Origin of the sequence: Butyricimonas sp. BSD2780061689_150309_C8 (assembly GCF_015560935.1) — a bacterium.
In the GTDB taxonomy this organism is placed as follows: domain Bacteria; phylum Bacteroidota; class Bacteroidia; order Bacteroidales; family Marinifilaceae; genus Butyricimonas; species Butyricimonas paravirosa.
Genome location: NZ_JADMSV010000023.1, coordinates 1 through 57,428, shown reverse-complemented (window position 1 = coordinate 57,428; position 57,428 = coordinate 1). Strand labels below are relative to the sequence as shown.

At 42.9% G+C, this 57,428-nt stretch carries 58 protein-coding genes and 1 riboswitch (1 of these 59 running past the window's edge); of the genes, 28 read left to right on the top strand and 30 right to left on the bottom strand.

Annotated features, from left to right (window positions below; genetic code table 11):
• From I2I33_RS15565 to I2I33_RS15525, 9 genes are all read right to left on the bottom strand, one after another.
• Window positions 1–52, bottom strand: partial view of a sulfite exporter TauE/SafE family protein gene (locus tag I2I33_RS15565; protein ID WP_087420466.1) — the 5' portion only. It extends 698 nt beyond the left edge of the window; the window shows 52 of its 750 coding nt (coding positions 1–52); the start codon lies at window positions 50–52; the stop codon falls past the left edge of the window.
• 332 nt (window positions 53–384) lie between these two features.
• Complete coding sequence (locus I2I33_RS15560; RefSeq protein ID WP_087420465.1) at window positions 385–1,674, bottom strand: Na+/H+ antiporter NhaC family protein; 1,290 nt, start codon at window positions 1,672–1,674, stop codon at window positions 385–387.
• 3 nt (window positions 1,675–1,677) lie between these two features.
• Window positions 1,678–2,631: a methylenetetrahydrofolate reductase [NAD(P)H] gene (gene metF, locus I2I33_RS15555; protein ID WP_087420464.1), complete on the bottom strand. Its 954-nt coding sequence runs from the start codon at window positions 2,629–2,631 to the stop codon at window positions 1,678–1,680.
• Window positions 2,632–2,834: 203 nt separating this feature from the next.
• Entirely contained in the window at window positions 2,835–6,257 is a 3,423-nt protein-coding gene (metH, locus tag I2I33_RS15550; protein ID WP_087420463.1) for a methionine synthase, read from the bottom strand.
• A gap of 16 nt (window positions 6,258–6,273) precedes the next feature.
• Window positions 6,274–7,035 (bottom strand): UPF0280 family protein, encoded by a 762-nt coding sequence (locus I2I33_RS15545; protein WP_229128334.1) that lies wholly within the window; start codon window positions 7,033–7,035, stop codon window positions 6,274–6,276.
• Window positions 7,036–7,070: 35 nt separating this feature from the next.
• On the bottom strand, window positions 7,071–7,493 hold the full coding sequence (locus I2I33_RS15540) for an NIL domain-containing protein (RefSeq protein WP_087420462.1): 423 nt from the start codon (window positions 7,491–7,493) through the stop codon (window positions 7,071–7,073).
• Between the two features lie 94 nt (window positions 7,494–7,587).
• Window positions 7,588–8,751, bottom strand: a complete 1,164-nt coding sequence (locus tag I2I33_RS15535; RefSeq protein ID WP_087420461.1) for a homocysteine biosynthesis protein — start codon at window positions 8,749–8,751, stop codon at window positions 7,588–7,590.
• Window positions 8,752–9,103: 352 nt separating this feature from the next.
• Window positions 9,104–9,209, bottom strand: a riboswitch (SAM riboswitch).
• A gap of 199 nt (window positions 9,210–9,408) precedes the next feature.
• Complete coding sequence (locus tag I2I33_RS15530) at window positions 9,409–9,951, bottom strand: porin family protein (protein ID WP_087420460.1); 543 nt, start codon at window positions 9,949–9,951, stop codon at window positions 9,409–9,411.
• Window positions 9,952–9,984: 33 nt separating this feature from the next.
• The gene (locus I2I33_RS15525; protein WP_087420459.1) at window positions 9,985–10,755 is read right to left on the bottom strand and encodes an RNA methyltransferase; all 771 of its coding nucleotides are present in this window, start codon (window positions 10,753–10,755) and stop codon (window positions 9,985–9,987) included.
• A 48-nt stretch (window positions 10,756–10,803) separates the two neighbouring features.
• Between I2I33_RS15525 and I2I33_RS15520 the strand changes: the two genes are divergently transcribed.
• From I2I33_RS15520 to I2I33_RS15505, 4 genes are all read left to right on the top strand, one after another.
• Window positions 10,804–13,143 (top strand): BamA/TamA family outer membrane protein, encoded by a 2,340-nt coding sequence (locus I2I33_RS15520; RefSeq protein WP_229128332.1) that lies wholly within the window; start codon window positions 10,804–10,806, stop codon window positions 13,141–13,143.
• Between the two features lie 149 nt (window positions 13,144–13,292).
• A complete protein-coding gene (locus I2I33_RS15515) occupies window positions 13,293–14,237 on the top strand; it encodes a sensor histidine kinase (RefSeq protein WP_087420457.1) in 945 nt (314 codons plus the stop codon).
• A gap of 10 nt (window positions 14,238–14,247) precedes the next feature.
• Complete coding sequence (locus tag I2I33_RS15510; RefSeq protein WP_087420456.1) at window positions 14,248–14,898, top strand: response regulator transcription factor; 651 nt, start codon at window positions 14,248–14,250, stop codon at window positions 14,896–14,898.
• On the top strand, window positions 14,899–15,621 hold the full coding sequence (locus I2I33_RS15505) for a nucleotidyltransferase family protein (protein ID WP_229128331.1): 723 nt from the start codon (window positions 14,899–14,901) through the stop codon (window positions 15,619–15,621).
• Window positions 15,622–15,699: 78 nt separating this feature from the next.
• On the opposite strand, the gene I2I33_RS15500 is transcribed toward I2I33_RS15505, so the two are convergent.
• The 8 genes from I2I33_RS15500 to I2I33_RS15465 form a co-directional block, all read right to left on the bottom strand.
• Window positions 15,700–16,092, bottom strand: a complete 393-nt coding sequence (locus I2I33_RS15500; RefSeq protein ID WP_140402566.1) for a DUF6146 family protein — start codon at window positions 16,090–16,092, stop codon at window positions 15,700–15,702.
• An 83-nt stretch (window positions 16,093–16,175) separates the two neighbouring features.
• Window positions 16,176–16,553: a RidA family protein gene (locus I2I33_RS15495; protein WP_027201119.1), complete on the bottom strand. Its 378-nt coding sequence runs from the start codon at window positions 16,551–16,553 to the stop codon at window positions 16,176–16,178.
• A gap of 159 nt (window positions 16,554–16,712) precedes the next feature.
• Window positions 16,713–17,285: a rubrerythrin gene (gene rbr, locus I2I33_RS15490; protein ID WP_027201120.1), complete on the bottom strand. Its 573-nt coding sequence runs from the start codon at window positions 17,283–17,285 to the stop codon at window positions 16,713–16,715.
• Window positions 17,286–17,434: 149 nt separating this feature from the next.
• A complete protein-coding gene (locus I2I33_RS15485; protein WP_087420454.1) occupies window positions 17,435–18,934 on the bottom strand; it encodes a potassium/proton antiporter in 1,500 nt (499 codons plus the stop codon).
• A gap of 28 nt (window positions 18,935–18,962) precedes the next feature.
• Window positions 18,963–20,219: a DEAD/DEAH box helicase gene (locus tag I2I33_RS15480; RefSeq protein ID WP_087420453.1), complete on the bottom strand. Its 1,257-nt coding sequence runs from the start codon at window positions 20,217–20,219 to the stop codon at window positions 18,963–18,965.
• A gap of 138 nt (window positions 20,220–20,357) precedes the next feature.
• Complete coding sequence (locus I2I33_RS15475; RefSeq protein WP_027201123.1) at window positions 20,358–21,758, bottom strand: alanine/glycine:cation symporter family protein; 1,401 nt, start codon at window positions 21,756–21,758, stop codon at window positions 20,358–20,360.
• A gap of 74 nt (window positions 21,759–21,832) precedes the next feature.
• Window positions 21,833–22,369 (bottom strand): HD domain-containing protein, encoded by a 537-nt coding sequence (locus I2I33_RS15470; RefSeq protein ID WP_027201124.1) that lies wholly within the window; start codon window positions 22,367–22,369, stop codon window positions 21,833–21,835.
• Window positions 22,370–22,456: 87 nt separating this feature from the next.
• Window positions 22,457–23,128: a superoxide dismutase gene (locus I2I33_RS15465; protein WP_087420452.1), complete on the bottom strand. Its 672-nt coding sequence runs from the start codon at window positions 23,126–23,128 to the stop codon at window positions 22,457–22,459.
• Between the two features lie 144 nt (window positions 23,129–23,272).
• Between I2I33_RS15465 and I2I33_RS15460 the strand changes: the two genes are divergently transcribed.
• From I2I33_RS15460 to def, 6 genes are all read left to right on the top strand, one after another.
• Complete coding sequence (locus I2I33_RS15460; RefSeq protein ID WP_087420451.1) at window positions 23,273–24,067, top strand: nitroreductase family protein; 795 nt, start codon at window positions 23,273–23,275, stop codon at window positions 24,065–24,067.
• Between the two features lie 85 nt (window positions 24,068–24,152).
• Window positions 24,153–24,416: a YtxH domain-containing protein gene (locus I2I33_RS15455; protein WP_087420450.1), complete on the top strand. Its 264-nt coding sequence runs from the start codon at window positions 24,153–24,155 to the stop codon at window positions 24,414–24,416.
• A gap of 6 nt (window positions 24,417–24,422) precedes the next feature.
• The gene (locus I2I33_RS15450; RefSeq protein WP_027201127.1) at window positions 24,423–24,836 is read left to right on the top strand and encodes a phage holin family protein; all 414 of its coding nucleotides are present in this window, start codon (window positions 24,423–24,425) and stop codon (window positions 24,834–24,836) included.
• Entirely contained in the window at window positions 24,766–25,113 is a 348-nt protein-coding gene (locus I2I33_RS15445; protein ID WP_140402565.1) for a hypothetical protein, read from the top strand. The genes I2I33_RS15450 and I2I33_RS15445 overlap by 71 nt, the downstream gene beginning before the upstream one ends.
• 234 nt (window positions 25,114–25,347) lie before the next feature.
• Complete coding sequence (locus I2I33_RS15440; protein WP_087420448.1) at window positions 25,348–26,715, top strand: MATE family efflux transporter; 1,368 nt, start codon at window positions 25,348–25,350, stop codon at window positions 26,713–26,715.
• Complete coding sequence (gene def / locus I2I33_RS15435) at window positions 26,712–27,311, top strand: peptide deformylase (protein WP_087420447.1); 600 nt, start codon at window positions 26,712–26,714, stop codon at window positions 27,309–27,311. Before I2I33_RS15440 ends, def begins: the two co-directional genes overlap by 4 nt.
• A 65-nt stretch (window positions 27,312–27,376) precedes the next feature.
• Here the strand turns inward: def and I2I33_RS15430 are convergent, their stop codons facing one another.
• Together I2I33_RS15430 and I2I33_RS15425 are read right to left on the bottom strand one after the other, a co-directional pair.
• On the bottom strand, window positions 27,377–27,685 hold the full coding sequence (locus tag I2I33_RS15430; protein WP_027201130.1) for a hypothetical protein: 309 nt from the start codon (window positions 27,683–27,685) through the stop codon (window positions 27,377–27,379).
• Between the two features lie 135 nt (window positions 27,686–27,820).
• Window positions 27,821–28,195 carry a hypothetical protein gene (locus I2I33_RS15425; protein WP_027201131.1) on the bottom strand — a complete coding sequence of 125 codons (375 nt, stop codon included), beginning with the start codon at window positions 28,193–28,195 and terminating at the stop codon, window positions 27,821–27,823.
• Window positions 28,196–28,468: 273 nt separating this feature from the next.
• Here I2I33_RS15425 and I2I33_RS15420 point away from each other — a divergent pair, with 273 nt between their 5' ends.
• The 3 genes from I2I33_RS15420 to I2I33_RS15410 are packed head-to-tail and all read left to right on the top strand — an operon-like array spanning window position 28,469 to window position 30,577.
• Window positions 28,469–29,011: a GNAT family N-acetyltransferase gene (locus tag I2I33_RS15420; RefSeq protein ID WP_087420661.1), complete on the top strand. Its 543-nt coding sequence runs from the start codon at window positions 28,469–28,471 to the stop codon at window positions 29,009–29,011.
• On the top strand, window positions 28,993–29,946 hold the full coding sequence (locus I2I33_RS15415; RefSeq protein ID WP_087420446.1) for an NAD-dependent epimerase/dehydratase family protein: 954 nt from the start codon (window positions 28,993–28,995) through the stop codon (window positions 29,944–29,946). Before I2I33_RS15420 ends, I2I33_RS15415 begins: the two co-directional genes overlap by 19 nt.
• 10 nt (window positions 29,947–29,956) lie before the next feature.
• Window positions 29,957–30,577, top strand: a complete 621-nt coding sequence (locus I2I33_RS15410; protein WP_087420445.1) for a hypothetical protein — start codon at window positions 29,957–29,959, stop codon at window positions 30,575–30,577.
• A gap of 301 nt (window positions 30,578–30,878) precedes the next feature.
• On the opposite strand, the gene glyA is transcribed toward I2I33_RS15410, so the two are convergent.
• Complete coding sequence (glyA, locus tag I2I33_RS15405; protein WP_087420444.1) at window positions 30,879–32,159, bottom strand: serine hydroxymethyltransferase; 1,281 nt, start codon at window positions 32,157–32,159, stop codon at window positions 30,879–30,881.
• 155 nt (window positions 32,160–32,314) lie between these two features.
• On the opposite strand from glyA, the gene I2I33_RS15400 reads away from it, so the two are divergent.
• Window positions 32,315–32,809 (top strand): hypothetical protein, encoded by a 495-nt coding sequence (locus tag I2I33_RS15400; protein ID WP_087420443.1) that lies wholly within the window; start codon window positions 32,315–32,317, stop codon window positions 32,807–32,809.
• Between the two features lie 215 nt (window positions 32,810–33,024).
• On the top strand, window positions 33,025–34,902 hold the full coding sequence (locus tag I2I33_RS15395) for a DUF3413 domain-containing protein (RefSeq protein WP_087420442.1): 1,878 nt from the start codon (window positions 33,025–33,027) through the stop codon (window positions 34,900–34,902).
• Window positions 34,903–34,976: 74 nt separating this feature from the next.
• On the opposite strand, the gene nqrF is transcribed toward I2I33_RS15395, so the two are convergent.
• The 6 genes from nqrF to I2I33_RS15365 all read right to left on the bottom strand — a co-directional run bounded on the left by nqrF (window position 34,977) and on the right by I2I33_RS15365 (window position 41,071).
• On the bottom strand, window positions 34,977–36,245 hold the full coding sequence (gene nqrF / locus I2I33_RS15390; RefSeq protein WP_087420441.1) for an NADH:ubiquinone reductase (Na(+)-transporting) subunit F: 1,269 nt from the start codon (window positions 36,243–36,245) through the stop codon (window positions 34,977–34,979).
• Window positions 36,246–36,332: 87 nt separating this feature from the next.
• Window positions 36,333–36,953 (bottom strand): NADH:ubiquinone reductase (Na(+)-transporting) subunit E, encoded by a 621-nt coding sequence (gene nqrE, locus I2I33_RS15385; protein WP_087420440.1) that lies wholly within the window; start codon window positions 36,951–36,953, stop codon window positions 36,333–36,335.
• Between the two features lie 23 nt (window positions 36,954–36,976).
• Entirely contained in the window at window positions 36,977–37,621 is a 645-nt protein-coding gene (locus I2I33_RS15380) for an NADH:ubiquinone reductase (Na(+)-transporting) subunit D (RefSeq protein WP_087420439.1), read from the bottom strand.
• Complete coding sequence (gene nqrC, locus I2I33_RS15375; RefSeq protein WP_087420438.1) at window positions 37,621–38,394, bottom strand: NADH:ubiquinone reductase (Na(+)-transporting) subunit C; 774 nt, start codon at window positions 38,392–38,394, stop codon at window positions 37,621–37,623. Before nqrC ends, I2I33_RS15380 begins: the two co-directional genes overlap by 1 nt.
• A gap of 77 nt (window positions 38,395–38,471) precedes the next feature.
• On the bottom strand, window positions 38,472–39,626 hold the full coding sequence (locus I2I33_RS15370; protein ID WP_087420437.1) for an NADH:ubiquinone reductase (Na(+)-transporting) subunit B: 1,155 nt from the start codon (window positions 39,624–39,626) through the stop codon (window positions 38,472–38,474).
• 89 nt (window positions 39,627–39,715) lie between these two features.
• A complete protein-coding gene (locus I2I33_RS15365; RefSeq protein WP_087420436.1) occupies window positions 39,716–41,071 on the bottom strand; it encodes a Na(+)-translocating NADH-quinone reductase subunit A in 1,356 nt (451 codons plus the stop codon).
• A gap of 280 nt (window positions 41,072–41,351) precedes the next feature.
• Here I2I33_RS15365 and I2I33_RS15360 point away from each other — a divergent pair, with 280 nt between their 5' ends.
• Window positions 41,352–41,777, top strand: coding sequence for an META domain-containing protein (locus tag I2I33_RS15360; protein ID WP_229128330.1), 426 nt, complete (start codon window positions 41,352–41,354; stop codon window positions 41,775–41,777).
• Between the two features lie 83 nt (window positions 41,778–41,860).
• Here I2I33_RS15360 and I2I33_RS15355 read toward each other — a convergent pair whose 3' ends face one another.
• Complete coding sequence (locus I2I33_RS15355) at window positions 41,861–43,135, bottom strand: bifunctional folylpolyglutamate synthase/dihydrofolate synthase (protein WP_087420435.1); 1,275 nt, start codon at window positions 43,133–43,135, stop codon at window positions 41,861–41,863.
• Between the two features lie 121 nt (window positions 43,136–43,256).
• Between I2I33_RS15355 and I2I33_RS15350 the strand changes: the two genes are divergently transcribed.
• From I2I33_RS15350 to I2I33_RS15300, 11 genes are all read left to right on the top strand, one after another.
• The gene (locus tag I2I33_RS15350; protein ID WP_087420434.1) at window positions 43,257–43,487 is read left to right on the top strand and encodes a hypothetical protein; all 231 of its coding nucleotides are present in this window, start codon (window positions 43,257–43,259) and stop codon (window positions 43,485–43,487) included.
• A 53-nt stretch (window positions 43,488–43,540) separates the two neighbouring features.
• Window positions 43,541–43,915, top strand: a complete 375-nt coding sequence (locus I2I33_RS15345; protein ID WP_087420433.1) for a polymer-forming cytoskeletal protein — start codon at window positions 43,541–43,543, stop codon at window positions 43,913–43,915.
• Between the two features lie 64 nt (window positions 43,916–43,979).
• The gene (locus I2I33_RS15340) at window positions 43,980–44,615 is read left to right on the top strand and encodes a redox-sensing transcriptional repressor Rex (RefSeq protein WP_087420432.1); all 636 of its coding nucleotides are present in this window, start codon (window positions 43,980–43,982) and stop codon (window positions 44,613–44,615) included.
• Between the two features lie 554 nt (window positions 44,616–45,169).
• Window positions 45,170–47,122 carry a threonine--tRNA ligase gene (thrS, locus tag I2I33_RS15335; RefSeq protein ID WP_087420431.1) on the top strand — a complete coding sequence of 651 codons (1,953 nt, stop codon included), beginning with the start codon at window positions 45,170–45,172 and terminating at the stop codon, window positions 47,120–47,122.
• 32 nt (window positions 47,123–47,154) lie between these two features.
• On the top strand, window positions 47,155–47,688 hold the full coding sequence (gene infC / locus I2I33_RS15330; protein WP_027200084.1) for a translation initiation factor IF-3: 534 nt from the start codon (window positions 47,155–47,157) through the stop codon (window positions 47,686–47,688).
• 174 nt (window positions 47,689–47,862) lie between these two features.
• On the top strand, window positions 47,863–48,057 hold the full coding sequence (rpmI, locus tag I2I33_RS15325) for a 50S ribosomal protein L35 (RefSeq protein ID WP_027200085.1): 195 nt from the start codon (window positions 47,863–47,865) through the stop codon (window positions 48,055–48,057).
• Window positions 48,058–48,142: 85 nt separating this feature from the next.
• Window positions 48,143–48,496, top strand: coding sequence for a 50S ribosomal protein L20 (gene rplT / locus I2I33_RS15320; RefSeq protein ID WP_027200086.1), 354 nt, complete (start codon window positions 48,143–48,145; stop codon window positions 48,494–48,496).
• A 101-nt stretch (window positions 48,497–48,597) separates the two neighbouring features.
• Window positions 48,598–49,317: a 4-hydroxy-tetrahydrodipicolinate reductase gene (dapB, locus tag I2I33_RS15315; RefSeq protein ID WP_087420430.1), complete on the top strand. Its 720-nt coding sequence runs from the start codon at window positions 48,598–48,600 to the stop codon at window positions 49,315–49,317.
• Window positions 49,318–49,489: 172 nt separating this feature from the next.
• Window positions 49,490–50,869, top strand: coding sequence for a signal peptidase I (gene lepB, locus I2I33_RS15310; protein ID WP_087420429.1), 1,380 nt, complete (start codon window positions 49,490–49,492; stop codon window positions 50,867–50,869).
• 70 nt (window positions 50,870–50,939) lie between these two features.
• Window positions 50,940–52,280, top strand: a complete 1,341-nt coding sequence (locus I2I33_RS15305) for a PhoH family protein (RefSeq protein ID WP_087420428.1) — start codon at window positions 50,940–50,942, stop codon at window positions 52,278–52,280.
• A 109-nt stretch (window positions 52,281–52,389) separates the two neighbouring features.
• Window positions 52,390–53,004, top strand: a complete 615-nt coding sequence (locus I2I33_RS15300; RefSeq protein WP_195666843.1) for a LysE family translocator — start codon at window positions 52,390–52,392, stop codon at window positions 53,002–53,004.
• Here I2I33_RS15300 and I2I33_RS15295 read toward each other — a convergent pair whose 3' ends face one another.
• Both I2I33_RS15295 and I2I33_RS15290 read right to left on the bottom strand, forming a co-directional pair.
• The gene (locus I2I33_RS15295) at window positions 53,005–53,958 is read right to left on the bottom strand and encodes a GNAT family N-acetyltransferase (protein ID WP_087420427.1); all 954 of its coding nucleotides are present in this window, start codon (window positions 53,956–53,958) and stop codon (window positions 53,005–53,007) included.
• A 13-nt stretch (window positions 53,959–53,971) separates the two neighbouring features.
• Complete coding sequence (locus tag I2I33_RS15290; protein ID WP_087420426.1) at window positions 53,972–54,787, bottom strand: glycerol acyltransferase; 816 nt, start codon at window positions 54,785–54,787, stop codon at window positions 53,972–53,974.
• A 146-nt stretch (window positions 54,788–54,933) separates the two neighbouring features.
• Between I2I33_RS15290 and I2I33_RS15285 the strand changes: the two genes are divergently transcribed.
• Window positions 54,934–56,622, top strand: a complete 1,689-nt coding sequence (locus I2I33_RS15285; RefSeq protein WP_229128329.1) for a tetratricopeptide repeat protein — start codon at window positions 54,934–54,936, stop codon at window positions 56,620–56,622.
• A gap of 146 nt (window positions 56,623–56,768) precedes the next feature.
• On the opposite strand, the gene ruvC is transcribed toward I2I33_RS15285, so the two are convergent.
• Complete coding sequence (gene ruvC / locus I2I33_RS15280; protein ID WP_087420425.1) at window positions 56,769–57,323, bottom strand: crossover junction endodeoxyribonuclease RuvC; 555 nt, start codon at window positions 57,321–57,323, stop codon at window positions 56,769–56,771.
• Between the last annotated feature and the right edge of the window lie 105 nt (window positions 57,324–57,428).

The window sequence follows — 57,428 nt, the reverse complement described above, 5'->3', positions numbered from 1 at the left end:
AACCTGCGGCAGTACCGAGAAGTATGGTGACGATGATTTCGGTTATTGTCATGGGGCAAAGTTAAGAAGTAAAAGTTTAAAATTTAATAGCCTGTTTAAATTTTGTTCAACAAAATTTTATCGTTGTTTGATTACCTCTAGGTCAGGCTAATGTTCTTTCGGTGTTCCTATATGTCTCCGTCTTGATTCGTGCCGCGTTCAAATGTATTTCCTCCGGCGATCACTCGCAAGTGACACGGAGAAAGCACGGAGAAAGCACGGAGAAGACCTAGCCAAACAATAGAGTAACAGCGAATGTCTCTTGAACAACTGACTCCCAATATTTTTATCTTATCAATGCGAAATTTAAACAGGTTCTAAAATGAAATATTTGAACTATTAGATTTATAAAGAGTATTTCCGGGGATAGCGGAAGCATATAGCCAAAAGAGCGGCAACACCCATCAAGTACGGGTAGTAGAGGTACTGCATGATGGCTAGCGGGGTAATGGAGGCTAGACCGGCGGCCATGAGTAATTGTGCCCCGTAGGGAATGATTCCTTGCACGAAACACGAGAACGTGTCTAGCAGGCTGGCTGATTTCCGGGGATCGACGCCAAAACGACGGGCAATATCTTTAGCTATGGGGCCGGACATGATGAGGGCTATCGTGTTGTTTGCCGTGCATAAATCGGCGAAACTGACGAGGGCGGCAATACTTAATTCGGCTCCTTTTTTTGATTTGACATGAGTGGTTAATTTCTGAATGATGTAGGCAATTCCCCCGTTGTAGCGAATCATTTCGAGCATTCCGCCTGCCAGTAACGTGATAATGATCAGTTCTCCCATGCCGGAGATACCCGTACCCATGGCGGCAATCCATTCCCAGAATTGAATGCTTCCGGTAATTATCCCGACTATATCGGAACAGAGAATACCGAGTAGAAGTACGATCATGACATTCACGCCAGCTAATGCGGTGGTAAGTACCAAAATGTAAGGAATTACTTTTAACCACTCGATCGGGGTGGCGCTGGGTGTTGTTGTTATTTCGCTACCTTGGAACAGGTAAACGATAGTTACGAGTATGGCAACCGGGATGACAATTAAGCTATTGACTTTAAATTTATCTTTCATGTTACAGCCTTGCGTGCGGGTGGCAACAATGGTCGTGTCGGAGATAAAGGATAGGTTATCCCCGAACATGGCTCCTCCGACCACGATGGCTACCATGAAAGGTGTGTTTATGCCTGTTTGTACGGCAATACCGACGGCGACGGGGGTAAGTGCCACAATCGTACCGACAGAAGTTCCCATGGAAAGTGAAATGAAACAGGCGGCAATAAACATCCCTGCGAGTAAGAGACTGTCCGGAAGTACGGATAAAGCGAGATTAACAGTCGCATCTACCGCCCCCACGGCTTTTGCCGTTTGGGCAAATGCCCCGGCAAGGATAAAAATCCATACCATGAGCATGATATTGCTGTTGGCGGCTCCTTTACAGAATAGGTCTATCCGTTTGTGGAGTTTTCCCCCGGAAGAGATGGCCACGGCCACAACGGAAGAGACGAGAAATGCTACCGTGATCGGCATTTTGTAAAAATCTCCCATGATGAGAGAGGCGATCAGGTAGATGCTTAAAAATACGATCAAGGGAGTTAGTGCCCAAAAATTTGGTTTAGTTTCTTGTTGCATAGCTTAGAAAACTTGTTTTACAATTTCCTGAATATTTTCCGATTTCCCCATCGTGTAGTAATGAACGGCGGGAACCCCGTGTGCGATGAGTTCTTTACTCTGTGCCACGCACCATTCTATACCGACTTGGTTGATCTCCTTGTTATTTTTGCATGAACGAATCTCTTTAACCAGTTCGTGTGGGATGTCTATACTGAATGTACGTGGGAGCATTTCCAGATGTTTGAATGTTGATATGGGTTTTAATCCCGGTACGATAGGTACGGTAATTCCTTGCGCCCGGCATTTATCGATAAACTGGAAAAATTTGGAGTTATCGAAAAACATCTGGGTGACGATATAATTCGCTCCCGCATCGACTTTCTTTTTCAGGTTTTCGATGTCACAGGCTTGGTTGGGTGCCTCGTAATGTTTTTCCGGGTATCCGGCAACCCCGATGCAGAAGTTCGTGGGAACGGCATCTGTCAGTGTGTCATCCAAGTATTGGCCGTGGTTCATGCGAGTGATTTGTTCTACCAGTTCACAGCTATATTGGTGTCCGCCTTCTTCGGGTGTAAAGAAACGTTCTCCCGGTATGGGATCACCCCGGAGTGCCATCACGTTTTCAATGTCAAGGAAATTCAAGTCTATGAGTTCGTTCTCGATCTTGTGGCGGGTGGCTCCTCCGCACACGATATGAGGAACCATGTCCACGTTGTACCGTCTCATGATGGCTGCGGCCAGTGCCACGGAACCGGGGCGTTTTGTCACGGTAACTTTTTTGATCGTTCCGTCCGGGTATTCACGATATACCACTTCATCCCGGTGAAAGGTAATGTTAATGAATGGGGGAGCAAGGGCAATCAAGGGTTCGATGGCCTCGTATATTTTATTGATGTCTCCGCCTTTTAGTGGCGGTACCAGCTCGAAAGAGAATACCGCCTTGTCTGTATTGTTGAGTATGTCGATGACTTTCATAATTTTAGATTTTTAGATTCCAATAGTTTATCTATTTTAGAGTTCAAACTCCTCCGTCAGCTTTGCTGCCACCTCCTCTATAAACAGAGGAGGAGTTGGTGACTCTTCCCGAAAACAGGGAGTATTCCAGCTCTCCCTCTGTTTATAGAGGGAGTACCCCGAAGGGGGGAGGGAGTTTGTTACTTTTATCTTATTTTAGAGTCTTATACGCTAAAATATTTTGCTTTAGGATGAGAAATCAGCATACCACACAGGCTTGTCGAGGGATAGATGGAATACCCCTCGGTGAGGCGTACCCCGATCTGGGCAGGAGCATCCAAGATGTCAAAGGCCAATTTCTTCATCGCGTGATCCGGGCAAGTCGGGTAACCGAAAGCGGGACGGATGATGTGAGTTCCTTCATTGACTTGTTCCTGCATCCATTCCGCGCAGGCTTCTGCCAACCGGGCACAGAGACTTCCTCGTAACAAGTGTTCAAAATCACGGCAATCATTGCATTGGTGATCATCCTGTACTTTCAAGCAGAATAGTCCCACGCTACCGATTCCTTTTTCTTTCGGGATGACAAAATCAGCCAGTGAAAGACACTCTTCCAAGTCCGCTTGCTGCCGGGGCATCGTGAATCGATATTGACCATCCAGAACGATGTCTTCATGCTCCGAATAGGCATCAAAGAAACGGACAATGATGGAAACGTCAAATTCATTTCCGGCGATCACTTTACCCAGCATATCCAGTGCTGCCTGGTAAGTACGGTCCGCCTCGTCGTTCGTGTAAATGATTTCAGGGTATATCCCTTTGAATCCCCAGAAATGGAAAAATGGTGTCCAGTCGATTCTTTCCACTAAATCTTCGAGATTCAAGCGTTTTACCAGTAGATTGTGTTCTCCGAAAGTTGTGGGCTCCACGTGATCCCAATCGTACCGAGGGGCTCTCCGGCGAGCCTCTTCGAGTGATATTTGTTTTTGTTGATGTTGATTGTACAAAGTTCGAATGTTTTCTTGTTCAACTTTTATTTCACGAATATAATTTTCCCGGTCATTCAGTAAACGCTTGATGATTCCCACGGTCCGGGATGCGTCACCGCCTGATACAACGCAATAATCGTATTTCGGTGCTAGTTTGACGGCCGTATGCACCGTTGAGGTCGTAGCCCCGCCAACAAGTAGGGGAACTTGTAATTGTTCTTTTTGCAACAGTTCGCACAGGTTTTCCATTTCCCCCAGAGAGGGCGTGATCAAACCGCTGACTCCGATAATATCTGCCTCGTGTTCTTTGGCAGCCTTAACAATACTCTGATTGTCAACCATGACACCAAGGTCGATTACGTCCAGATTATTACAGGTCAGAACAATATTCACGATATTTTTACCGATGTCGTGTACGTCTCCTTTCACCGTGGCAATCACGACACGGGGGCGGCGGGTTACGTTTTTGCCCGATGCGTTGTGACGTTCGATTTCCGGTTGCAGGATGTGTACGGCTTCTTTCATAACCTTGGCTGATTTCACGACCTGTGGCAAGAACATTTTTCCTTCCCCGAAGAATTGTCCGACCCGTTCCATGCCTTTCATTAAAGGTTCTTCAATAATCTCGACCGGGCTGGCATAATGCGCGAGTGCCTCTTGAAGATCTTCCGTCAGATAATCCGTGATTCCTTTGATTAGAGCGTGTCCGAGACGTTCTTCCAGGGGACGGTTCCGCCATTCTTCCTGTTGCACTGTTTTTACTTCTCCTTTCGTTTCCTTGTATTTCTCGGCAAGGGTGATCAGGGTTTCCGTTGCTTCAGGTGTACGGTTTAGTACGACGTCTTCCACGGCTTTCAGCAATATCGGGTCGATCTCGTCATATACCTGTAACATGGCAGGATTCACGATCGCCATGTCCAACCCTGCATGGATGGCATGGTACAAGAAAACGGAGTGCATGGCTTCCCGCACCGTGTTGTTTCCCCGGAACGAGAATGACAGGTTGGAGACACCACCGGATGTGCGGCATCCTTTCAAGTTTTGTTTAATCCAGCGTACCGCTTCGATATAGTCCACAGCATAATTGTTGTGTTCCTCGATGCCGGTTCCGATGGCTAGGATATTCACATCGAAGATAATGTTTTCGGGAGTAAATCCGGCTTGTGAGGTCAACAAGTCGTAAGCTCTTTGGCAAATGTCTATTTTACGTTGGTATGTCGTGGCTTGGCCTTCTTCGTCAAATGCCATCACGACCACGGCTGCCCCCAGACGTTGAATTTCTTTGGCTTTGTAAAGGAAGTCTTTTTCCCCTTCTTTCAAGCTGATCGAGTTTACAATACATTTTCCTTGCGTGTTTTTTAACCCGGCAAGGATGGTTTCCCACTTGGAAGAATCTATCATGAAAGCCGCTTTGGCAATATCCGGTTCGTTGCTGATGATTCGCACGAAACGTTCCATCTCGGCCGTGCCGTCCAACATGGCATCATCCATATTGATGTCGATGATAGACGCTCCTGCCTCGATCTGTTTCCGGGCGATCGTGGCAGCCTCCGTGTAATTCTTTTCCCGGATAAGACGGGCAAATTTAGCGGAGCCTGCCACGTTTGTACGTTCGCCGATATTGATAAAATTGTTTAATTCCTTATCCACCACGACGGTATCGAGACCACTCACTTTTAGTTGGTGGTTGGATGTCGGGACTTTTCTAGGGGGGATGTCTTTCAAGGCGTTCGCGATTGCCCGGATGTGTTCCGGTGTCGTTCCGCAACATCCTCCGGCAATATTGATCAATCCCTCTTTTGCCATGTTCTGGAGACAAAGAGCGGTGAATTCCGGTGATTCGTCGTATTCTCCCATTTCATTCGGTAGTCCAGCGTTCGGGTATATACTGATGTAACACGGGATGCGTGGAGCCAGTTCCCGTAGGAAATGGTGTAACTCTTTCGCTCCGAATGAACAGTTCAGGCCAAAGCTGAGAATCGGGTAGTGGGAAAGGCTTGTGAACAGGGCCTCTAGTGATTGTCCGGTCAGTGTACGTCCGCTTTTGTCGTTTACCGTGGCGGAGAGCATCACGGGAAGATGCGTGCCTTTCTCTTCCTGTACTTTTGCGATAGCGTAAAGAGCGGCTTTCGCATTCAGCCCGTCATAGATGGTTTCAACCAGCAACAAATCTACACCGCCTTCTATTAATGCCGTTACCTGACTGGCGTATGCGTTGGCCAGCGTGTCGAAATCCACGATTCGGTAAGTCGGTTGATCGGGATCGGGGGCGAGGGTCAGGGATTTATCGGTTGGTCCGATACTTCCTGCCACGTAAATTTTCCGTTCTTTACAAGCGGCTGCGGTTTCTTTTGCCAGACGGGCGCCTTCCAAGTTAAAGCGTTCCACCCATTCCGAACAGCCATATTCGGTTTGTGAAATAGCATTGGCATTGAAGGTGTTGGTTTCGATAATATCGGCTCCCGCATCAATATAGTTTTGATGTACCTGACGAATCACGTCCGGGCGGGTAATATTCAGCACATCGTTGTTTCCCTTTAGGGGGATCGGGTGTTGTGCAAATTCCTCGCCTCGGAAATCGGTTTCTGTCAACCGGAATTGCTGCAAAGCTGTTCCGGTGGCTCCATCTAGTATGTATATGCGATCTTGTAGGTTCATTTTTGTAATTTAGAATTTAAAGTTTAGAATGAAAGAGTTTTAAATCAAAAATGCCGTGAATTCCGATTTTGTCATCCTTGATGCAGATGGCGGCAAGGATGTCTTTCGTCTTCCCGATCTTTTCGATGCAGGGGGCGATGTCATCTGTTGTTTTGATCTCGTTGGCAAAAGCCGTGGCGTACGTGTCGGCTAAAGCACAATTTTTACAAATAATCATGACAGCATCCGCTTTCCCGAAACTTAAAGAGGGACCCACGGTTCCGGATGAAGTACAAATTCCCAGGGGGGCGTGGTCAGCCCGGAGGGTGAAACCCACTTTTTCCGACAGGGGAGAGGCCCCGGCAAACACGGCAATATCTATGTTTTCTTGTATGTCCGCATAGATGTCCCCACCATTTTCCACGATGATTTCCCGCACCCCGTACTTTTCTTTGATCTCTTGACCAATTCGGCTGGCAACAGCCCCGGCAACCGCGCTCATCGGACCGATTCCGGATTTTCTGGCCACCTCAGACATCTCTTGAAAAATGGTCGGGGCTCCCGGTTGTGTCTCGTAGGGAACGAGTGACGTGGCGTAATCCGGATCATTTTGCAGGTAAGCATCCATGTATTCCCGTAATGTTCGGATTCGGGATTCCGTGAATGTAGGTATGCTTTCTTGGAAAGATGCTTGATCTATTCCGATCCACAGGTCTGTCTCTTTGTAAGCAACCGTGAAAGAATACCAGCGCTCTTTCTGCAAATGCTCCCGATATGTGCGATTTTTGTACTCGATCATAACCGAATTAATTTATAATTTCAATTTTCAATTGTCTAGCAGCTTTCCGGATTACTGAATTCAATCTTGAAAAGTTTCAACGGGCAAGCTTTTAAACATAGTTTGCAGGCGATACATTTTTCGGGATTGAATTGTAGTTTCCAGTCGGGCGCCTCGATCGTCAAGGCGTGGGAGAAACAGGCCGAGGCACAGTTACCACAATTGATACAACGGGATTCGTCGTAAGAAATCTTACTGGATACAGGACTTACGGTTACCCCGTTATCATTCAGGAAGGCGATAGCCTGTTCTATTCTCAAGGGATCCGCGTCCATTTCGATCAAGAGTGATCCGGTTTTTCCGGGTTGTATCTCCGCCTTTAGGATATTTACTTTTACATCATAGATACGAATTAAGTCGTATGTCAAGGGTCTGTCTGTTGCGTCAACCGGGAAGGTTAATATTACTTTTTTAGTCATAGCCGCTATTAATTTTAGATTTTACTAATTATTTGATTCTGTGATTTCCGATTAGATGATTATAAAATCACGTAATCGTTGAATCGGCAAGCACTTAATCTTTTTTCAATTCTCCATTTTCAATTTCTTGGAGTCCTTTTAGAGAAGTGCCTGTTGGCATGGGGCGAACGGGTTCCGTGAGCAGGAAGTCTCCTTTCTGAATCCATGACTTTAAAATCTCGGCAATTTGCCGGGCTTTTGACAAGCTGGCAACAGGAGCCGTTTTGATTTTATGGCCATTGACCTCGATCTCTCCACTTTGCAGGGCGGCATAATTTGTTTTACCTAAAATCTTATTCCCGTCTCCGTAATCGACAACCGTGGTTTCTATTTGTTCATTTCGGATAGATACTCTGCGGGCAAGGTCTTCATCCAGAATCGGGATGGGGATGCCGATGCCGACAAACATGCTTACCCCGTATTTTTCGTAATAAACTCCTCTTAAAAATTCTGTACTCATATTTTTTAAGTCTCCGATCACGGCAATCGTGCGGGCATTGCTGGTGGGAATACCGTGTTCGTTCGTTTCTTTCGTGGAGTGGAATTGTGTTCCGTTCCAAGTGACGTATCCTTCTGTCCCGCAGAGGAAAATACGAGTTCCTAAACCGATCGTGCGACATTCCGGATCGTTCAACAGGGGAGATAATTCTCCGGCCGTGCTGTAAGAGGCGTTTCGCAATTTTGGCAACAAGGTTCCCATGTACGTGTATTTAATTTTATCCGTGGAATTAGTAGCCACGTTATAATTCTGGTAGGCATTTCTGGGGTTGTACAGGATAGCCTCGTTGATCGTGTCTTTGGTGATCACTGTTTTGATATGTTTCCGGGGATAACAATCCGTACCTTTTCCCCAGGCCTCCAGCGTGATTTCTTTACCTGCAATCAGATCTTCTATGATGTGGGCTCCCCCGTAACTGGGGTTTTCCGGATTGCAATCAGTTGCTCCCACGTAAGTGTCCACGGCAGCCAATCCGCCACTGACACGAATGCCGTTCAATTCGATTTTTTCCATGCGAATCGGGGGATTAGCGTGTCCGAAGTTTAAAAATGCCCCGGAGGAACACATTGCCCCGAAAGTGGCCGTGGTCACGACATCCACTTTCTCTGCGATCTCTTTCGGGGAGAGCGTTTTTGCCAGTTCTGCAACCTCTTCGGCAGTCAACACGACAGCCGTACCTTTCTTGATTTTATCGTTTATTTCTGCGTATGTTTTAGCCATGATCTTGTACAATTTTTTAATGGATAAATTTTTTGTTGATGATTTTTTATCTGTTAGCTGCCTTGCAACTAATTGATTTCTAGGGATGATTTGATGGTGTGCAATGACACGTTTTCACACGGTTTATCCTTGAAACCGATTCATGAAATCTTGAAAATTACCGTGTAATTTCCCAATCAAAAATCTGAAATCAAAAAAATCTAAAATAAAAAGTCCGGGGTATAAAAAATATTAGCGCATGCAGCGCATACGCATAGACATGGCGATAGAATGAATGAAAAGAATGCTACAATTTGTAGTGCAATAAATGCTGTTTTGTTTTGTTGTTTCTGTTTTCATTTTCTTTCAGCTTAAATTATAACTCCTGGTTCTCAGGTCGGGTTTTGGCACCTTGCAAGTAGCCTTGCAGGTTGTCGGAGTTTCCATGAGCCCGTTCTCTCGACTCCTCTTTATAATTCAAACAATCCTCGCAGATTGAATTGATTGGGACAAAGGAAAACAGAATAAATGAATAATGCAAGTATTTGGCGAGATTTTTTCAGCCTATCGAACATTCACGTTCGTTTTTACTTTTGTTATGGGCTTGAATGCGTGTGGTGTCGTTTCCTAAAATCGGTTTACTCGATTTTAGGAAACGACACTAGAAATAGGGTGGGATTAGATAATCTTGAATCCCAAGGTTAAGTTCCATGATTTGGGTGCTTTTACCCCATCTCCGAATTTCTTTAATCCGAATTCGTAGTCAATATCGAAAGTTACTTTCCATACATCGACTCCGGCTCCGATTTTTCCGTTCCACATCATTTTGTCCGTGTTGAAATCGCTTTTTAAATCTTTCGTCACGAAAGATGCAACGGGACCAGCGAATCCGCGTAATTTGAATATGGGGAGTTTGAGAATGTTATATCCGACCATAACAGGGATGTCGATGGAGCTGTATTTGAATTTTCCGATAGAACCGACTTTGATTTTACTTTCTTTGTGTGCAAAGTTCAAGGCTGGTTCTAAGTAAATACTCCCAAGATTGATTCTTGCGAAGGCACCAATCATGTATCCACCATGCGAATCTACTTTATATTCTTTTGCTTTGATTTTTGCGTCATTCCAACCGCCATGAATACCGATATTTATAGGTAAGGATTGAGCCATGGTGGTTAAACCGATGAGACTAAAGAGAGCTAAAATTACTAATTTTTTCATACTGTCCTTTTTTGTTTTAAATAATTGATTTATCTATTTATTATATTCTATTCGTTTGAATTCCGAAAGGATGATGCCAGTGGCAACTCCCACGTTCAGGGATTCTGTCGAATAAAGACTGTGTGCAAAACTGGGAATTGTTATTTTGTGGTCTACCAGTTGTTCGATACCCGCGGTAATTCCGTTTCCCTCGTTTCCCATGACGATAAATCCCTTGGTTTGGAGGTTCATCCGGTAGATGTTTTCTCCTTCCAGAAATGTCCCGTAACAGGGAAAGTCCGGGTTCGTGAACCGGGGGATAAAACTGACAAGATCCAAGTAAAAAACGTTCACCCGGAATATTGCACCCATGCTTGCTTGAACGGATTTCGGGTTAAAAATGTTTGCACAATCGTGATCGCAAAATATGTTCCGGATACCGAACCAGTCGCAAACCCGGAGTATCGTGCCGATGTTGCCGGGGTCTTGAATACCGTTGAGAATCACTGAAAGCGAGTCTTTTATCTCCTCCGGGTTGTATGTTTTAATGGGAATTTCGGCTAGTGCGATGACTTCCGGTAGGGATTTGAAATTGGAAATACGTCCCATCTCGATCTCGTTTACCTCGATCGTGTTATATTTTTTCACGTGTTGTTGATTGCTTTCGATCCACGAGGGACGGGCAATCAATGAATCTATTTTCATGTCAGAGAGGAGTAATTCCTGTACGAGTTTATCTCCTTCTACCTTGTATAAATTATATTTTTCCCTGAATTTCTTTTTTTCAAGGTTTTGAATTACATTTGTTAGGTGTTTGCTAAGCATCATTTTTAAGCTTGCTGGTTAAAATTAAAACACAAACATAGTATTTTTTTGAGATTTTTGAGCATGCGGGTAGCGTACAAGATAAGTTTTATTTTTTTATTATTCTTCATTTTTTATTCGTGTTCACCGACAAAGTATGTCGGGAAAGACGAGTATTTGCTGGATCGTGTGAAGGTGAAAGTGGATGATTATAAGCTTAATCGGTCTGATTTGAAACGAAATATCCGACAAAAACCGAATACCCGGATTTTGGGGGTTGCCCGTTTTCATCTGGGATTATATAATTTAAGCGGGAGGAATGAAAAAAAGAAATTTAACCAATGGTTACGACGTATCGGGGAGGCTCCCGTTATTTACGATCCTTTCATGACGCAACGAAGTGCCAGCCAGATTGAATTGTATCTCCATAATAAAGGGTTTTATAGTGCGGAAGTGTCAGATACGATCTTTTATAAGAAAAGGAAGGCGTTTGTGGAATACCACGTGAAAGTGGGACCTGTTACCCGGATTCAGGAAGTGCGATTTGACGATAAGGAGGGGGGACGGGTAAATCAGATCGCCGAGGAAAGCGGGTTGATGGCCAATTTCCGACGGGATACGGTGAATACTCTTTTGGAGAAAGACGCTCCATTGGATCTTGATGTCCTGGATGACGAACGGGAACGAATCACGAAAATGCTCCGGGAAAAAGGGTATTTCAATTTTTCAAAGAATTTTATCCAGTTTTTTGCCGATACAACAAGCGCGGTTAAAGAAAATATGGCCAAAGTTTTCGTACGGGTGGTAGAGAATGCCGTGGATAGCAACGCTTACAGGCGTTATTTCGTGCGGAACATCAGCGTGAATTTTGATTACGACCCGATGCTGACTGCAGAACAGGTGGATTCTACGTATAATACGTTGTATTACAATGGTTATAATATCTTGTACAAGGATAAGTTAAAGATAAAGCCTAAAATGATTATAGAAACCATCCAGTTGCAGCAGATGGAATTGTACGATGCCCGGCGGGTGATAGATACTTACGTGCGATTGCAGGCGCTGAATCTTTTCAAGATGGTGAATATCGATTTTAAAGAGGTGGAGTCGGATGGAGACGTGAAAGCTTTGGACTGCGTGATCCAGTTATCGCCCGTGAAGAGGCAATCCTATAACGTGTTCTTGGAGGGGACGCATAATTCGGGCAACATGGGAGTGGGAGGTAATTTTACCTATAACCATCGTAACGTGTTCCGTGCGGGGGAGAATATTTCGGCCAGTATTTGGGGAAGTTTGCGGAAAGAGCAGGTCAATGGAGAGGGAAAAATATTTAATACCTCGGAAATCGGAGCTGAATTGAAACTCGTGACCCCGCAGTTTTGGATGCCGTTTTTCAAGATGAAAGATTTCCGGCGGAATTATGCCCCGAAGACTTCGATTTCTTTTTCGTATAGTTATGAATATACCCCGTATTATACCCGTTCGATTGCTAATGCCCGTTTCGGTTATTTATGGCGGAAAGCGAACAAAAAGTGGAGGTATAATTTTGATTTGATAGATTTGAACTATGTGTTGATGAAGGATGTGGACCAGAATTTTATCGATGGTTTGAAAAATGAGTATATCAAAAATGCCTACACGGACCATATGATCCTTTCTGCCGTTTTCTCTGCCACTTACACGGATCAGCAGGTGAACGTGAAAACTGCGAATTATAGTTATTTCAGGGTAAACACGGAGACTTCGGGAAATTTTCTTTCCGTTATAGACGGGATTGCCGGAAGTAAAAGTTCTGCGAGTGGAACGTTAAATGAAAAGTATTACAAAATCTTCGGGGTAAGGTATGCGCAATTTGTGAAAGCAGATGCCGAATATCGTTATAACTGGTATATCAACCGAGCGAATTCACTCGTGGGACGTCTTTTCGTGGGGTGTGGTTACCCGTATGGAAACATGAAGGTATTGCCTTTTGAGGAGGCGTATTACGGGGGTGGGGCAAACGACATCCGGGCTTGGCAGGCTAGGACATTAGGTCCCGGTTCTTATCTGGCCACGGAGAAATACCCGAATAGCGTGGGGGATTTCAAATTGGCGGGAAATATTGAATACCGTTTCAAGTTGATTTGGTTGTTGGAGGGAGCGTTGTTCGTGGATGCCGGAAACGTGTGGAATATTAACCCGAAAGAAAATCGTTCCGGGGCAAAACTGAATTATAATTTCTTTAACCAGATTGCTATCGGTACGGGGGCGGGTCTGAGGTTGAACGCTAATTTCTTTTTGTTACGTTTTGATTTGGGAATCAAGGTGAAAGATCCTTCCATGCCCGTGGGAAATCGTTTCGTATTGTTTGATTCGCGTGGAGGATTCAAGCGGTCCGTGTTTAACGTGGCGATCGGGTACCCGTTCTAAAAACTAAAAGATAAAAACTAGAAACTAAAAGATAAAGTTGGGAGGGTAAATCATAAAATTAATTAGGGGTTGATTATTCTAGAAATAATGTCGATATTTGAACATAGCTTTTATCTTTTAGTTTTTAACTTTTAACTAATACATATATCGTGGTTACACAAATAGTTGTATACTTGTCTTTGTTGTTACAGATCGTTGCGATGGGATTTGCGATCAGTTTGTTTAAGCGGACGAAGTTCAATGCTGCTTGGATTTTGATTTCAACAGGCTTTTTTTTGATGGCGATTTACCGGGCGATAGAATTGGTTCCCTCGATGCACCGGGGAGAGTCGGAAGAGTTGTACCAGACGAAAGTGTGGTTGTCATTTGTTATTTCGCTGGCCTTTGCTATCGGGGCATTTTATATACGGAAGGTATTCCAGTTTTTACGTCGGCTGGATGGTATACGGAGTGAGACGGAAAAGCGGGTACTGTCGGCTGTTATCCGCACGGAGGAACAGGAGCGGCAGCGTTTTGCCAAGGAGTTGCATGACGGGCTAGGGCCTTTATTAAGTGTTATAAAGATGTTGCTTTCCGGTTTCGAGGAAAAGAACTCGCCGGAGGTAAACGACAAAATCAAAGGGAACTTGAAACAGGCTGTTGACGAGGCTATCACGAGCGTGCGAGAGATTTCAGCTAATATCAGTCCTCATATATTGAATAATTTCGGTTTAAGGGATGCCACGGAATCATTTATTCGAAAATTGCGTCCGGCTGAAGGTATTAGTATTAATTTTAAAACAAATATTGATAATCGTCGTTTTATATATAACGTGGAAGTAATCATGTACCGGGTGATTTGCGAGTTGATCAATAACACGTTGCGACATGCTAATGCCAGTAAAATCAGTATTGACCTACAGTTGCAGGGGGATGTTTTGTACTTGGAATACGAGGATAACGGCATGGGGTTTGACGTGAAACAAGCTGAAAGTGATGGCGGGATGGGATTGAGCAACATGCAGTACCGATTGAATTCGGGAAATGGGGATATCAAGATTTCCAGCGAGTCAGGACGGGGAATGATTGCGAGAGCTTTTATAAAGTGTAAGTAAATCTTGTTTTATGGATAAATTGAGAATATATCTGGTTGATGACCACAAGTTGTTCCGGGAGGGATTGAAGTTATTGCTTTCAACTCAGGATTTCGTTCGACATATTTACGAGGCCTCGAACGGGAGGGAGTTTGTTGAGAATTTGTCGTTTGTTGATTGTGATGTCGTGCTGATGGATATAGAGATGCCGGAGATGAATGGTATTGATGCCACGATCGAGGCGATGAAAATGAAACCCAATTTGAAGATTATAGTTCTTTCCATGTACGGGGACGAGCAGTATTATTACAAGATGATTGATGCGGGTGCGAAGGGATTCTTGTTGAAGAATTCGGGAATTGATAAGGTGGTAACGGCTATTCAGAAGGTGGCGGAAGGGGAGAGTTTCTTTTCGGAAGAGTTATTGGTGAATATATTGAATAATATGCGTGACAACAAAAGCGAAACACCGGAAACCGTGGATAATGATATTTCGGAACGAGAGCTGGAAATTTTGTATCACGTGTGTAAAGGATTGTCAAATCAGGAGATTGCGGACGAATTGTTTATCAGTAAACGTACGGTAGACAAGCATCGGGCAAATCTGCTCAGTAAGACGGGATGTCGGAATACGGCGGCATTGGTGATGTACGCGATTAAAAATAATATTATAGAGATATAGATGAATGGGATGATTTTTGCAGCCGGTTTAGGTACCCGGTTGCGGCCGTTGACAAACGATCGCCCGAAAGCTTTGGTGGAGTTGAAAGGAAAGACTCTGTTGGAGCGGGTGATCGAGAGAATGAGAGAAGTGCAGGTGGAGCGGTTAGTGATTAATATTCATCATTTTGCCGATCAGGTAGAACACTTTCTGAAAGAGAAAGGAGATTTCGGTATGGGCATCGTTTTGTCCGATGAACGAGATGAGTTACTGGATACGGGAGGAGGGGTTTTGAAGGCCCGGGAATTATTTATTCCGGGGAAACCCGTGCTTATTCATAATGTGGATATTTTAACGGACTTGGATTTGAAGGCGCTCGTTCGTCAGCATGAATCACGTGAGGCATACGCCACGTTGGTCGTGCAACAGGCAGTTGCAGATCGGGTATTGAAGTTTAATCATGGTGTTTTGAAAGGTTGGGAGAACAAGCGAACCGGGGAGCAGAAGATCGTGGACGAAGGCTTTTACGGGGCCACGGAGTTCAATTACTGCGGGATTCAGATTCTTAGCCCGGAATATTTAAAGCATATCATTCATCAGGGAGTATTCTCTATCATCGACGAGCATCTGGCGCAGGCAAAAGAACATCCTATCGAGCTTTTTCGGCACGATGGCCGATGTCTCGACTTGGGTACCCCGGAGGCCATAAAAGAAGCGAGTAATTTTAGATTTAGTGATTTATGATTTTAGATTGAGAGATTAAAAGAAGGGATAGCTTGTGTGGCTGGAATTTAAAATCTAAAATCATTAAATCTAAAATTATTAAAGGCTTCTGTTTCCTGGGATTAGTTTTATCCTGTTCGTGCCTTCGAAGAACCTGAAATACATGTAGAGTTTGTAATTAAAATCAAACCCGTAATCTCTGTTCAAGCTGTAATCGATGTAACTGTTGATTCTCGGATCTCCGGCAGCATACCTTCTGTTCCATTCGATAGCATACTGGTGATTCATACTTTGATAATAACTTTCTGAGTGCAGACTGGCCATGCTCTGGTGACTTGTCAACCAAAAATCGAATCCCGAATCAAAAACGATCAATTCATATTGCGCTGAATCTTTGATAGCGCAACGCCCCTTTTTATTTTGGGCTACCTCTTTTTGAGATGCACAGGAGAAAAATAGGGCAAGCATAAGGAGTAAACCGAATATTCTCATCATGTTTGATTTAAGTTATGCACTACTTTCCCCTAAGGTAAGAAAAAAAAATGAAAAAACGGCTGATTCAGCCGTTTTTATCTTTATTTTACAGCGATGGTTTCAATTTCAACCATAGCACCCATCGGGAGAGCTTTTACGGCAAAAGCTGCACGGGCAGGACAATCTGTCTTGTAATATTTAGCATAGATTTCGTTCATATCAGCGAAATAAGACATATCTCCCAACAGGCAAGTTGATTTAACCACGTTGTCAAAAGTATATCCGGCTTCTTCCAGGATGTAACCGATGTTTTTCAAACATTGTTCTGTTTGTTCTTTTACTCCACCTTCAACGAATTTTCCGGTATTCACGTCAATAGGAAGTTGACCACTGATGTAAAGCGTTCCGTTTGCTTCAATTGCTTGACTGTAAGGACCGATGGCTTTCGGTGCTTTCGGTGAGTTGATTACTTTTTTCATAATAACTTTATTTTATCAATTAAAAAATAGATTTCAGTTTCTTTGTCGCGAATATAACGAAAATCAAGTTGTGATTTCTTCGTGACGGGTAAAATAAAAAACTAAAAGTTGAGACATCTGCCTCAACTTTTAGTTTTTTATCCTCAATTACAAGTATGATTAGTAATTGTTTTTCTTTTCTTCGAAATATGCTTGAGGGTGAGCGCAAGCGGGACACGCTTTCGGGGCTGTTTTGCCTTCGTAAACGAAACCGCAGTTACGGCATTGCCACAGGATCACTTCGTCTCTCTCGAATACTTTACCGGCTTCCACGCGAGCTAAAAGCGTTCTGTAACGAGCCTCGTGTTCAGCTTCCACTTTCGCAATGTTACGGAACACGGCTGCGATGGCGGTAAATCCTTCTTCTTCTGCAACTTTAGCAAATTCCGGATAGAGGTCTGCCCATTCTTCGTTTTCTCCTTCTGCGGCAGCTTTCAGATTTTCTGCTGTTGTTCCGATTACACCTGCGGGGTAAGATGCGGTGATTTCAACCATTCCGCCTTCCAAGAATTTGAAGAATCTCTTGGCGTGTTCTTTTTCCTGTTCGGCAGTTTCCATGAATACTCCCGCGATTTGTTCGAATCCTTCTTTTTTAGCTACACTAGCGAAAAAAGTATAACGACTTCTGGCCTGTGATTCACCGGCAAATGATTTCAATAAGTTTTGTTCTGTTTTTGTTCCTTTAATGCTCATAAATTTAATCTTTTTAGTGGTCATGTTTTGATAGCACAATAATACGACAATTTGTTTATCAAAACAAATATTTAGTTTTTATCAGATGATAGAAAATGCCTATAAAGTGTAATTTTTCTTATCTCTGATGTACTACCGTATGGCTAGTATCAAGCATTTTTTTGAATTGAATAATCCGTGATCCCTAGGCTTTCATAAGTCTTCATGAGAGCTTCATCATCATCCGTGATCACGAGTAACTTATCTCCGGTATGTAGTTTGGTTTTTCCCTTGGGGACGCAATATGAATCGTTCTTTTTGATCAAGGCTACCAACGTGTTATCCGGTAATACCAAATCCATTAATTTGTCGCCTTTTGCCAACATGGAAGGAATGACTTCAATTTCGGACATGGCGGTTTTAATTTCTTCGGGTAATTCGACGTTAAAGACGTTTTTGCGTTCTTCGGGGGTTGACAAACCGAGTAGTTTCGCCATGAAACTGACAGTTGTTCCCTGTACAACCAAAGAAAGAATGGTAATGAAGAACACCACGTTAAATATTAATGATGCGTGCTGGATGTTTGCGATTAGCGGGTACGTGGCAAAAATGATGGGGACTGCTCCGCGCAGACCGACCCATGAAACGTATGCCCGTGCCTTGGTGGTCATTTTCCGGAAGGGGATAAGGCATAAAAATACACTTATCGGACGAGCCAGTATAATCATGAATACCCCGATAAGAATGCTTAACGCTGCGACCGGGAGTAATTCTGCCGGGTTTACCAGAAGGCCTAACGTGAGGAACATCACGATCTGGAATAACCATGTGATACCGTCGAAAAAGGTGGTAAGACTCTTCTTGTGTACCACTTTATGATTTCCAACCACTAAGCCGGCTAAATAAACAGCCAAGTAACCGTTACCTTTTACCAGATCCGTGAACGAGAAAATAAAGAACACGAAAGCTAATAAAAGAACGGGATATAATGATTGATTGATGTTTAATTTATTGATGCAGTATACTGCCAATCTTCCCAACAAGTAACCGGATACAGCACCGATGCTCATCTGCATGATGAATTGCAGTATCGTGTTACTTAAGCTGCTTTCTCCGGATTGGATAATTCCGATAAGTAATATCGTTAACATATAGGCCATCGGGTCATTACTACCACTTTCCAGCTCCAACATGGGGCGTAGGTTCTCTTTTAATCCTTGCCGTTTGGAACGGAGAATCGAGAACACGGATGCAGAATCGGTAGATGACATGACAGAGGCAAGCAATAATGATTCCGTGAAATTCAGCGTGATAAAACTGTTTTCAAGATTCGTGATGTAGTAGATAAAATAACCCGTGAGAAAAGCCGTAAACATGACTCCGGCGGTGGCGAGAACAATTCCTTGCCCTAGAACGGGTTTGATTTCAGCCGCACTTGTGTCCATACCACCGGAAAATAAAATAATACTTAATGCGATAACTCCTATAAATTGTGCGGTTTGCGGATTGTTAAACTCTATTCCTAAACCATCGGTTCCGAAAAGCATTCCTACTCCCAAGAAGAGAAGTAAAGCGGGAACTCCAAAACGGAAACCTGCTTTTCCTACAACAATACTAATAAATAATAGGATAGATCCAATAAGTAAGATATTTCCAGCGTTTAGAATCATAAGTGTATAGTTTTAATAGGTTATTATTTTATTTTGAGCCTCCTTCTCGCTTGGCGTGGTTTTTCTTTTTTACGAAAGAACGGCCGTTAGGTTTTCGTCCTCTGCCTTTTGACGAGCTATGTTCGAATGCTTTTGGATTGTATTCCGGTGCCGGTCCCAAGTGGGCGGGGAGTGGTATCTTGTAAATCGTTTCTTCAATAAATTGTTCTATGCGGTAAAACTTTCCTTGCTCTGCCCCGGAGACAAAGGTAAGGGCAACTCCTTCCGCGCTGGCTCTCGCTGTTCGTCCGATACGGTGAATATAATCTTCCGGATCATGGGGTACATCAAAGTTGATTACCAATCCTATCTCATCAATATCTATACCACGGGACACGATGTCGGTGGCAACGAGTATATCTATTTTATTATTTTTAAAATCCATCATAACAGATTCCCGCTCTGACTGCTCCAAGTCGGAATGCATGGCTGCCACGTTGAATTTTTTACGTTTTAAGGTGAAGGCGAGGTCTTTTACTTTTTGTTTGGAAGAGGCAAAGATTAGCGTTTTGTGTAAGACCGGTTTACTGAAAAGTTCTTCGATAATACCCATTTTTTGGCTTTCGTGGCAGATGTAAGCGGCTTGCATGATGGCTTCGTTGGGTTTGGATACTGCCACGTTGATTTCTACCGGGTCTCGAAGTACATTTTGGGCTAGCTGCCGTATCTTCGGGGGCATCGTAGCCGAGAAGAGTATGGTTTGTCGGTCTTTGGGCAGTTTGTTCACGATTTGCATGATGTCGTCAAAAAATCCCATGTCCAGCATCCGGTCAGCCTCGTCAAGGATAAAGTATTTTACTTGCGAAAGGTCTACATCGCTATGTTGCAGATGTGCGATCAACCGTCCTGGTGTTGCGATGGCAACATCTGCGCCCAGACGCAATGCTTTTTTCTGTTGATCCCATAAACTTCCGTCACCACCCCCGTAGACGACTACCGTCGAAACGGGGAGAAAATAAGAAAATCCCTCGAATTGTACGTCTATTTGTTGGGCTAATTCCCGGGTGGGAGCCATGATAACAGCTTTTACCGTGTCCGATCGGTTCTCTTCTTTGATTAATCGATTTAAGATCGGAAGAGTGTAAGCGGCTGTTTTTCCGGTGCCTGTTTGTGCGCAGGCGATTAAATCTTTTCCCTCTAAGATAACAGGGATTGTTAATTCTTGTATAGGGGTTGTTTCCTGAAAATTCATGGCATCTAATCCTTGCAACAATGAATCCTCTAGTTCCAGCTCGTCAAATCTCATCTTTTATATCTCTACTATTCTTTATTTTTAATGCTGCCTTTTTCCTGTTTTAAAGTACAGCGGCAGGAGAAAATTACACATAAATCTATCATCGTGTCAATCCCTTCTGTTTGTTGCAAAGTTAAAAAAAAAATCATTTTATTCCCATTCACTCGTGGAATCTTTTAACTCCGGGATGAACGAGGACTTGAATATGATATTTTTCTTGCTGATACGACGTTGACGGTTGTAGTCCTGTAATGCTTTCAAGGCGATTTTACCCAGTAATACGATCGCGATCAGGTTGGTTATAGCCATGATTGCCATGAATAGATCGGCAATATTCCAGACGAGATCCAGGGCGGCGATTGATCCGAACATGACCATTCCCCCCACGATAATCCGGTAAAGTTGTAAATAGGTTTTATTCTTGGATATGAAAAATAAGTTTGTTTCACAGTATGAATAGTTACCCACGATGGAACTGAAGGCAAAAAGGAGTATACAAATAGCGATAAATTGTCCTCCCACGCTTCCGATCTGGTGGGACAGGGCCATTTGTGTCAGTTGGATTCCTTTCACCGAACCATCTAGCGGAACGTCCGAAAGTAGAATAATGAATGCCGTACAACTACAAATGATTAACGTGTCGGTGAAAACACTGAGGGCTTGGATTAATCCTTGTTTCACCGGGTGGGAGACTGTTGCCGTTGCGGCAGCGTTCGGGGCGGAACCCATTCCCGCTTCATTTGAGAAAAGTCCTCGCCGGACACCTTGCATGATGACGGCTCCTAAACCCCCGCCCGCGAATTGTTCGAATCCGAATGCGTTCGTGAAAATAGAACCAATGACATGGGGTAATGTTCCAAGGTGCGTGAATAGGATGAAAGCGGCAAGCAGAATGTATGCAATAGCCATAAGGGGGACGATGATTCCGGATATAACGGCAATCCGGTGTATTCCACCGAATATGACCAGTAGGGTAAACAGGGTTAGAATGATTCCCAGCCAGACACGGTTTGTCCCAAAGACTTCATGAAATGCCAAGGTAACGGTATTTGCTTGTACCGAGTTGAATACAAGTCCGAAGGTAATGGTAATGATGACAGCGAAAAGAATGCCTAACCATCGTTTCTTTAAACCTTTTTCCATGTAAAAGGCGGGGCCCCCGATGAACGAGCGTTCTCCTTTAACTTTATATATTTGGGCTAACGTGGATTCGATGAAGGCAGAGGCAGAACCGATAAGCGCTATAAGCCACATCCAGAATATGGCTCCCGGTCCTCCCAGGGCTAGGGCTGTTGCCACACCCGCCAGGTTACCTGTGCCTACCCGCGAAGCGGTTGCAATGCAAAATGCTTGAAAAGAAGAAACCGAGTTCTTGTGGTTCCCGCTTGCTATTCCGTCGCCAAGCAGCCGGAACATTTCCCGGATATTCCGGAATTGTACGAATTTACTCTTGAAGGTAAAGTAGACCCCGATACAGATTAGCAGGGCTATTAATATATAGGTCCAAATAAAATCATTGGTTGCTATAATCCAGTTGTTTAAATTTTCCATAACCGCATCACGTATTTAAATTACGAGTAAAATACGTGATGAAACGGGTGAAAGTTGTAAAAATTAGATTATATTTAAAGAAAAAGTTCACACCATTCTTCGAAACGGGCGACTGTTTCTTCCCCATAAAAAGCCATTTCTGCCCGGATTTTGCCTAGTTTCTTTTCCCGGGTTAAATTGGTTTTCGAATAAAACTTATCGGCAAAAGCGATTAGTTTTTCTTCAAGAGTAACGGGGAGCATATCCCGTTGGGGTAAAGGTAAATGATTTTTCTTGATCATTTCAAGTGATATGCCGGCCCCCGTGTGTCGTTCACATACTAGGGCATGACGGGGAAGGCCTTCTTCGCGGAGTAGATCGGCTCCCAGATAACCGTGGCAGATGTAGGGATGTTCTCCGAAACAACCGATGTCCGGGGCCTTCGTGAGAAAAATCCCGATGTCGTGGAGCATGGCAGCCTCTTGAATGAAAGGGATGTCCAGATCCATTTCGGGATGTCGGATAGCCAGTGATTGTGCTTTATCTCGAACAAGTTGGCTATGTATGAGGAGGGATTGCCCGGCGAGGGAATCCAACGTGTAATATTTACGAATAATATCTAATGGGTTTATCATTATTTGTTCTTTTTTTAAAACTTACAAATATAGATGTTTGTTCGTGAAAATGTCATGATTGGTTTTATATATAAATATTCCGGGCTATTTGTAACGGGCCCCGATGGTTCTCCAGTCAATAATTGTCCATATTTTTTCGATGTGTTCCGGACGGCGATTCTGGTAATCAAGGTAATAAGCATGTTCCCAAACATCGATCCCCAGTATCGGAGTGTAACCTTTGGTAATTGGGTTCCCGGCGTTACTCTCGGAGAAAATGTATAGTTTCCCTTTTTTGTCCTTCGCGAGCCATACCCATCCGGACCCGAATAACGAGGTGGCGGCAGCCGAGAACTCCTTTTTGAAATTATCGAATGAACCCCATTCTTTTTCTATGGCAGCAAGCAGCGCTCCTGACGGGGTATGTTCTGCTTTCGGAGAGAACGAGTTGAAATAGATAATATGGTTCAGCGCTTGTGCTGCGTTGTTAAATATCGCTCCGGTGGAGTTCTTGACGATGGTTTCAAGATCACAGTTCTCGAATGGTGTCCCCACGATCAATTTATTCAGGTTATCAATGTAGGCTTTCAGATGTTTACCATGATGTAGTTTTATGGTGGTTTCACTGATAACGGGTGCGAGGGCATTTGTTTCATAAGGTAAAGGTGGGAGGGAAAATTTCTCTTTCGTTGTTTGTTGTTGAGCCCACAATGCCCCGCTTGTTGTGATGAGAAGGGTAACTATCCATATCCTTTTGAATGCTTGTTTTGTTTTCATCTTCTATTTTTCTTTTAAAGTTTATGTGATTTACGAATAAAAGTACATTTTGGTTATTAAAAAGTCCTCTAACTTTTATAATTTTGACCGTTTTTATGAAAGAGAGTGGTGGGAAACAAATGTGCAATTTCAAAATTTGAGTATATGATCAGGATAAATGTTACAATTGAGGTGAAGAGCGAGGTTCGCGCTCAAGTCGTGGAACTTTTGCGTGAGATGTCTGAATTGTCAAGGCAGGAAAAGGGGTGTATCGGGTACGAAATACTTGAAAATAATCGTTTGGATAACATGTTGATGATCATAGAAACGTGGGAAAATGAAACCTTGCTGGCTGTTCATAAAGGAAGTGATCATTTCGTGAGAATTATCCCGCGGGTTCGGGAACTGGCAACGGAAATGTGTAGCCAGAAGTTCACGGATATGGCAGCCGTGAACGAGGCTATCGTGGGACGTCGTAGTGTGAGAAATTATGCTCCGGACAAGGTGTGCGTGGAGACGATCGAGCGATTGCTGAGAGCGGCCATGTATGCGCCTTCGGTTAAAGATCGCCGTCCCTGGGAGTTTTTCGTGATAGAAGATCGGGAACATCTTGATACTTTGGCTGAGACTTTACCGGAAGGAATGGCTTTAAGAACAGCCCCGGCCGCGATTTTAGTTTGTTGTAATACCCGCCGGGCCGGGCTTGACGGGGGGAACTGGCCCCAAGAGCTGGGAGCGTGTGTCCAAAACCTGATGTTGCAGGCCTACGGGGAGAAACTGGGAACCACTTGGGTTGGAATTTATCCTCAGATGCACCGGGTTCATCAAGTGAAAACTTTGTTTCACTTGTCATCGGAATTCGTGCCGTTTGCCGTTGTGGCAATCGGGAAACCGGCAGATGAGCAAGCACCTGTTCCCGAGCGTTATGACCCTTCGAAAATACATTTTATCACTCGTTAAAAATATTCGTAAAAAAATCACTAAAAAGAGAACCTTTTCATGTTTCAGTTCGTTAAATTAGGTACGAACATAAAAATTAAAGAATATGAAACATGAAACTTCAAATCTACTGATAGGGCTAGGTATTGGCGCTGTTGTAGGAGTTGCTGTCGGTTATTTAATGGTAGCTGATAATCGTAAAAAATTAGCGGAAGAGTTTGATCGTGCCGTGTCTAAAGTGAAGGAAGAGGTGAAGGACGTTTATTCAAAAGCAAAAAACAAGGCCGAGAACGTGAAAGAACACGTGACCGAGGATGTCAATCATGTAGCTGAAAAGGTTGCGGGGAAGACTGCTACGGAAACGAAGTAATAGCTTATGGAGAATATTGCCGAGAAGACGTTTGCTGAGTTGAAAGAGGATATTTCAACTTACGTGGAATTGAGGCTAGAGCTATTAAAATTGAATACATACGAAAGGGTTGCCAAGACAATGGCAGTCTTTTCGTATGGTATTGTTTTGGTTTTATTGGCTTTTTTTGCCATTTTATTTTTGTTCCTGGCGTTAGGTTTTTTCTTGGGAGAATTATTGGGTAGCATGGCTTTGGGATTCGTGTTGGTGGTTGGGATGTACCTGTTGTTGTTCGGGATAACGATGTTTTTCAAGAGAAAGATCACGTCCAAGGTGATGAACGAGATTATAACAGCAATGATGAGTAAGGATGAAAAAGATAATGAAGAGACAACCGACCCCGCTGGACATGTTGATGGCGGAACAGCGCCGGGTGCGTGAGAGTTGCCGGGTGCAGGAACAGAAAATAAACGAGGATTTTAAGTTCATACATGATCATTCCGGGCGGATTTTGTTTGCCGGGATTTCTTCTTTGTTTTTTTCTAAACGAAGAGAAAACAGGGAGAATGACGGGGGAGAAGAGGCGGAAGGACAAATCCCGATGTTGGGAATGATGTTTAAAAATATTTCACCCTTGTTGTGGGAGGCCGCTTTGCCAATCCTTTTACGTTGGGGACTGGGGCGAATCGGGAATTTGTTTAAAAAACGACCCCAATGATAAACGATAAAAGTTAAAAGTTAAAAGATAAAAACTAAAAGTTGAAAGTAGGGAATCAAAAAGCGTTGGCCTTGTGTGGTTGGAATCTAAAATTTAGAATCTAAAATCTAAAATAAACGACGAGTTTTATTATCTTTGTGTCCTCTATTCGGGTTATATTTCTGAAAATAGTGGGTCAATCACGACCATTCCATCAAGAGGTGTTTTATTTTAATAGAAGGAGGATAAAGAGTTATGTCGAGTATTAATGCATCGCAGGTTTTGGAGACAAAGCCAGTCGGGAAGTTATTGTTACAGTATTCAATCCCTGCAATTATCGGGATGACAGTGACGTCGTTGTATAATATTATTGATAGTGTTTTTATCGGGCATGGTGTGGGGCCGTTAGCTATATCGGGTTTAGCGATCACTTTTCCCTTGATGAACCTGATTATTGCTTTTTCGACTTTGGTAGGAATCGGGGGAGCGACAATCAGTTCGATTTATCTCGGGCAGAAAGACACGGAGAAAACGAATTCTGTCTTGGGGAACGTGTTGTTGTTATGCGTGATTAACGGGTTTTGTTTCGGGGGATTGACTTTGATATTCTTAGATCCGATCTTGCATTTCTTCGGGGCTAGTCCGGTGACTTTACCTTACGCCCGGGATTTTATGCAGGTTATTTTGATGGGAAATCCGATTGCTTTTACTTTTATCGGTCTGAACAACGTGATGCGAGCCACGGGATACCCGAAAAAGGCCATGTTGAGTTCTTTACTGACCGTATTTGCCAATATTATTCTAGCCCCGATATTCATTTTTCATTTGGATTGGGGAATCCGGGGAGCAGCATTGGCCACGGTGATCTCCCAGTCGATCGGTTTAATCTGGATCGTGAGTCACTATCTGAACAAGAACACGACAATACGTTTTAAACCGGGAATATTTAAATTGAAAGGTCGGATTATCATGAGTATTTTTTCCATCGGGATGTCACCTTTCTTGATGAACGTATGTGCCAGTTCGGTGGTCATTATATTGAATAATAGTTTTATGCGCTATGGTGGTGACTTGGCTATCGGGGCCTACGGGATTGTGAATCGGGTACTGACCTTGTTTATCATGATCGAGATCGGGGTGACACAGGGGATGCAGCCGGTAATCGGGTTTAATTACGGGGCGCTTCTTTTTGACCGGGTACGTAAGACTTTACGTTACGCATTGATTGCCGGGGTTTCTATCATGACATTTGGTTTTTTGTTGAGCCAGTTGTTTCCCTCGGCAATTGTGGGGATGTTTACGGATAATCATGAGTTGATGGAATTATCTAAATTTGGCTTACGAGTGACTTGTTTGATGTTCCCTCTCGCGGGGTGCCAGATTATTATCACGAACTTTTTTCAATCCATTGGGAAAGCTAAAGTCTCCATATTTTTGTCTCTTTCCCGACAATTGTTATTTTTGATTCCGTTTTTGTTAATATTACCTCGTTTCTGGGGGATTACAGGCGTGTGGAGTAGTATGCCCATGGCAGATTTTATTTCTTTCATGACCACGATAGGCACGTTCATGTATTTTGTCAGAAAAGGGCTTTTGTTTAAAACTAATAAAACAATAGAATGAGAATAGTTCAGTTATTATTTGGCGTGTGGGTAGGGATATGTTTCCTTGCGTGTGGAGAGAAATCGGATTCTTTTACACGGGAGGAACGGGAACGCATCGGACATTCGGAAGAAGAGGGTATTATGCCTCTGTTTCTTGTAACAAACCGGGTAGATTCATTGTTCCTGCGTTTGCAGGCAAAAGAATTCGGGAAAGAAGATGTCGAGACGGAAACCTTTCGTGTTTTAAGATCACGTATGCTTGCTACCGTGAGGGATTCCTTGAACGAGGGAGTGGGTATTGCGGCTCCTCAAGTCGGTATATCACGTCAATTAGTTGCTGTGCAGCGTTTGGATAAAACGGGAGAGCCTTTTGAATTTTACGTGAATCCGGAAATCGTTTATTTCTCTCAAGATACTGTTTTAGGGCAGGAAGGATGTTTGTCTATTCCGGGTCGGATGGGGTCGGTATATCGGTCTAAAGAGATTGTCGTGCGCTATCGGGATGAACTTTCTTTCGAGTGGAGACAAGATACGGTGAGAGAATTTACAGCTCGCATTTTTCAACACGAGATCGACCATTTGAATGGAATTCTGTACACGGATTATCTTCCGTGAGTTTTAAGGATATAAATAATAAACGGGTTCTCGATTTTCGGGAACCCGTTTATTAAAAAAAATGTCTATTCGTCGAGCGTTACGGCTCCTGAAAGAGCCACAGCCTCTTTATTACGGAAAGTCATGATCGGTGATACAGCCTCGTAAGCTGACATGATGTACTCGAAGAGTTGTGCCGTCACCAATTTTCCGCGTTCAGCTAATGAGAGTTTTAATTTAATCCCTGTGTCCTCGTCCTCTGAACTTTGTAATTCGGAAAGTTCCCCGAATTGTTTGGTTTCTAATAGATATTGCACCCGATGCAATTCATCTGATTCGAAAAATAACTCGTAATTTTTCTCGTCCCGGTTCTTACTGAATAAAGTTGTTTTCATCTTCTTGTGTGTTGTGTGTGTGTATATATATACAACGTTCCCAGCGTTGCTCTGTTTTTTTATATCAAAGGATAACACTTAATCGTGTAAACATCTTGTATTAGTACAAGATACGTGCCATATATACGTGAGGTTTCAAATAATTAACAAACAGAGTTCATGGAAATATCGCTTGGGGTGCGATATGAATACTTCGTGTATTCCCGTGTGATCTGCCTCCTTGTTAATGGTAAGACTTTCATTTGCCTGTTTGTAGACCCCGTCCAGCATCACCCGAACCCGGCAGGGTAGCTCTGATCTTGTCATGCTGACAAGTGAAGTCCGGATTAACGGGCTGGGATATTGATTCTGAAAATCAAGGCTTTGTCCCTTGTTTATGGAGTCATGTAATTGTGCTAGTTGGTAGGTCACCGCTGTATGTTGAGATTCTGTCATGATCAATCCCATGGCAACATTGCTGAGTTGTGTTACCACAAGAATGAGGATACTATGTAATATGAATCTTATCATACTTAGTGTTTGTTTCAAATTTAAAGAATATAAATTGCATTTGCAATGTTTTTCTTCTTTTTTCTATCGATCTATATAAAAATAAGTATTTTTACTACCGGAAATTGTTTTTTTGTTTCGAAAAGGTTACAAATTAACATTTCATATACCCCATCATTCTACAATTTATGTGGATTTATTACTCATTTATAATTTTTTTTACGATAGAAGTTGAAAAAAGATATAGAATAAAAAATAATTTTGGAACTCGGATTGCATTATAAAGCGAACTTGATGGAAATAAAAAGTAAACAGGAAAATTTTAGGTTGCGGGAGTGGAAGTTGACGGATATAGTATCATTAGTAAAACATATTAATAACGAGAAAATATGGAATAACGTGCGGGATGGACTTCCATACCCGTATACAATGTTGGATGCTGATAAGTATATCCGGATGGTACAGGCCCAACCTTATGTTCAAAATTTTGCCATAGAGGTAGCGGGAGAGGCCGTGGGAGGAGTTGGGATCGTACCCTTGACAGACGTGGAGCGCCTTAGTGCAGAGGTCGGTTATTGGCTGGGTGAGGACTATTGGGGGCGGGGAATTACGAGCGAGGCTGTTGCGTTGTTGGTTGATTACGTGTTTCGGGAAACCGGAATTATTCGTTTGTTTGCCTCTGTTTACGAGTATAATCCGGCCTCGATGAAAGTGTTGGAAAAAGTCGGTTTTACCAGACAGGCTATTTTGCGTGATGCTGCGATTAAAAACGGACGGGTGATAGATATGTATTATTATGATCTGATAAAGCGTAAAATATGGGAAAGCGAGTATTGATCACCGGTGCCGCAGGGAATTTGGGAGGACTGCTCGCCCGTCGTTTGTTAAAAGACGAGGTGTTGTTGCATCTTCTCGTTCATCGTCAAGATGTAAGTCCGGAATTAAAGGCAAAAGATAATGTGAACGTGTTCTGGGCGGATCTTGCCGTTCGGGAGAGTTTGGGAAGTGCTTTGGACGGGGGCGATACGATCGTTCATTTTGCCGGGGTCCTTTTCAAGCATAATCCGGAAAAGTTTTTAAAGACGACAAACACCCTGTATTTTAAAAATTTATTGGATGTGGCCGTTCAAAAAGGGGTAAAGCGGGTAATTCTAATTAGTTTCCCGCACGTGGAGGGTGAGACAACCCCGGATCATCCTGCTAGGGGAAGATTGGACGGAAATCCTGTTTCTATGCATGCCCGGACTCGCTTGGAAGAGGAAAGGTTACTATTCGAGTATGGGGAGCGAAGAGGTTTTGAACCTGTCGCTTTAAGAGTCGGGATGGTCTACGGGAAAGGAATCTTGATGATTGATGCGGCCCGTTGGTTTTCTCGTCATGCTCTGCTGGGAGTTTGGAGAAAGCCTACTTGTATTCATTTGATCTCCACGGATGACTTTTTGGAGGTGACGAGGGCGGCAATCATGAATGAAGGGGTACGTGGAATTTATCATGTTGGGGATGAGGGTATTCAGACCTTGCAAGAATTCTTGGACGAGGCTACAAAATACTGGCACACATGTAGGCCTTGGCGAATGCCTTTATGGATGATTAACACGGCGGCACGAGTGTTCGAGTTGGTTTCCCGACTGTTCGGGGTTAGAAGCCCGTTAACCATCGATTTTATCCGGATCGGGCGAGTGTCATATTACGGGGATACTTCCCGGATGAGGGAGGAGCTATTACCTCGTTTAAAATACAAGAATTTTAGAGAAGGATTGGAAACACTATAATATAAGAATTATGATGAAGTACGGCGTTTTATTGATTTTAGTGGTGATGGCTGTTTCGTGTGCCACTCCCAGTTATATGCATTTATACGAGTCCCCGAAAAGTTTGGATTTCACGACGGGTAAATGGTTGGTGACGAACGTGGAAACTCAGTTACCTCTCATGTACAGGGAAGGGTTGACACGTGATCTATTAAAGGAATTGAAAAAAATGGGAGGGGATTCTATTTATTTTTTAAATGATATATCCTTGAAATACCTGTCTCATGACAAACTCACTTTTGAGTTGTCTCCCGAAGTGATGGAGACGTTGAAGAAAACGACGGATTACAAGTATGTGGTGACTGCCACGGCTCGAAAAGTGCGTAATGAGGTCAGTGATTTGATTTATCCCGGGGGACCACTTTCTTACCAGAAGAGCGAGTCGGAAGTCTGTATTGCCGTGTATGATGTCTCCTTGGGAGCCCGGATTTATTTTCAGCGAATAATAGCATCCGTGACTCTGGACGCGGGAGACGAGCAAGTTGTGTTTGCTCGTTCGGCTGGTACATTATTATATAATGCAATGAAAAAAGGGCTGAAGGATATAAAAAAGAATTCCCGGAAGGTAAAGAAAGGACGAGGTGGGAAGTAATGGTATTGATAGTCTATTTCACCCGTGTCTTGCCGTAGTCTCGTTAATATGATGATTGTATGAGAACATGATATCGGGAACACATTAATTCCCCGTATCGTTGACCTATCGTTAATCTATCGTTAACCTATCGTTAACCTCTTAACGAGACATAGGCGGGATACCGGTGTATTTACCTTGAGATACAGAGAGATCCAAATGCAAGATTGCCATGAAATCTCGTGATAGACTAAATACTAATTAACAAATAAAAAAGACCGCAATCCATGTTGCGGTCTTTTTGTATATTTAGAAAGTCTTATTACCAGGCGAACATAGGTCTGTCGCTCATCATGGCGTTTACTTCTTTCTTTACTTGTGCGATTACGGTTTCATCGTCCGGGGCGCTCAATACTCTGTCGATCATGTCCACGATGATAGGCATATGTTCTTCCTTCAAACCACGGGTAGTGATTGCCGGGGTTCCTACACGAAGACCTGAAGTAGAGAACGGGGTACGGGTATCGAACGGAACCATGTTCTTGTTGATCGTGATGTCAGCTTTAACAAGCGTGTTTTCAGCTTTCTTACCGGTTAATTCCGGGAATTTGGTTCTCAGGTCAATCAACATGGAATGGTTGTCGGTACCACCGGAAACAACTTTATAACCTTTTTCCACGAATGCTTTGGCCATAGCTCTGGCGTTAGCTAGCATTTGTTTCGCGTATTCGGTGTACTCTTCAGACAGCGCCTCTCCGAAAGCAACGGCCTTAGCAGCGATCACGTGTTCAAGCGGTCCACCTTGTTGTCCCGGGAATACGGCAAAGTTGATTACTTGTGACATCATCTTGATCTCTCCCTTCGGAGTTTTTAATCCCCAAGGATTCGGGAAATCTTTCGGAAGAAGGATCATACCACCACGAGGTCCGCGAAGGGTTTTGTGAGTGGTTGTGGTTACGATGTGGCAATATTCCATCGGGTTGTTCAATAAACCTTTGGCAATCAAACCGGCTGGGTGAGACATATCGCACATTAACAAAGCACCTACTTTATCAGCGATTTCGCGCATACGTTTGTAATCCCAGTCGCGAGAATAAGCGGATGCTCCGGACACGATTAATTTCGGTTTGTGTTCCAAAGCCAATTGTTCCATCTCGTCATAGTCAACCATCCCGGTTTCTTCTTTCACGTGGTAAGCTACCGGGTGATAGTTAATACCGGAAAGATTCACGGGAGATCCGTGTGAAAGGTGACCACCATGAGCCAGATCAAGACCCAGGAAGGTATCGCCGGGTTTCATGCAAGCGAAGAACACGGCAGCGTTAGCTTGTGCGCCGGAGTGCGGTTGTACGTTAGCGAATTCAGCTCCGAATAATTGGCAAGCCCGATCGATAGCCAGTTGTTCAGTCTGGTCAACAATTTGGCAACCACCGTAATAACGGGCTCCGGGGTATCCCTCTGCATATTTGTTGGTCAGGCAAGATCCCATAGCCTGCATTACTTGCTCGCTCACGAAGTTTTCAGATGCGATTAATTCAAGTCCTTCTTTTTGACGATGACATTCTTTGTCAATCAGGTCGAAAATTTGAGTGTCTCTTTTCATTATTTAGATTTTTAATACTATAGACGTTTATAAATCTAGGCCAAAATTATACTAATCGTGCATGTAAACAAAGTATTTGGCAACTTTTTTTCATCTCTTGTTTTTTAATTTTCGAATATTTGTGTACGTTTGTTGTGTATAAAATTTATTTGATTATGGAAAATCCCTTTAGCGTAGAAAAACCGGTCAGACCGACTTTTCTCACCGTACTTTGCATCTTGACATTTATTGGTAGTGGTTGGGGCTTAATTAACAATTTGTTCCAGTTAGCCATGTTTACACCGGAGCGCTTAGTCGTCCAGATTCAACAGATAACGAACATGGCGGGAGCCGAAGCCCAACCTTCGTGGGTTTCTTCTATCATGAGTTCGTCCTTGGAGGTGTTACAAACGACCATAATGCACGGGAAAGCAATTTACTCGTTAGCTGCCTTGTGTGCCGTGATCAGTTTGATCGGGGCTTTCATGATGTACAAGTTAAAAAGGAATGGTTTTTATTTATATGCGATTGCGCAGATCGGCCAGTTGTTTATCCTGCCGATTTATTCCGGTTGGAATAGCGTCGTGGTGATTTCCATGGCTATGTCCGGATTCTTGGCGTTGGTATTTATCATCTTGTATGGCTTGAATTATAGTAAGCTGAAGTATTGATAATTTGAACGTATATTCCCTTCTGAAAGGGATTTGTGCTTGGCATGATACATGTCATTAAACGATCGTTTATTGATATGTATTTTTTTTATTGCCGGGGATTCAGGAAAAAGAATTAAATAATTGAAAATGAATTTTTAAGAAAATGATTGAAAAGTCGATTTAATCCGTTTTATTTGCAACTATTATATGATCATTTCTTAATACAATCGTTTATGATGTTTGATACTTCTAAATCAGGGGGATGCACTGAAAGAGTGAATTATTTGAAGAGAGGTTTTCTGTTTTATATGTGCGCCTCTTGTATGTTACTCGTTCAATTTGTGATCTATCTCGTGAATAGTAATTATTGGGAATCTTTGAATTTTGTCGGGGGCTTTTATTATCTGATGGCGGCATTGGGGCAAGCTTTTCTTTTCAATTTGATCCCTTGGATTATTTTATATATTCCCTTCACGTGGTGGCGGCAGATGCGGAAGGTCGGTACCATTCTGTTCACCTGTGCTATATTTTTATTGAACGTGCTGGCCTATCTGAACGGGATTGTTTTCCAGTTGTATAAATTTCATATCAACGGGTTTGTGCTGGATCTGGCTTTTGGTGGGGGAGGAAACCAGGTATTCGTGTTTAATAATACTTTGGTCTTGCATGGGGTTCTTATCGGGTTACTTATTTTGTTGTTTACTTTAGCGGTCGTTTTTATCGCTTACCGGTATGCCCGGTATGTTACTTCTAAACAGGTGAAAATCGGTATTTATCTTTTCCTGTTCTCCTGTATCGCTCCCCAGTTAACCCATGCTTATGCTGCTGCGGCTAACGTGAATTCGATCACGGAAGTATCGGCTTGTTTACCGCAATTTTATCCTTTGACAGCCAATCGTTTGATGTTAAAGTTGGGTGTGGTCAAAAAGGAGGACTTATATGTGAATAACCCGGATAAAGGGAAGGGGCATAGTTTCGTGTACCCCCTTCATCCGCTGGAAAAAGTGGATAGCGTGAAACCGTTGAATATTATTTATCTTATTCTGGATTCATGGAATTTCAGGACTTTTACACGGGAGTGTTGTCCTAACATCCGGGCTTTTGGTGATCGTTCCGCGGTATTTAATCGTCATTTAAGTTCCAGTAATGGTACGCGGGGTGGGATATTCGGTCTGTTTTTCGGTATTTCCGCAACATACTGGCAAGATTTTGAACGTACGGGTGTACAGCCTTTGTTTATCGAGAATTTACTGGAAAATGGGTATGATATAGAGACGTTCGCCAGTGCGACGCTTGTTAATCCTCCTTTTTATCGAATCGTCTTCGGAGACGTGAAAGATATTCGCAAGGAAACCCCGGGAGCAACTCCTTTTGATCGGGATAACAGGATCACGGAAGATTTTTTGAATTATTTGGATGAACGGAAAGAGGGGGATAAACCATTTTTTGCTTTCGTGTTTTATGATTTGTTGCACGCGATTGATATTCCGGCTCCCTATCGTAAGAAATTTCAACCCTCGTGGGATTACGCCAATTATCTGGCTTTAAATAATAATTTGGACCCGGAACCGTTCTTTAACCTGTACCGTAATTGTGCCTATTACGTGGATTCACTTGTGGGAAAGGTGGTGAATAAACTGGAAGCGAACGGGTTGTTGGATAATTCCGTGATCGTTATTACCGGGGATCATGGGCAGGAGTTTAACGAGAATAAGAAGAACTTTTGGGGACATGGAAGTGATTTTTCGAACGCACAGGTGCATGTCCCGTTTATCCTGTATTACCCGGGGAACACTCCCGGCGTGTACTCGCACAGAACGTCTCATTATGATGTGACGCCGACTTTAATGAAACGGGTGTTGGGGGTAAAGAATCCCGCGGAAGATTATTCTATGGGAAGAGATTTGTTTGATCCCGAACGCCAGCCTTTTCATCTGGCCGGAGACCCGCAGAATTACGCTTTTATCATGGATAACGTGATTTACGAGAAGAAGGTGGCCGGGAATATCCAAGTGACGGATTCTTTGTTGAATCGTCTTTCCCGGAATCAGATAAATTCGGGATTGCTGCTTAAAGCAATCGAATTCAAGAATATGTTTTTGAAGAAGTAGGGAGTAAACTCAAAACTTGCTGGTACTCATTTGAAATAAAAAAGCTGCTTGTACAAGCAGCTTTTTTATTTTGATTATCCTCCGAAGTTATCGTACATCACGTTTTCATCTGGAACTCCAAGGTCGTACAGCATTTTGGTTACTGCCGAGATCATCATAGGAGGACCGCAGAGGTAGTATTCAATATCTTCCGGGTTTTCATGATTCTTCAAATAATTCTCGAAGATTACTTGATGAACAAAGCCCGGTTTGTAAGCCACTCCGGCTGCGTCAGCCACGGGATCCGGTCTGTCGAGAGCCAGAGTCCAGTGGAAGTTCGGGTTCTCTTCTTGAATCTTGTTGAACTCGTCCACGTAAGGAGCTTCTTGCAAAGCACGTGCGCCGTACCAGAAAGTAACTTTACGATCGGTGTGCATCGTGTGGAAGAGGTTGAAGATGTGTGAACGCATGGGGGCCATACCGGCACCACCACCGATGAACATCATCTCGTTGTTCGTGTCTCTCAAGAAGAACTCTCCGTAAGGTCCGGAAATACTTACTTTATCTCCCGGTTTACGAGAGAAGATGTAAGAGGAACAGATACCGGGGTTCACGTTGGCAAAACCACCGATAGCTTTGTCGAACGGGGGAGTTGCGATACGAATGTTCAGCATGATAATGTTACCCTCTGCCGGGGAGTTTGCCATGGAGTAAGCACGGTAGGTTGCTTCCGGGTTGTGCATTTTAAGATCGAACATTTTCATGCGTTCCCAATCCGCCTTGTACTTCTCGTCAATATCGAACGTCTTGAAGTCAACGTCGATTGCAGGTACGTCAATCTGAATGTATCCTCCGGATTTGAATTTCAGGTTTTCGCCTTCCGGTAATTTTACCACGAATTCTTTCAAGAAAGTAGAGATATTTCTATTGGAAACCACTTCACATTCCCATTTCTTGATTCCGAGAACTTCTTCCGGAATGTGCATTTCAATATTCTCTTTCACTTTTACCTGACAAGCCAAGCGCCAGTTGTCGTGTTGTTGTTTATAGGAGAAGAATCCCGTTTCGGTCGGTAGGATAGACCCTGCTCCGGATTCGACCTGACAACGACACATACCACATGAACCTTTACCTCCACAAGCTGAAGGAAGGAAGATTTTGTTGTTTCCCAAAGTAGATAATAGCGTGGAACCCGGTTCGGTCACTATTTCTTTTTCTCCTTGGTTAATGCTAACCTTAACTTCTCCTTTAGGAGTCAGTTTGGCTTTTGCAAACAAAAGCATGCCTACGAGAATCAGTGTTACTAGAAGGAACACGATGACCCCTGACATCACGATTGTTGTATTTATTGCTAATAACATCATTTTTAATTTTAGATTTTATGATTTTAAATTTTAAATTGAGGACTCCAGAGAAATTTACAATCTAAAAATTTACAATTTAAAATTACTTTACAGGTTAATTCCCAAGAAACTCATGAATGAAATAGCCATCAATCCGGTCACGATAAAGGTAATACCGATACCTCTAAGCGGGGCGGGGATATTTGAATATTTCAGTTTCTCACGAATAGCGGCAATACCCACGATGGCGAGCATCCAACCGATACCTGAACCCAAACCGAAAGCTGTTGCCTCTCCAATGTTAGCATATCCTCTTTCCTGCATGAACAAGGAAGCTCCCATGATAGCACAGTTTACTGCGATCAATGGAAGGAAGATACCTAATTGGTTATAAAGTGCCGGGGCAAATTTCTCCACGATCATTTCCACCAATTGAGTAATAGCGGCAATGATTGCGATGAACATGATAAAGCTCAAGAAACTCAAATCGATGTTTGCAGCACTTTCACCTAGTAACCAGCTTAAAGCTCCGGCTTTTAACACGAAGTTATCTAGCAAGTAGTTTACCGGAACGGTGATGAATAATACGAATACAACAGCAATACCTAATCCGAATGATGTTTTTACGGTCTTTGATACAGCAAGGTACGAACACATACCCAAGAAATAAGCAAAGATCATATTATCGATAAATACGGACCGGACAAATATATTTAATAGATTTTCCATATCGTTATTTCACTTTTAATTGACTATTTCTGTTCTATTAAATCCTTGTTCTTGGAACGGTGAACCCAAATGATCAGACCCACCAGCATCAATGCCATCGGGGGAAGGATCATTAAACCGTTGTTTTGATAACCCCAATCGTAGAATATTTGCGGGATTACTTTTACCCCGAACAAAGTTCCGGACCCAAGTAATTCACGGAAGAAAGCCACGATCACGAGAACTAACCCGTATCCGAGACCGTTACCGATACCGTCTAATAATGAAGGCCACGGTTTGTTTGCTAAAGCGAAAGCCTCGATACGTCCCATGATGATACAGTTCGTGATGATCAACCCGACGAACACGGATAATTGTTTACTTACCTCGTAGGCGAACGCTTTCAGTACCTGATCCACCATAATTACTAATGCGGCAACCACGACCAACTGCACGATGATACGTATACGTGTCGGGATTGTATTTCTCAGTAGCGAAAGAATCACGTTAGAGAATGCCGTTACGGCTGTAACCGAAAGAGCCATCACGATGGCCGGTTCCATTTTCGCGGTTACGGCGAGAGCAGAACATATACCCAGAATCTGTACCAGAACGGGGTTATTTTTGCTCAAGGGACCAAGTAATAATCCTCGGTTCTTAGCTGAAAATAATGTTTCTTTATCGCTCATTATTGTATTTGTTTTAAGAATTGTTCGTAACATTTTAAGTAGTCGGCGATCATCGTCTCAACTGCTTTTGACGTGATAGTACCTCCAGAGATTCCGTCAACTTCATGTGCTCCGGTTGCGTTACCGCCTTTCTTCACCGTGATGGCTTTTAAAGAGGAGTTTTCAAAAACGGTCTTTCCGCTGAATTGCTTCTGGAAAAACGGTTGGGTGATTTCGGCTCCAAGTCCGGGAGTTTCTCCTTTGTGGTCGAACAGGACCCCGTAAACGGTATTTTTGTCCTCATTTAAAGAAATATAACCCCATACCGGACCCCAAAGTCCAACCCCGTATGTCGGCAGGATGTATTTGGGAGCTCCGTCAATGTTGGCCACGAATACAGGGAATTTAATGTCCGCTAATGCTTTGTCATCTTTGATTGTTTCTGAAAGCAGTTTTCCGTCCTTCAACGCTTTTTGAAGTTCGGGGTTTTTCATTGCTTTCTGAAGTTTCTTACCTTCCGTCGGGATGTCCACGGCGAAAGCGTTTCCTTCGATAGCCTCACCCTTGTAGTTCAGAATGAATTGTTTCGTGATGATTTTGTTGAACAATTCAGCCGAAGTCTCCGGGGTAGAACTAACATTTACAGAACTCAGAATGTTTTGTCTCTTCTCGTTCTCTATATTCTCATCTTGGTATGGCTTTAGTGAAAGAGACACTATCGCCAGAATGGCTGCAACTACGACAACCAAAACGATGGAATAGATAAAGGTATATGTATTTCCTTGTTTGTTCATCTCGTTATTAATTTTAAATTTTAGATTTTAGATTTTAAATTCGTATCAGAATAAATTTACAATTTAAAATTTAAAATCTACAATTGCGTCGCTTTAGCTCTTTTCAGTCTGCGCTTGATGTTACCTTGAACGACAAACCAGTCAATAAGCGGAGCAAAGGTGTTCATTAACAGGATGGCTAACATCATTCCTTCCGGGTAACCGGGGTTTAGCGTACGAATAAGGATGGCCATGATACCTAAAATGAAACCATATATCCATTTCCCTCTTTCCGTTTGTGCCGATGTTACAGGGTCTGTTGCCATGAATACGGCTCCGAAAGCAAAACCTCCCATGATTAAATGAGTAATCGGGGTGATTGCCGCGTACGGGTTGGTTGCGGGTAACGTGTAGTTAAGCAATAAGGCCATGCAGTAACCCCCGATGAAAGTGGAAAGCATTATTTTCCAGCTCCCGATTCCGGTGGCAATTAACAAGATGGCTCCGAGCAATATACAGAAGGTTGATGTTTCTCCCACGGAACCCGGGATCAATCCCCAGAACATGGAAGACATATCATATGTCGTGGGCAGACCTTGGGCAGCCTCGGCAAGCGGGGTCGCTTGAGAGAACCCGTCGGGCATTCCGGCGATCCATACTTTATCCCCCGAAATCATGGAAGGGTAGGAGAAGAAGAAGAACGCACGGGCTAACAATGCCGGGTTCCAGATGTTCATTCCAGTACCACCGAAGATTTCTTTACCGATAATCACGGCGAAGGCGGTGGAAACTCCCACCATCCAAAGGGGGGCGTTAATCGGCATAATCATCGGGATTAATAAACCGGATACGAGGAATCCCTCGTTGATCTCGTGTCCCCTGATTTGTGCCGCAGCAAATTCAATACCCAATCCGACCACGTAGGAAACGATGATCATAGGTAACACTCTCCACAGCCCATAGAAGAATAACTCGAAGAAACCGGTATCGGCCAGAGTACCCATAGCGTTGAAATGCTGGTATCCCACATTATAAATACCGAATAAAAGGGCCGGAATCAAGGCCATCACGACAATGATCATGGTTCTTTTCAGATCAATCGCGTCCCGGATATTACAGCCTGAAGATGTCGTGCGGTTAGGCACGAAAAGAAAAGACTCAAAACCCGTGAAAACGGAATGCAACTTGTATAGTTTGCCTCCCTTTTCAAATTTTGGCTTTTGCTTATCTAGATAGTTGCGTAAAAAATTCATCTTTATAATTTTAAATTTTAGATTTTAGATTTTAAATTTTGAATCGTGTCCCATCAAGGAATTGACAATTTAAAATTTGCAATTTAAAATTAGCTTAGTTCTTTTATCATTAACTCTATACCTTTTTCCAGTATTTCCTGTACCGGAGTTTTAGAGGTACAAACGAACTCGCATAAAGCCATATCTTCCGGGACAATCTCGTACATACCGAGTTGTTCCATCTTGTCCAAGTCCTCTGCCAGTACCGCTTTCAGCAGGTAAACGGGAAGGATGTCCATGGGAAGAACTTTCTCGTATTGTCCGGTCACCACGAAGGCTCTTTCTTCCCCGTGATAGTTGGCATCAAGAGTGTATTTCTTGTTCGGACATAAGAAAGAGGGGAAAGTTTTTGATATGGAGAATTTGTTGAAACCGGGAGTTGCCCAACCCAAAAATTCGTAATTATCACCTTCGGGGATAACGGTTACCATATTATTATAGAATCCGAGATAGTTCTCTTCAGTTACTTTATAACCCGTGAGTACGTTACCGGAAATAATACGTTGATGAACTTGATTCTTCAGTTTCCCGTTCACGATACAACCGATTTTTGCTCCCAGAATGGTTTTGTAGTAAGCAGGCTTTTCAACTTCTGAACCTGCGAGAGCAATCGTCTTGCGGGCGTCGAATTTTCCGGAAGTGAATAATCGTCCGATAATGGCAAGGTCCATAGCGTTTACCACCCAAACGATTTCCCCTTTGTTGATCGGGTTCAGATGGTGAATCTGGATTCCTGCATTTCCTGCCGGGTGTGGTCCCGCGAAATAATTCACATCCACGTTTTTCAGCTTGGCGAACACGGATGTTGAAGGCGTCCCTTCTTTCAAGTTCAAGTTCACGTTTTTACCGCATAATTTTTTTAAGCAATCGATTCCGGATTGGAGCGCGGTTAATTCATCTGCAAGAGTGATGTCGAAATCCGGAGCGAGAGGGGCGGAATCAAAACCGGACACGAATATCGCCTTCGGCATATCAGCCGGGGTCGCGATGATGTCGTACGGACGTTGTTTGATCATGGGCCAAACCCCGCTGTCAAGTAATTTTTCGATGATTTCGTCTCTGGAAAGTTTGTTCACGTCTGCAGCCCCAAAATCCTTGTATTGGATTTGGTCATCTGCTTTAACCACGACCTCCAGCAACTTCCTTCTTTCTCCTCTGTTTACGGTTTCGACTGTACCGCTAACAGGTGATGTGAATTTGACTTCAGGTCTGTACTTGTCGATAAACAACACGTCACCCGCTTTCACTTGATCGCCTGCCTTTACTGCAAGTTTGGGAGTAAGCAGACGGAAATCTGTTGGTTTTACCGCGTAGAAATCACATCTCTCGATGTTTTTCACCAGATTTTCGGCTTCTCCTTTTAACTTGATATCAAGGCCTTTTTTCAGTTTTATAACCTTGGACATTGTTTTATTATGTTTTTGATATGTAGATAATTATTTCTAATTCACCCTGTAATTGTTTATTTTAAAAACACGTGCAAATATATAATCAATTATTGAATTTATTCAGTAATTCAAAAGTTAATTCATCCCTTTAGATGTTTTTTTTTACTGCTTGATTTCTCAAATAAATGAATGTTTGAATGAGGTGAGGTTTATTGATGAAATTCCCTTTTGGCATGGTATTTGTAGAAAAGAATGAGAAAACTAATGAGTACTAATTATCCAAAATGGTGATTGAATTATGAAAGGAATATTTTTTTGTTGTGTATTAGCAATATGGATGACTTCGTGCAAGTCGGCAAAGGAGAGCGTTTCTCTGACCGGGGTGAAATGGGTGGCGGAGAGTCTGAACGGGAAAGAGATCAAGTTCAAAGAAGGTGGGAGCGAGGTATTCATCACGCTTGAAGACAGTGATAAGAAAGTATTTGGAAGGGCGGGATGTAATCGCTTTTTTGGTGCTTACGAGCAAAAGGAGTCGCAATTAACTTTTAGCGGGATGGGAGCGACTAAGATGGCTTGTCCTGATATGGATATTGAAACAAGTTTTTTCAAGGTTCTGGAAGATACGAAGAGTTTTATCATAAAGAATGATAAGTTGACGCTGAAAGATAGTAATAACGTGATAGCGGTATTTAAAGCGCAAAAAGAAACTCCTAAAAAGGAATAAGACAAAGTTTATAGTTTGATTTTTCGTGTAGTAAAAAGAGTGTCAAAATTTATTTTTGACACTCTTTTAGTTTATAAGTTTTTTTAAATCACTTCCGCGACAACAAAAGTACTTCCCCCGATGTATATCATATCCCGGTTGCGGGCGGCTTCACGGGCGGCTTGATAGGCTGCAGCAACTGTCGGGAAGGTTTCCCCGTGAAGATGATTTGCCCGGGCTTTCTCGGCTAAAATTTTCTCATCCATAGCCCTGGGTATGGATGCTTTACAGAAATAGTAAATAGCGTCTTTGGGCAGGATGTGTAACACGCTGTCCACGTCCTTGTCGTTTACCATACCAATCACGAAATGAAGTTGTTCGTACGTGCAGGTTTTTAATTGGGCGACAATCTCGGTTAGTCCATCGATGTTGTGTCCGGTGTCGCATACCGTATAGGGCGTTTGTGATAATTCTTGCCAACGTCCAAGCAATCCCGTGTTGCGAATCGTGTTGGCTATGCCGTTGTATATGTTTTGATCGGAGATGTGCAAGCCATTGTTTCTTAGGCTTAGAACCGTTTCCAGAACGGCCGGGATATTTTTTCGTTGATAAAGTCCTTTCAGGTCTGCTTGCACGGGGGCAAACGTGATCCCGTTTTTGTTTTCCAGCCGGTAGGTGTTTTTATCATCTCGTGTTACTTGCCAGTTTTCGGACGCAAATTCAAGGGTGGTTTCACACTCTTTTGCTTTCTCAATAAAGACAAAGTCACTGGTGGGGTCTTTCGTTCCGATGATTGCGGGAACGCCGGGTTTGATAATACCCGCTTTCTCGTGTGCGATTTTTTCCAACGTGTCACCGAGAAGAGCCATATGATCGAATGAGATATTCGTGATCACCGAGGCCATAGGGGTAATGATATTCGTGGAGTCCAGTCGTCCCCCAAGTCCGACTTCGATAACAGCAATATCGACTTGCTGGTCCGCGAAATATTGGAAGGCCATGGCTACTGTCATTTCGAAGAAGGAAGGTTTGATCCCGGCGAAAAGGGATTTATTTTCTTCCACGAAATTGATCACGTATTGTTCCGTGATCATCTCCCCGTTTATTTTGATACGTTCGCGGAAATCTTTCAAGTGTGGTGACGTGTATAGTCCGGTTTTATACCCGGCTTCTTGTAATATGGAGGCCAGCATGTGAGACACTGAACCTTTACCGTTTGTACCCCCCACGTGGATGGTCTTGAATTGTTTGTGCGGAGAACCGAAGTGTTCATCCAGTTTTAACGTGTTGTCCAGATTGGCTTTGTATGCGGCCTTACCTTCTCTTTGGTACATGGGAAGCTGGGCAAATAACCATTCTAATGTTTCCTTGTAGTTCATGTATATTCTTTTAAATAAACTGGTTCATTCTGTTGAGCGGGCAAAAATAGTAAAAATATACAGTGGGTGTAAGTTCGGGCTTTGATATTTCTTTTCAGTGAAAAAAGGCGTGTGTTTGAGGATGAAAATGTTAATAATATATAAGAAGTATATGGCATTGATTTCGTACAAATATGGAATAAATTCGGGAAATGTAGGCTGTGTGGTGTGTTCTTTTCGTGCGTTTCATCTGACGAGCATGGGGCGTGAAGTGAAGAGATCGTGTGTGCCGGTGGAGATGATGTATGTATTTGACGAAATTTCACTAACTTTAAACCCGGAATTAGTATGTCATGATAAGAAAACGTGCTAATTGTCGTAGTAACGTATGTGTTGCATTTGGGAAAATAAAAATGAAATAAAGATATGGGAAAGGAAGTACAGGCAATCTTGAATCTTTTGAGTGAAGGTGTCATCGTCGAGGGGGATATTCAAACGCCAAGGGATATACGGATTGACGGCACGCTTGTCGGGACAGTTCATACTGACGGGCGTTTGGTTCTCGGGCCTTCTTCTCGTGTTACGGGAAAAGTCAATTCTCCGAATATTGACGTGTTCGGGAACGTGGAGGGGGATATAGTTTCAACTGGTATTGTTGTGTTAAGGGCAAAATCAAACGTGAAGGGAACGATCTCCACTGCAACTATGGTTGTTGAGGCCGGGGCGGTGTTTAACGGGGAAAGTAATATGATCGCGTCGGCCAAAGGTGTTGTTCGCCCGGAAACGACAGAAAAGAAATAATGCAAATTCTTTGTGTCGGATTTCGCCGAAAAGATATAACTTTGCAGAAATTATAGAACGTTATATGGCTAATGATAGTAAAGTTGTTCCAGTTCCGGTTTTGAGGCGGATGCCCGCGTATCTTTCTTTCGTGAAGACATTGCAAAAACAGGGAGAGAAGTACGTCTCATCGACAAGAATTGCCGAATACATGGAAATAGACGCCACGCAAGTGACGAAAGATTTGTCGCATACCGGTATCTCCGGTAAAACTCGTGTTGGTTACGAGGTGGATAATTTCGTGGAGATACTGGATGACTTTCTTGGTTTTAACAAGATTAATAACGCTTTTCTAGTCGGGGCGGGTTCGTTAGGATGTGCCTTGTTGCAGGATAAGGGACTGAGAAATTTCGGTTTGAATATACAGAAGGCTTTCGACGTGGACAAATCTAAAATTGGGACAAAGATTAATGATGTCGAGATTTTTCATGTGGACCAGTTCCGGGGAATGCCGGGAGAATGTAACGTGGCGATAGGAATCATTACCGTTCCGGCCGAATGTGCCCAGAACGTGGCCGATTTAATGGTTGCTTGGGGGATCAAGGCTATTTGGAATTTTACCCCGGCCCGGATTAAAGTACCTGCTCATATTGCCGTGCAAAACACGACGATATACACGAACTTGGCCATTTTATTTAATAAATTACACGGACAGGAATAGCTTTTTAATTTTAGCTTTTAAATTTTAGATTCCAGCGCACGAGCCGACATCTTTTAATTTTTAGTTTTTAGTTTCCCCTTACACAGGGGGGAGGTTGCTGTTTTGAGCATGACTTTTGAGTTCGCCTCTCATTTTTTCCCGTGCTAAAATCTACACGTTACGTTTTTTTTAGAAAAATACAAATTTTGTTAGGCAAGGTGTTATAAATCAATTTTTTATATTTTATGTATTTACTTATTATTATACATTGATCAGCTCGTTTGTATATTGTATTATAATTTAATATATTTTTAATATTAATAGGAGGGGAATAGGGGAGGAATGGGAGCGGAATGGGAGCGGGTCACAATGTGAATGCAATAAAGTAAATAAATAATAGCGAATATTTGCATTTGTTAAATGATGTCCGGGATCGTTTTTGAACATGCCTCGTGTCTGTTTCTTTTTCAAGAGAAGAGGCGTGTTTAAGCCGGGCTTTTTCTTTGATATTCCGATGTTTTTTTATAATTTTGCGGTTCGTAAATTACAAAGAGTAATAACTAAAAGAAAGCAGAATGGTAAAGATTAAATTTCCCGATGGGAATGTAAAAGAGTTCGAGTCCGGGGTAACCGGCATGGACATAGCTAAGTCGATTAGCCATAAGCTGGCTAAGGAAGTGTTGTCTATATCCGTAAATGGCGTCACGTGGGATTTGATGCGCGGTATAACAACAGACTCCGAGATTAAGCTATATACATGGGACGATGAAGAGGGACGCCATGCTTTCTGGCACTCATCTGCACACCTTATGGCAGAAGCTTTGCAGGCTATTTACCCGAATATCAAGTTCGGTATCGGTCCGGCAATTGAAAATGGTTTCTACTATGACGTGGACCCGGGAGAAGGTGTTGCTATCCAAGAGAAAGATTTGGTGGAGATCGAGAAGAAAATGTTGGAATTGGCAAGAAAAGACGAGGAGTATTGCAGGATAGACGTTAGTAAGCAAGAGGCGTTGAATCATTTTTCATCGCTTAACGAGACATATAAAGTAGAGTTAATCAACGATTTGGAAGACGGAACAATCACGTATTACCGTCAGGGTGATTTCACGGACTTGTGCCGCGGACCACACTTGCCCAATACATCCTATATCAAAGCTATCAAGTTGACTTCTGTTGCCGGGGCATACTGGAGAGGGAACGAACATAACAAGATGTTAACCCGTATATACGGTATCACTTTCCCGAAACAGAAAATGCTGGACGAATGGCTGGTATTGATGGAGGAGGCAAAACAACGCGATCACCGTAAGATTGGTAAGGAAATGGAGTTGTTCATGTTCTCGCAAGCGGTTGGTTCGGGACTTCCGATGTGGTTGCCGAAGGGAGCCATGTTGAGAGATCGTCTGGAAGCTTTCTTGCGCAAGGTACAGAAGAAGTACGGTTACGAGCAGGTGATCACCCCGCATATCGGTAACGTGAACTTGTACAAGACTTCAGGACATTTCCAGAAGTATGGTAAAGATAGTTTCCAGGTCATCACGACCCCGCAAGAAGGCGAGGAATTCATGTTGAAACCGATGAACTGCCCGCACCACTGCGAGATGTATAAATTCAAACCGCGGTCTTATAAGGATCTTCCGGTTCGTTTTGCAGAATTCGGTACGGTGTATCGCTACGAGCAGAGCGGGGAATTGCACGGGTTGACAAGGGTTCGCGGGTTCACGCAGGATGATGCTCACTTGTTCTGTACGCCCGATCAGTTGAAAGAGGAATTCAAGAAAGTAATCGACATTATTTTCACGATATTCAAAGCGTTGAGTTTCGAGAATTTCACCGCGCAGGTTTCTTTGAGAGACCCGAATAATAAGGAGAAATACATCGGAACCGATGAAAACTGGGAGAAAGCCGAGAGTGCTATTATCGAGGCTGCTGCCGAGAAAGGATTGAAAACAACTGTCGAGTTGGGTGAGGCCGCATTCTATGGGCCGAAATTGGACTTCATGGTGAAGGATGCCATCGGGCGGAAGTGGCAGTTAGGAACGATCCAAGTGGATTATAACTTGCCGGAACGTTTCGAGCTGGAATACACGGGTGCTGATAACCAGAAACATCGTCCGGTAATGATTCACCGGGCTCCGTTCGGAAGTATGGAGCGGTTCGTGGCCGTGCTGATCGAACACACAGGTGGAAAATTCCCGTTGTGGTTGACTCCGGACCAGGTCGTGGTACTCCCGATCAGTGAAAAATACAACGATTATGCTCAAAAAGTTGTAAATTTCTTAAATAATTCCGACATTCGCACCGTTTTAGACGATCGTAACGAAAAGATTGGTCGTAAGATACGTGATAACGAGTTGAAAAAGATTCCTTACATGTTGATTGTCGGGGAACAGGAAATGAACGAAAATAAAGTTTCTGTTCGTCGTCAAGGAGAGGGAGACAAAGGAGCTATGACAACGGAAGAATTCGCAGAAATGATAAATAAAGAGGTAGAAGCTCAGTTGAACTCTATCTACAATGAATAATAATAAAAGGAGGATTAATTATAGCAAGAACAATGGAAATTAGGGGCAGAGGTCAAAATGACAAGCCACAGCACAGAGTGAACGAGCAAATTCGGGCTGCTTCTGTGAGAGTCGTTGGTGAAAATGTAGAAGCGGGTGTTTATCCTTTAAAAGAGGCTTTAGCCATGGCTGAAGCAGCCGGAGCTGATCTGGTAGAGATATCCCCAAATGCCGATCCACCTGTATGCAGGATCATTGATTACAGCAAGTTCCTGTATCAGTTGAAGAAAAAGCAGAAAGAGATTAAAGCCAAGAGCGTGAAGGTCGTTGTAAAGGAGATCCGTTTCGGGCCTCAAACAGACGATCATGATTTCAATTTCAAGTTGAAACACGCGATCGGGTTCCTGCAAGAAGGTGCGAAGGTAAGAGCCTACGTGTTCTTCAAAGGGCGTTCGATCCTGTTTAAAGACCAGGGGGCTGACTTGTTGGAACGCTTTGTCAATGCGTTGGAAGATTACGGGAAACTGGAATCCGCTCCCATGCTTGAGGGGAAGAAAATGATCGTGGTTATTGCTCCTAAGAAATAATGGAAGTTTAGAGTTTAGAGTTTAAAGTTTAGAATTTAGAATGAATAGATCCGCGAATCTAAAATCATTCCATCATTGGATTTTTCAATCTGAAATCTAAAATCATTAAATCTAAAATCGATAAGGGATATTTTATAATTACATATATTCTGAAACAAATTAAAATTAGAACAAATGCCAAAGATGAAGAGTGTGAGCAGTGCAAAGAAAAGATTTACTTTGACTGCTACCGGGAAGATTAAGAGAAAACATGCTTTTAAAAGTCATATTTTGACCAAAAAAGCAACCAAGAGAAAAAGAAATTTGACTCATACAGCTATCGTTGACGTGGCTAACGACGCAACCGTGAGAAAAATGCTTTGTATCTAAGAAATTTAAAAAAAACAGTAATTAACCAGGATGTTACGCCAGTTAAGTTCCTTGAGGGACGCTAACATTCAAAAAACAAAAGATTATGCCAAGAGCTAAAAATGCCGTTGCTTCAAGAGCACGTAGAAAAAAGGTTTTAAGTCAAACCAGAGGTAACTTTGGTGCAAGAAAAAATGTCTGGACGGTTGCCAAAAACACGTATGAAAAAGGCTTAACGTACGCGTACCGTGACAGAAAGAAGAAAAAATCAGAATTTAGAGCGTTGTGGATTCAGAGAATTAACGCCGCGGTTAGAATGGAAGGTTTGTCTTACTCTAAGTTTATGGGCTTAGTTCATAAAGCAGAGGTAAACATGAACCGTAAAGTTCTGGCTGATCTGGCTATGAATCAACCGGAAGCTTTCAAAGCAATCGTTGCGAAAGTGAAAGAGTTAGCTTAGTAATTATAAAATATCAGAAAAGGCTGCCCTCGGGTGGCCTTTTTTTATTTTTAAATATTACCTTTGTAAGACAGTGGTACATTATTTTTTAATTCAATATAATGAAGATTGCATTACTTGGATACGGGAAAATGGGGAAAACGATAGAGCGTGTGGCTCGTGATCGTGGGCATGAAGTCGTGTTGGTCGTGGATGAGAATAACCGGGCTACATGTACGGATGATCAATTGAAACAGGCTGATGTCGCGATTGAATTTACAACCCCGGCCGTGGCAGTCGATAATTATAATTGGTGTTTCCGTAATCATGTTCCGGTGGTATCCGGTACGACGGGATGGCTGGAAAGATGGGGCGAAGTGATGATGTCACGCGAGCAATTAGGGGGAGCATTTTTTTACGCATCCAATTATAGTATCGGGGTGAATATATTTTTTCATCTGAATCGTTGGCTGGCACAGACCATGGCTCGATTTTCCGATTATAAAGTTTCTGTCGAGGAAACCCATCACATTCACAAGCTGGATGCTCCCAGTGGAACAGCCATTACTTTGGTAAAAGATATTTTGGAAGAGCATCCGGAATACTCGTCTTGGGTACTGGATGAAGGAAAGGTCGGTGCGGGAGACTTGCCTGTAAAAGCCAAAAGAGAAGGTGAAGTTCCGGGGATTCACACGGTAACTTATAAATCGAACGTGGATGAAATCCAGATATACCATTCCGCTTATTCCCGGGATGGTTTTGCCCAGGGAGCCGTGATGGCGGCTGAATTCCTGATGGGGAAAAAAGGTGTTTTTGGAATGGAAGACTTGTTGAAAATTTAGAATGAAAACTGAAATAACAAACTCCCTCCCCCCTTCGGGGTACTCCCTCTATAAACAGAGGGAGAGTTGAATGCTCCCTGTCTTGGGGAGAGGTTACCAGCTCCTCCTCTGTTTATAGAGGAGGTGGCAGCGAAGCTGACGGAGGAGTTTAATTTAATAAATCAAGAAATATATGAGTAGGATATTGACAAATAAATGGTTTAAATTAGGGTGCGTTCTTTTCGTGTACCTGCTGTGGACGTTATGGATCGGGAGCTGGTGGTTGTTATTAGGTGTGCCTGTTCTGTTTGATATTTATATCACGAAGAAGGTGCATTGGGCTTTCTGGAAGAAGAAAGGAGTGGAAAAACAGACCAAGACGGTGGAGTGGATCGATGCTTTGATCTTCGCTATTATCGCGGCTACTTTGATTCGTATGTTTTTCTTCGAGGCGTACACGATCCCGACTTCCTCTATGGAGAAGTCCATGCTGGTCGGGGATTATCTTTTCGTGAGCAAGGTGGCTTACGGACCGAAATTACCTAATACCCCGTTGTCAGTACCGTTTACTCATCATACTTTGCCTTTCACCCAGTCAACGAAAGCTTATTCAGACTTGATTCAATGGCCTTACAAACGGATTGCCGGGTTGGGAGAGATTAAACGTGAAGATATTGTCGTGTTTAACTTCCCGGCGGGGGATACGGTAGTCGTCGGAAGGGAAAACCCGGATTACTATTCGCAAATCAGGGGACAGGAGGCTGCTATTCGGTATGTGGCACAAGAGAAGGGATTGAGTGTAACCCCGGAGGAGGCCTGGTCTATCGCTCGTAAACAGATTTGGCGGGAGAACGAGATTATCGCCCGTCCGGTAGATAAGCGGGAGAATTACATCAAGCGATGCGTCGGGATTCCGGGGGATGTTCTGGAAATGAAGGATGCCGTACTTTACGTGAACGGGAAGAAGTTGGAGGATAAAGATAAAATGCAATATAATTATGATATTATCGTGAATTCTCCCTTTAATAAGGTAAAGTTGCAAGAGATGGGGATTTCCATGGAAGATATTAATGGTGGTTATATGGGGAATAATCATTACGTGTTGCCTCTGACGGTTGAAATGGTGGAGAAAATTAAGAAAATGCCGAACGTTCTGTCGGTGAATCATCAGGAGGATGATGGACAAATATTCCCGTATAGTCCGAATTACCCGTGGACTCGTGATAATTTCGGACCGTTACCGATCCCGAAGAAAGGGGAAACTATTGACCTGACGTTGGAGAATTTACCGCTTTATGACCGTATTATCGGGGCATACGAGGAGAATAAACTGGAGGTAAAGGATTCCGTTATATATATTAACGGTGCCCCGGCAGATAAATATACTTTCAAGATGAATTACTACTGGATGATGGGGGATAACCGTCACAATTCGGCTGACTCCCGTTACTGGGGATTTGTGCCTGAAGATCATATTGTCGGGAAAGCTTATTTTATCTGGCTTTCTCTGGATAAGGATAAATCCTTCCTAGGTAAGATACGTTGGAACAGGATGTTCCGGTTCATACATTAAAAAAAGCGGCATGTGCCGCTTTTTTTGTTATTATATTTTGTAACTTGTCATTGTTTTAAAAAATTACATTATGACTAAAACTAAAAATAAGAAAACATTTGTATTAGATACGAATGTGATTTTACACGATTACAGATCCATCTACAATTTCGAGGATAATGATATTGTTATTCCAATCACGGTATTGGAGGAGTTAGATAAGTTTAAACGCGGGAATGACCAGATTAATTACCATGCCCGTGAGTTTGTCAGGGAATTGGATCAGATTTCCGGATCAGATTTTTTTCTAAAAGGAGCGCCGTTAGGTAAGGGAAGAGGGCGTTTGTTTATCCAGACGGGAGTGCCTTTCTCTCCCAAAATGAATGATTCTTTTAGCGAGGATATTCCCGATCATCGAATATTGGCTATTGCTGAATATATAACAGAGAAGAGAGAAGGAGAAAAGGTCGTTTTGGTGTCGAAGGATATGAATTTGAGGATGAAAGCGAGGTCTCTGGGAATTTTGGCAGAGGACTACAAGACCGATCAGGTGAAGGACTTGGAAGTGTCGTTAAACAAGTGTATAGAGACAAAAGAGGATTTCTCTCAAGAGTTGATCGCAAAGCTTTACGAAAGCGGGGAGGCAGGAGTTCCGGTAGAGACGTTTTTCCCGAAGGAAGAAATTAAAGGAAATAATTACTATATATTGAAGAATGGTAGTAATTCGGTATTGGCTTGTTATGATCCCGTCCGGAAAGTGGTGCGGAAAGTGGAGAAACTAAATACTTTCGGCATTTACCCGAAGAATTCGGAGCAGGCGTTTGCTCTGGATGCCTTAATGAATCCGAATATCTCGTTGGTAGCATTGAGCGGTAAGGCCGGTACGGGAAAGACATTATTGGCTTTAGCGGCAGCTTTGCAACAAAACAAGGCATTCGAGCAAATTTACCTGGCACGTCCGATCGTGGCCTTGTCAAACAAGGATTTGGGGTATTTGCCGGGGGATGTGAACGAGAAAGTTAGCCCGTACATGCAGCCTTTGTTTGATAATCTGGCCGTGATCAAGCATCGTTATAATATGCATAGCCAGGAAAACCGGTTGATTGAGGATATGTTGAAAGATGAACGTCTGGTGATTTCGGCACTGGCCTATATCAGGGGGCGGAGTTTGTCAAATGTCTTTTTCATCGTGGATGAAGCGCAGAATCTTACACCACATGAGGTAAAGACGATCATCACTCGTGCAGGAGAGGGCGTGAAGATGGTATTCACGGGAGATATTGACCAGATAGACTCTCCTTACTTGGATCGACAATCGAATGGTTTATCGCATTTGTTTGACCGTATGCAGGGGCAGGATATTTTTGCCCACGTGCATCTGGAGAAGGGAGAGAGAAGTTACCTGGCAGAAGTGGCAAGTAACTTGCTGTAAAGATAAAAACTAAAAGATAAAAGCTAAAAGTTCAATGATTTAGGACTGTTAGCTTTTATCTTTTTGGCTAAACTTTTATCTTTTAGTTTTCAACTTTTAGTTTTTTCAAGTGAATATATTGGGTTTTTTAAGTGCGGCCATTTTATTGACTTTGATGCCGGGGCCGGATATTTTATTCGTGATCACGCAAAGTATTACCCGGGGAAAGAAAGCGGGAATTATTTTTGCTTGCGGGTTGTGTACGGGGTTGATCGCTCACACGGCGGCTGTGAGTCTGGGACTTTCTTTGATTTTGTATAATTCTCCGGTGGCATTCAGCGTACTGAAATATATGGGGGCGGCTTACTTGATTTATTTGGGCGTGAAATCATATATCCACCGGAAGGAAAATTCGTTGGCTTTGCCGACTGCTACCGGGGTAGAATATAAACTGTACCGGAAGGGAATTCTGATGAATATACTGAATCCGAAGGTGCTGTTGTTCTTTATTGCATTTTTTCCCCAGTTTGTAAGTCCTGCCACGGAGAACCCGGCAGGAGAGTTACTGATACTGGGATTGCTTTTTATGGCACAGGCCATTGTTATATTCACGTTGGTAGCCTTGCTGGCCGACCGGTTGTCACATCGGTTGATGCAAAATGCTCGATTCTCGTTGATCATGCATATCATCGAATCGTTGGTCTATTTTGCCATCGGAATCAGTCTGATTTTCGTGACTGTTTGATCAGAATTTTCTTAACCGAAGTATTCGAGGTATATAGGTCGAGATGTGACGGGCTTTCTTGGTTTCGTATACATCTGCAATCTTGATCAGAATTGCTGTTTCTTCCACACCACCAAAGCCCGGGTTTATGGCTGTCCCAAAGGATTTCATGGAAGGTGACAGGCTCATGTAGGCATTTACTAAGGGTGGGATATTTTCTCCATGTTCCCGGACGTAACGAGAGAGGATTCGATAATCCTCGTCATAATTATTTCCGCAGAGTATTTTCCCGAGTTTATTATCATCAATATGAATTTCCAATGGAGTGATCGGCTCGACAAGTCTTTCCGTATCTTTGAAGTACTTCCGCATAAAGAATAAGATCATGTCACGAGCCTCTATATTGAAACTGGTGTACATGGTTACTTTCCCGAAGAAGTATTCCATACCCGGATTCTCCACGGTAAGAGCGCCCAGACCGTCCCACAAGTTATCCAAAGCGAACAGGGATTTGCGTCCCATTTTTGTAGACTGGTACAAAGGTTGTACGAAAGAACGCCCCAACTCAATCATTTTAGTGAGATATTGCTTTTTGAAGGCCTCGGAGAAACGGAATAATTCAGTCGTGGCCAAGTTGGGTTCTCCCTCTTGATTTAAAGGAAGGTTGTCACATAAAATATATCGGTACCCGCCTAGGATTTCCTGCTCTTTCGGGTCCCATACGATTAATTGCTGGTAGGGAACCTGCTCGTCAACATCAAATGGATCAATGTCTACCTCTTTTCCAGTACCGCCCCCGGCAGTCCTGAAGGTTAATTCCCGTAATCTTCCCACCTCTTTCATCAGGTTAGGACTGTTGAAAGCATTAAACGAGTAAATCTCGTTTCCCCCTTTGTTGGTTTTACGAATGAATCTTTCTTCTGTCAGTTCTGCTAATAATTTCGCTTTGTTTACAGGATAGATGACTGGTTGCATAGTTTATGTAGATCTATAATTGGTAGACAATATTCTTTATCTCTTCCGCCCATTCTTTCGGTGTTTTACTTTTATCTAGGGTTTCCCATTTAATGGGTTTCCCGATGACAAGCGTAAAAGTTGAACCTTTCTTGTTGAATGTTTCTTTGGGGAGATACATCATTTCCAGATTAACCTTTAGTCCTATTTTGGTACGAAAGTTTGCTAAATTATAAAAGAATTTTGAATTTTCCGCTTTTACCCGTATCGGAATAATGTCCCGTTGGTATTTAACAGCTTTAACCACGAAACTTTTTTGCCATTCCAAATCTTTAACCACGCCTTTAACTTTGCGGCTTACCATTCCGGCAGGGAAGGTGATGATCTGGGCATCGGAGGCAAACGCATTTTCCAGATCCACGGCAGCTTCTTTGGCTAAGGCTCCGTGTTTGTTAACCGGTAAAAAGATATTATTCAGATTCTTGAGATTCATGAGTAAATCGTTTACCGGGAATTTAAGCTTTTTATATATTTTCCCCAAGAAGGAGATCAGAATGATACCATCCGGCCCACCGAGAGCGTGATTTGCGGCAAAAATATAGCGTCCGTCGGGGGCAGGTAAATTCTCTTTACCTTCGATGATGTAAGAAATATCAAGATATTCCAAGATACCTTCGGCAAAATCCAAACCTTTTTGATCCCCGTATTTAGAGATGAAGTCGTTGATCTGGTCTTGGCAGATCACACGTTTTAAAAATGAATAAACGAATTTCGGAATCCAGCGGGCTAACTTCGGATTCTTACTTTTGAAAAGTTGTTCAATATATATCGGTTTAACAGTTTCTTCCATAATAAATGTGAATTGAATCTCCTTGTTTCAAAACTTTTGACAAAGATAAAAAACCTTATTCAATAAAATTCGTTAGAGAGGATATGAATTGAAAAATATGAACATTTTTAATGGATAGAATAAGTTAAACGCAAAAAAAGAGAACTATGAGAAAATTATCTTTGATAACGAGTGGAGTTATTTTGATGCTCTCTTTCTTGATGGTGGGGTGTAATACCATGAAGAAGTTGGAGAGAGAGGCCATCGAAACGGCAATTGTGGGGAAAGTTTCTCCTCAGCAGTTGACTGCGGTGGATGGGGTTGTGAATTTTAATTATAATATTGCTTTTGCTCCCAGGCAGTTTTATAAAAAGTTAATTTTGAAAGTGACTCCTAAAATGCAATATCCCGGTGGGGAAGAAGCGATGGAACCGCTTTATTTCCAAGGTGAGAAGGTGAAGGGTACCAATTACCCGGTGGTGGAATATAAAGGAAACACGTTGGGAACTTATAATTTATCATTCCCTTATCGTGACGGTATGCAAAAAGGGGTACTAATCGCTGATATTGAGGCGATCATGGGAAATAAAACTGTTGCGTTTACTCCGGCTATATTAAATACGAATGGGGTGAAGGAATGGAAAACATATATATATTCTCTACCGAACAATCCGGATGCAATTCCTTTGTTTACCGAAACTTTTGTGAAAGATGTTCCGGCAACAGGTGTGGGAATCATTAGCGGGTACGTGTTATTCCCGTTATCTAAATCCGTGATTACAGATGCGCAGAAAAAATCGTCTGTCATGGCACAGGCAACTCAAGAAATGAAGAAAATTCTGGCAGACAAAAATGCCAAGATTACCAATATGTTAATGTACGTTTCCAGTTCCCCGGAAGGACCGGAAAGATTAAACAAGAACTTGACCACGAATCGTTTCAATACGGCCAAGGCTTATTTCATGAAAGATTTGGGATTGGCTAACACACCGATGGCAAAAGATACTAAATTTATCGTTTCCAACACGGTGAGCGAGAATTGGGAAGGTTTGTATATGTTGTTGAATGATTCCAACTTGAAGAATAAGGCACAAATCGTGAAGGATTTGCAGAATGCCCCGAATTTACAGAAACGGGAGGCTGTTTTGGAATCGTATATTAAGACCGTACCGGAATTGAAAGATGTGATTCTTCCGACATTGCGGCGGGCTGATTTCTACATTTTCTATACCGTGCCCGAAGTGATGCAGGTGGAGGATCAGGTGACAACTTATTACGTACCTCAATTACAAGAGACTTCAGTTTTGTCAGCTCGTACGGATGTAAATTTGTTGAATGATTTGGCTGTCATTGCTATCCGTAACAAGGATTACAGAAAAGCTAGAAAGTTATTGGAATCGGCAGCTGTAATTAATCAAAAACCGGAAGTGCTGAATAATCTTGGTATTGTTTATCAAAATGAAGGGAATAATACTCAGGCTAAAGATATGTATACGAAAGCTTCTATAAAGAATGAGGCGAAGTATAATTTGGGAATGTTGTTATTGAAAGATAAAGAGTACAATAAAGCTATTCCTTACTTGAAAGCGATGCCGAATGTGAATCTGGCTTACGCTCAGTTGATGGCTAATGATAATCGTGCCGCTTTGGAGACATTGAAGAAGTTGAATCTGACGGAAGGGTACGAGTATTACATGATGGCCGTGGCTGCAGCAAGAGTAAAAGATGTACAGGTAATGGCTGTTGCTTTACAGAAAGCTATACAACTTGACCCGCAATTGAAAGAGAGGGCAAGTACCGATAAAGAATTTTATCCTTACGCTCAAGAAAGTATTTATTTGGATATTGTTGATTAAAATTGTTTGACTTTGCATTTTAAATCGGGCCGTAGCGAGAGCTATGGCCCGATTTGTTACAGGTTACAAGTTTGCAAGTTACAAGTTATGACGAACCTGTAACCTGTTAACTTGTAACCTGTAACTTTGTGAAACAATGAATTGTTTCACAAAACCTTATCCGGATTCTGTTTGATGAAATCACCCCAATCCTTGCATTTGGGGTTTCCCGTGGTGGGTAAGTTGCCTTGTAGGTGGTGGCAATAGGCGATGGCGATGGCATCTGTTTCATCCAAGGTGGAAATGGTGGTCGGTATCGTCATGAATTTGCCTAGCAGAAGGGCAATCTGCTCTTTGGAGGCCTCTCCTGTTCCCGTGATGCTCATTTTAATTTTCTTCGGGGCATATTCGAAAATGGGAATATTCCGTTGTAGGGCAGCTGCGATGGCTACACCTTGTGCCCGTCCGAGTTTCAGCATAGATTGGATGTTCTTACCGTAGAATTGTGATTCGATGGCCAATTCGTCCGGATGGTAAGAATCAATGACTTGCAGTGTGCGTTGAAATACTCTTTGCAGTTTGAGATACGGATCGGTCATTTTTTTCATGTCAACGACTCCCGACACGACAAGTTCCGGTTTGCAATTCTTTCCGGTTGTTTTAAGAATTGCATATCCCATGAAGTTTGTACCGGGGTCTATCCCCATGATTAGTTTTTCCATCTATCAGTTTTAGATTACAAATATAGCAAAACTCGCCCGATTTCGGATGGATTTAGGAAGAATAATGTAAACTATTGGGCTTTCAGGGAGATACGCAGCATTATT

What these genes read in the sequence shown, in the direction of transcription:
- I2I33_RS15560 (WP_087420465.1), bottom strand. Translation starts at nt 1,674, where the DNA reads ATGCAACAAGAAACTAAACCAAATTTTTGGGCACTAACTCCCTTGATC.
- metF (WP_087420464.1), bottom strand. Translation starts at nt 2,631, where the DNA reads ATGAAAGTCATCGACATACTCAACAATACAGACAAGGCGGTATTCTCT.
- metH (WP_087420463.1), bottom strand. Translation starts at nt 6,257, where the DNA reads ATGAACCTACAAGATCGCATATACATACTAGATGGAGCCACCGGAACA.
- I2I33_RS15545 (WP_229128334.1), bottom strand. Translation starts at nt 7,035, where the DNA reads ATGATCGAGTACAAAAATCGCACATATCGGGAGCATTTGCAGAAAGAG.
- I2I33_RS15540 (WP_087420462.1), bottom strand. Translation starts at nt 7,493, where the DNA reads ATGACTAAAAAAGTAATATTAACCTTCCCGGTTGACGCAACAGACAGA.
- I2I33_RS15535 (WP_087420461.1), bottom strand. Translation starts at nt 8,751, where the DNA reads ATGGCTAAAACATACGCAGAAATAAACGATAAAATCAAGAAAGGTACG.
- I2I33_RS15530 (WP_087420460.1), bottom strand. Translation starts at nt 9,951, where the DNA reads ATGAAAAAATTAGTAATTTTAGCTCTCTTTAGTCTCATCGGTTTAACC.
- I2I33_RS15525 (WP_087420459.1), bottom strand. Translation starts at nt 10,755, where the DNA reads ATGCTTAGCAAACACCTAACAAATGTAATTCAAAACCTTGAAAAAAAG.
- I2I33_RS15510 (WP_087420456.1), top strand. Translation starts at nt 14,248, where the DNA reads ATGGATAAATTGAGAATATATCTGGTTGATGACCACAAGTTGTTCCGG.
- I2I33_RS15505 (WP_229128331.1), top strand. Translation starts at nt 14,899, where the DNA reads ATGAATGGGATGATTTTTGCAGCCGGTTTAGGTACCCGGTTGCGGCCG.
- I2I33_RS15500 (WP_140402566.1), bottom strand. Translation starts at nt 16,092, where the DNA reads ATGAGAATATTCGGTTTACTCCTTATGCTTGCCCTATTTTTCTCCTGT.
- I2I33_RS15495 (WP_027201119.1), bottom strand. Translation starts at nt 16,553, where the DNA reads ATGAAAAAAGTAATCAACTCACCGAAAGCACCGAAAGCCATCGGTCCT.
- rbr (WP_027201120.1), bottom strand. Translation starts at nt 17,285, where the DNA reads ATGAGCATTAAAGGAACAAAAACAGAACAAAACTTATTGAAATCATTT.
- I2I33_RS15485 (WP_087420454.1), bottom strand. Translation starts at nt 18,934, where the DNA reads ATGATTCTAAACGCTGGAAATATCTTACTTATTGGATCTATCCTATTA.
- I2I33_RS15480 (WP_087420453.1), bottom strand. Translation starts at nt 20,219, where the DNA reads ATGAGATTTGACGAGCTGGAACTAGAGGATTCATTGTTGCAAGGATTA.
- I2I33_RS15475 (WP_027201123.1), bottom strand. Translation starts at nt 21,758, where the DNA reads ATGGAAAATTTAAACAACTGGATTATAGCAACCAATGATTTTATTTGG.
- I2I33_RS15465 (WP_087420452.1), bottom strand. Translation starts at nt 23,128, where the DNA reads ATGAAAACAAAACAAGCATTCAAAAGGATATGGATAGTTACCCTTCTC.
- I2I33_RS15460 (WP_087420451.1), top strand. Translation starts at nt 23,273, where the DNA reads ATGATCAGGATAAATGTTACAATTGAGGTGAAGAGCGAGGTTCGCGCT.
- I2I33_RS15455 (WP_087420450.1), top strand. Translation starts at nt 24,153, where the DNA reads ATGAAACATGAAACTTCAAATCTACTGATAGGGCTAGGTATTGGCGCT.
- I2I33_RS15450 (WP_027201127.1), top strand. Translation starts at nt 24,423, where the DNA reads ATGGAGAATATTGCCGAGAAGACGTTTGCTGAGTTGAAAGAGGATATT.
- I2I33_RS15445 (WP_140402565.1), top strand. Translation starts at nt 24,766, where the DNA reads ATGAAAAAGATAATGAAGAGACAACCGACCCCGCTGGACATGTTGATG.
- I2I33_RS15440 (WP_087420448.1), top strand. Translation starts at nt 25,348, where the DNA reads ATGTCGAGTATTAATGCATCGCAGGTTTTGGAGACAAAGCCAGTCGGG.
- def (WP_087420447.1), top strand. Translation starts at nt 26,712, where the DNA reads ATGAGAATAGTTCAGTTATTATTTGGCGTGTGGGTAGGGATATGTTTC.
- I2I33_RS15430 (WP_027201130.1), bottom strand. Translation starts at nt 27,685, where the DNA reads ATGAAAACAACTTTATTCAGTAAGAACCGGGACGAGAAAAATTACGAG.
- I2I33_RS15425 (WP_027201131.1), bottom strand. Translation starts at nt 28,195, where the DNA reads ATGATAAGATTCATATTACATAGTATCCTCATTCTTGTGGTAACACAA.
- I2I33_RS15420 (WP_087420661.1), top strand. Translation starts at nt 28,469, where the DNA reads ATGGAAATAAAAAGTAAACAGGAAAATTTTAGGTTGCGGGAGTGGAAG.
- I2I33_RS15415 (WP_087420446.1), top strand. Translation starts at nt 28,993, where the DNA reads ATGGGAAAGCGAGTATTGATCACCGGTGCCGCAGGGAATTTGGGAGGA.
- I2I33_RS15410 (WP_087420445.1), top strand. Translation starts at nt 29,957, where the DNA reads ATGATGAAGTACGGCGTTTTATTGATTTTAGTGGTGATGGCTGTTTCG.
- glyA (WP_087420444.1), bottom strand. Translation starts at nt 32,159, where the DNA reads ATGAAAAGAGACACTCAAATTTTCGACCTGATTGACAAAGAATGTCAT.
- I2I33_RS15400 (WP_087420443.1), top strand. Translation starts at nt 32,315, where the DNA reads ATGGAAAATCCCTTTAGCGTAGAAAAACCGGTCAGACCGACTTTTCTC.
- I2I33_RS15395 (WP_087420442.1), top strand. Translation starts at nt 33,025, where the DNA reads ATGATGTTTGATACTTCTAAATCAGGGGGATGCACTGAAAGAGTGAAT.
- nqrF (WP_087420441.1), bottom strand. Translation starts at nt 36,245, where the DNA reads ATGATGTTATTAGCAATAAATACAACAATCGTGATGTCAGGGGTCATC.
- nqrE (WP_087420440.1), bottom strand. Translation starts at nt 36,953, where the DNA reads ATGGAAAATCTATTAAATATATTTGTCCGGTCCGTATTTATCGATAAT.
- I2I33_RS15380 (WP_087420439.1), bottom strand. Translation starts at nt 37,621, where the DNA reads ATGAGCGATAAAGAAACATTATTTTCAGCTAAGAACCGAGGATTATTA.
- nqrC (WP_087420438.1), bottom strand. Translation starts at nt 38,394, where the DNA reads ATGAACAAACAAGGAAATACATATACCTTTATCTATTCCATCGTTTTG.
- I2I33_RS15370 (WP_087420437.1), bottom strand. Translation starts at nt 39,626, where the DNA reads ATGAATTTTTTACGCAACTATCTAGATAAGCAAAAGCCAAAATTTGAA.
- I2I33_RS15365 (WP_087420436.1), bottom strand. Translation starts at nt 41,071, where the DNA reads ATGTCCAAGGTTATAAAACTGAAAAAAGGCCTTGATATCAAGTTAAAA.
- I2I33_RS15360 (WP_229128330.1), top strand. Translation starts at nt 41,352, where the DNA reads ATGAAAGGAATATTTTTTTGTTGTGTATTAGCAATATGGATGACTTCG.
- I2I33_RS15355 (WP_087420435.1), bottom strand. Translation starts at nt 43,135, where the DNA reads ATGAACTACAAGGAAACATTAGAATGGTTATTTGCCCAGCTTCCCATG.
- I2I33_RS15350 (WP_087420434.1), top strand. Translation starts at nt 43,257, where the DNA reads ATGAAAATGTTAATAATATATAAGAAGTATATGGCATTGATTTCGTAC.
- I2I33_RS15345 (WP_087420433.1), top strand. Translation starts at nt 43,541, where the DNA reads ATGGGAAAGGAAGTACAGGCAATCTTGAATCTTTTGAGTGAAGGTGTC.
- I2I33_RS15340 (WP_087420432.1), top strand. Translation starts at nt 43,980, where the DNA reads ATGGCTAATGATAGTAAAGTTGTTCCAGTTCCGGTTTTGAGGCGGATG.
- thrS (WP_087420431.1), top strand. Translation starts at nt 45,170, where the DNA reads ATGGTAAAGATTAAATTTCCCGATGGGAATGTAAAAGAGTTCGAGTCC.
- infC (WP_027200084.1), top strand. Translation starts at nt 47,155, where the DNA reads ATGGAAATTAGGGGCAGAGGTCAAAATGACAAGCCACAGCACAGAGTG.
- rpmI (WP_027200085.1), top strand. Translation starts at nt 47,863, where the DNA reads ATGCCAAAGATGAAGAGTGTGAGCAGTGCAAAGAAAAGATTTACTTTG.
- rplT (WP_027200086.1), top strand. Translation starts at nt 48,143, where the DNA reads ATGCCAAGAGCTAAAAATGCCGTTGCTTCAAGAGCACGTAGAAAAAAG.
- dapB (WP_087420430.1), top strand. Translation starts at nt 48,598, where the DNA reads ATGAAGATTGCATTACTTGGATACGGGAAAATGGGGAAAACGATAGAG.
- lepB (WP_087420429.1), top strand. Translation starts at nt 49,490, where the DNA reads ATGAGTAGGATATTGACAAATAAATGGTTTAAATTAGGGTGCGTTCTT.
- I2I33_RS15305 (WP_087420428.1), top strand. Translation starts at nt 50,940, where the DNA reads ATGACTAAAACTAAAAATAAGAAAACATTTGTATTAGATACGAATGTG.
- I2I33_RS15295 (WP_087420427.1), bottom strand. Translation starts at nt 53,958, where the DNA reads ATGCAACCAGTCATCTATCCTGTAAACAAAGCGAAATTATTAGCAGAA.
- I2I33_RS15290 (WP_087420426.1), bottom strand. Translation starts at nt 54,787, where the DNA reads ATGGAAGAAACTGTTAAACCGATATATATTGAACAACTTTTCAAAAGT.
- I2I33_RS15285 (WP_229128329.1), top strand. Translation starts at nt 54,934, where the DNA reads ATGAGAAAATTATCTTTGATAACGAGTGGAGTTATTTTGATGCTCTCT.
- ruvC (WP_087420425.1), bottom strand. Translation starts at nt 57,323, where the DNA reads ATGGAAAAACTAATCATGGGGATAGACCCCGGTACAAACTTCATGGGA.